57 protein-coding genes and 1 other RNA gene (2 of these 58 cut by a window edge) are annotated in these 55,266 nt (G+C 64.1%); 13 read left to right on the forward strand and 45 right to left on the reverse strand.

Annotation, left to right across the window (positions count from 1 at the left end; genetic code table 11):
• Both secA and ACWKV7_RS10230 read right to left on the reverse strand, forming a co-directional pair.
• Positions 1-1,372 carry the 5' portion of a preprotein translocase subunit SecA gene (gene secA, locus ACWKV7_RS10225; RefSeq protein ID WP_483857555.1) on the reverse strand. It extends 1,361 nt beyond the left edge of the window, so 1,372 of the gene's 2,733 nt are visible here — the first part of the coding sequence; its start codon is at positions 1,370-1,372; its stop codon lies off the left edge, out of view.
• A 117-nt stretch (positions 1,373-1,489) separates the two neighbouring features.
• Entirely contained in the window at positions 1,490-2,416 is a 927-nt protein-coding gene (locus ACWKV7_RS10230) for a M23 family metallopeptidase (RefSeq protein ID WP_483857556.1), read from the reverse strand.
• 79 nt (positions 2,417-2,495) lie between these two features.
• Between ACWKV7_RS10230 and ACWKV7_RS10235 the strand changes: the two genes are divergently transcribed.
• A complete protein-coding gene (locus tag ACWKV7_RS10235; protein ID WP_483857669.1) occupies positions 2,496-2,957 on the forward strand; it encodes a DUF721 domain-containing protein in 462 nt (153 codons plus the stop codon).
• Between the two features lie 86 nt (positions 2,958-3,043).
• Here the strand turns inward: ACWKV7_RS10235 and lpxC are convergent, their stop codons facing one another.
• The 18 genes from lpxC to rsmI form a co-directional block, all read right to left on the reverse strand.
• Entirely contained in the window at positions 3,044-3,955 is a 912-nt protein-coding gene (lpxC, locus tag ACWKV7_RS10240) for a UDP-3-O-acyl-N-acetylglucosamine deacetylase (RefSeq protein WP_483857557.1), read from the reverse strand.
• Between the two features lie 112 nt (positions 3,956-4,067).
• Entirely contained in the window at positions 4,068-5,261 is a 1,194-nt protein-coding gene (ftsZ, locus tag ACWKV7_RS10245; protein ID WP_483857558.1) for a cell division protein FtsZ, read from the reverse strand.
• Between the two features lie 46 nt (positions 5,262-5,307).
• A complete protein-coding gene (gene ftsA, locus ACWKV7_RS10250) occupies positions 5,308-6,555 on the reverse strand; it encodes a cell division protein FtsA (RefSeq protein WP_483857559.1) in 1,248 nt (415 codons plus the stop codon).
• Positions 6,556-6,572: 17 nt separating this feature from the next.
• Positions 6,573-7,427 (reverse strand): cell division protein FtsQ/DivIB, encoded by an 855-nt coding sequence (locus tag ACWKV7_RS10255; RefSeq protein WP_483857560.1) that lies wholly within the window; start codon positions 7,425-7,427, stop codon positions 6,573-6,575.
• A 3-nt stretch (positions 7,428-7,430) separates the two neighbouring features.
• Positions 7,431-8,375, reverse strand: coding sequence for a D-alanine--D-alanine ligase (locus ACWKV7_RS10260; RefSeq protein WP_483857561.1), 945 nt, complete (start codon positions 8,373-8,375; stop codon positions 7,431-7,433).
• Positions 8,372-9,826, reverse strand: a complete 1,455-nt coding sequence (gene murC, locus ACWKV7_RS10265) for a UDP-N-acetylmuramate--L-alanine ligase (RefSeq protein ID WP_487249207.1) — start codon at positions 9,824-9,826, stop codon at positions 8,372-8,374. Before murC ends, ACWKV7_RS10260 begins: the two co-directional genes overlap by 4 nt.
• Positions 9,819-10,889: an undecaprenyldiphospho-muramoylpentapeptide beta-N-acetylglucosaminyltransferase gene (murG, locus tag ACWKV7_RS10270; RefSeq protein ID WP_483857562.1), complete on the reverse strand. Its 1,071-nt coding sequence runs from the start codon at positions 10,887-10,889 to the stop codon at positions 9,819-9,821. Before murG ends, murC begins: the two co-directional genes overlap by 8 nt.
• A complete protein-coding gene (ftsW, locus tag ACWKV7_RS10275; RefSeq protein WP_483857563.1) occupies positions 10,879-12,090 on the reverse strand; it encodes a putative lipid II flippase FtsW in 1,212 nt (403 codons plus the stop codon). The genes murG and ftsW overlap by 11 nt, the downstream gene beginning before the upstream one ends.
• Entirely contained in the window at positions 12,090-13,436 is a 1,347-nt protein-coding gene (gene murD / locus ACWKV7_RS10280; protein WP_483857564.1) for a UDP-N-acetylmuramoyl-L-alanine--D-glutamate ligase, read from the reverse strand. The genes ftsW and murD overlap by 1 nt, the downstream gene beginning before the upstream one ends.
• A gap of 4 nt (positions 13,437-13,440) precedes the next feature.
• Complete coding sequence (gene mraY / locus ACWKV7_RS10285) at positions 13,441-14,526, reverse strand: phospho-N-acetylmuramoyl-pentapeptide-transferase (protein ID WP_483857565.1); 1,086 nt, start codon at positions 14,524-14,526, stop codon at positions 13,441-13,443.
• Complete coding sequence (locus tag ACWKV7_RS10290; RefSeq protein ID WP_483857566.1) at positions 14,527-15,894, reverse strand: UDP-N-acetylmuramoyl-tripeptide--D-alanyl-D-alanine ligase; 1,368 nt, start codon at positions 15,892-15,894, stop codon at positions 14,527-14,529.
• Complete coding sequence (locus ACWKV7_RS10295; RefSeq protein ID WP_483857567.1) at positions 15,887-17,350, reverse strand: UDP-N-acetylmuramoyl-L-alanyl-D-glutamate--2,6-diaminopimelate ligase; 1,464 nt, start codon at positions 17,348-17,350, stop codon at positions 15,887-15,889. Before ACWKV7_RS10295 ends, ACWKV7_RS10290 begins: the two co-directional genes overlap by 8 nt.
• Positions 17,350-19,086: a peptidoglycan D,D-transpeptidase FtsI family protein gene (locus tag ACWKV7_RS10300; RefSeq protein WP_483857568.1), complete on the reverse strand. Its 1,737-nt coding sequence runs from the start codon at positions 19,084-19,086 to the stop codon at positions 17,350-17,352. The genes ACWKV7_RS10295 and ACWKV7_RS10300 overlap by 1 nt, the downstream gene beginning before the upstream one ends.
• Entirely contained in the window at positions 19,083-19,376 is a 294-nt protein-coding gene (gene ftsL / locus ACWKV7_RS10305; protein WP_483857569.1) for a cell division protein FtsL, read from the reverse strand. Before ftsL ends, ACWKV7_RS10300 begins: the two co-directional genes overlap by 4 nt.
• Positions 19,373-20,314 carry a 16S rRNA (cytosine(1402)-N(4))-methyltransferase RsmH gene (gene rsmH / locus ACWKV7_RS10310; protein WP_483857570.1) on the reverse strand — a complete coding sequence of 314 codons (942 nt, stop codon included), beginning with the start codon at positions 20,312-20,314 and terminating at the stop codon, positions 19,373-19,375. Before rsmH ends, ftsL begins: the two co-directional genes overlap by 4 nt.
• A 2-nt stretch (positions 20,315-20,316) precedes the next feature.
• Positions 20,317-20,772, reverse strand: a complete 456-nt coding sequence (gene mraZ / locus ACWKV7_RS10315; protein WP_483857571.1) for a division/cell wall cluster transcriptional repressor MraZ — start codon at positions 20,770-20,772, stop codon at positions 20,317-20,319.
• 308 nt (positions 20,773-21,080) lie between these two features.
• Positions 21,081-21,439, reverse strand: an RNA gene (gene rnpB / locus ACWKV7_RS10320) — RNase P RNA component class A.
• Positions 21,440-21,478: 39 nt separating this feature from the next.
• Positions 21,479-22,354: a 16S rRNA (cytidine(1402)-2'-O)-methyltransferase gene (gene rsmI, locus ACWKV7_RS10325; protein ID WP_483857572.1), complete on the reverse strand. Its 876-nt coding sequence runs from the start codon at positions 22,352-22,354 to the stop codon at positions 21,479-21,481.
• A 123-nt stretch (positions 22,355-22,477) separates the two neighbouring features.
• Here rsmI and ACWKV7_RS10330 point away from each other — a divergent pair, with 123 nt between their 5' ends.
• The 4 genes from ACWKV7_RS10330 to ACWKV7_RS10345 all read left to right on the forward strand — a co-directional run bounded on the left by ACWKV7_RS10330 (position 22,478) and on the right by ACWKV7_RS10345 (position 25,840).
• Positions 22,478-24,286, forward strand: coding sequence for a penicillin-binding protein activator (locus tag ACWKV7_RS10330; protein WP_483857573.1), 1,809 nt, complete (start codon positions 22,478-22,480; stop codon positions 24,284-24,286).
• On the forward strand, positions 24,286-24,648 hold the full coding sequence (locus ACWKV7_RS10335; RefSeq protein ID WP_483857574.1) for a YraN family protein: 363 nt from the start codon (positions 24,286-24,288) through the stop codon (positions 24,646-24,648). Before ACWKV7_RS10330 ends, ACWKV7_RS10335 begins: the two co-directional genes overlap by 1 nt.
• A gap of 68 nt (positions 24,649-24,716) precedes the next feature.
• Entirely contained in the window at positions 24,717-25,310 is a 594-nt protein-coding gene (locus ACWKV7_RS10340) for a phosphoheptose isomerase (protein WP_483857575.1), read from the forward strand.
• Entirely contained in the window at positions 25,307-25,840 is a 534-nt protein-coding gene (locus tag ACWKV7_RS10345; protein WP_483857576.1) for a BON domain-containing protein, read from the forward strand. Before ACWKV7_RS10340 ends, ACWKV7_RS10345 begins: the two co-directional genes overlap by 4 nt.
• 57 nt (positions 25,841-25,897) lie before the next feature.
• Here the strand turns inward: ACWKV7_RS10345 and ACWKV7_RS10350 are convergent, their stop codons facing one another.
• The 7 genes from ACWKV7_RS10350 to rplM all read right to left on the reverse strand — a co-directional run bounded on the left by ACWKV7_RS10350 (position 25,898) and on the right by rplM (position 30,716).
• Positions 25,898-26,311, reverse strand: coding sequence for a ClpXP protease specificity-enhancing factor (locus tag ACWKV7_RS10350; RefSeq protein WP_483857577.1), 414 nt, complete (start codon positions 26,309-26,311; stop codon positions 25,898-25,900).
• A 19-nt stretch (positions 26,312-26,330) separates the two neighbouring features.
• The gene (locus tag ACWKV7_RS10355) at positions 26,331-26,948 is read right to left on the reverse strand and encodes a glutathione S-transferase N-terminal domain-containing protein (protein ID WP_483857578.1); all 618 of its coding nucleotides are present in this window, start codon (positions 26,946-26,948) and stop codon (positions 26,331-26,333) included.
• Between the two features lie 82 nt (positions 26,949-27,030).
• On the reverse strand, positions 27,031-27,813 hold the full coding sequence (locus ACWKV7_RS10360; RefSeq protein ID WP_483857579.1) for a cytochrome c1: 783 nt from the start codon (positions 27,811-27,813) through the stop codon (positions 27,031-27,033).
• Entirely contained in the window at positions 27,813-29,024 is a 1,212-nt protein-coding gene (locus tag ACWKV7_RS10365) for a cytochrome b (protein WP_483857580.1), read from the reverse strand. The genes ACWKV7_RS10360 and ACWKV7_RS10365 overlap by 1 nt, the downstream gene beginning before the upstream one ends.
• The gene (gene petA / locus ACWKV7_RS10370) at positions 29,024-29,617 is read right to left on the reverse strand and encodes a ubiquinol-cytochrome c reductase iron-sulfur subunit (protein WP_483857581.1); all 594 of its coding nucleotides are present in this window, start codon (positions 29,615-29,617) and stop codon (positions 29,024-29,026) included. The genes ACWKV7_RS10365 and petA overlap by 1 nt, the downstream gene beginning before the upstream one ends.
• Positions 29,618-29,880: 263 nt before the next feature.
• Positions 29,881-30,273 carry a 30S ribosomal protein S9 gene (gene rpsI, locus ACWKV7_RS10375; RefSeq protein WP_483857582.1) on the reverse strand — a complete coding sequence of 131 codons (393 nt, stop codon included), beginning with the start codon at positions 30,271-30,273 and terminating at the stop codon, positions 29,881-29,883.
• 14 nt (positions 30,274-30,287) lie between these two features.
• Positions 30,288-30,716, reverse strand: a complete 429-nt coding sequence (gene rplM, locus ACWKV7_RS10380) for a 50S ribosomal protein L13 (protein ID WP_483857583.1) — start codon at positions 30,714-30,716, stop codon at positions 30,288-30,290.
• A gap of 268 nt (positions 30,717-30,984) precedes the next feature.
• Between rplM and ACWKV7_RS10385 the strand changes: the two genes are divergently transcribed.
• Positions 30,985-32,022: an NADP(H)-dependent aldo-keto reductase gene (locus ACWKV7_RS10385; protein WP_483857584.1), complete on the forward strand. Its 1,038-nt coding sequence runs from the start codon at positions 30,985-30,987 to the stop codon at positions 32,020-32,022.
• 17 nt (positions 32,023-32,039) lie between these two features.
• Here ACWKV7_RS10385 and nfi read toward each other — a convergent pair whose 3' ends face one another.
• Complete coding sequence (gene nfi / locus ACWKV7_RS10390) at positions 32,040-32,762, reverse strand: deoxyribonuclease V (protein WP_483857585.1); 723 nt, start codon at positions 32,760-32,762, stop codon at positions 32,040-32,042.
• A gap of 64 nt (positions 32,763-32,826) precedes the next feature.
• Entirely contained in the window at positions 32,827-33,963 is a 1,137-nt protein-coding gene (locus ACWKV7_RS10395) for an acyl-CoA dehydrogenase family protein (protein WP_483857586.1), read from the reverse strand.
• 137 nt (positions 33,964-34,100) lie between these two features.
• Between ACWKV7_RS10395 and ACWKV7_RS10400 the strand changes: the two genes are divergently transcribed.
• Both ACWKV7_RS10400 and ACWKV7_RS10405 read left to right on the forward strand, forming a co-directional pair.
• Entirely contained in the window at positions 34,101-35,105 is a 1,005-nt protein-coding gene (locus ACWKV7_RS10400; RefSeq protein WP_487249208.1) for a GlxA family transcriptional regulator, read from the forward strand.
• A gap of 70 nt (positions 35,106-35,175) precedes the next feature.
• Positions 35,176-36,120: a hypothetical protein gene (locus ACWKV7_RS10405; RefSeq protein ID WP_483857587.1), complete on the forward strand. Its 945-nt coding sequence runs from the start codon at positions 35,176-35,178 to the stop codon at positions 36,118-36,120.
• A gap of 52 nt (positions 36,121-36,172) precedes the next feature.
• On the opposite strand, the gene zapE is transcribed toward ACWKV7_RS10405, so the two are convergent.
• From zapE to ACWKV7_RS10420, 3 genes are all read right to left on the reverse strand, one after another.
• Entirely contained in the window at positions 36,173-37,267 is a 1,095-nt protein-coding gene (gene zapE, locus ACWKV7_RS10410) for a cell division protein ZapE (RefSeq protein ID WP_483857588.1), read from the reverse strand.
• A 186-nt stretch (positions 37,268-37,453) separates the two neighbouring features.
• Entirely contained in the window at positions 37,454-38,821 is a 1,368-nt protein-coding gene (locus tag ACWKV7_RS10415; protein WP_483857589.1) for a tryptophan--tRNA ligase, read from the reverse strand.
• Between the two features lie 91 nt (positions 38,822-38,912).
• Positions 38,913-39,539, reverse strand: coding sequence for an alpha/beta hydrolase (locus ACWKV7_RS10420; RefSeq protein WP_483857590.1), 627 nt, complete (start codon positions 39,537-39,539; stop codon positions 38,913-38,915).
• A 163-nt stretch (positions 39,540-39,702) separates the two neighbouring features.
• Between ACWKV7_RS10420 and ACWKV7_RS10425 the strand changes: the two genes are divergently transcribed.
• Positions 39,703-40,143 carry a Z-ring associated ZapG family protein gene (locus tag ACWKV7_RS10425; RefSeq protein WP_483857591.1) on the forward strand — a complete coding sequence of 147 codons (441 nt, stop codon included), beginning with the start codon at positions 39,703-39,705 and terminating at the stop codon, positions 40,141-40,143.
• Between the two features lie 58 nt (positions 40,144-40,201).
• On the opposite strand, the gene cysN is transcribed toward ACWKV7_RS10425, so the two are convergent.
• From cysN to ACWKV7_RS10440, 3 genes are all read right to left on the reverse strand, one after another.
• Positions 40,202-42,103, reverse strand: a complete 1,902-nt coding sequence (gene cysN / locus ACWKV7_RS10430; RefSeq protein ID WP_483857592.1) for a sulfate adenylyltransferase subunit CysN — start codon at positions 42,101-42,103, stop codon at positions 40,202-40,204.
• Between the two features lie 12 nt (positions 42,104-42,115).
• A complete protein-coding gene (gene cysD / locus ACWKV7_RS10435) occupies positions 42,116-43,033 on the reverse strand; it encodes a sulfate adenylyltransferase subunit CysD (protein ID WP_483857593.1) in 918 nt (305 codons plus the stop codon).
• Between the two features lie 121 nt (positions 43,034-43,154).
• Positions 43,155-43,913: a Nif3-like dinuclear metal center hexameric protein gene (locus ACWKV7_RS10440; protein WP_483857594.1), complete on the reverse strand. Its 759-nt coding sequence runs from the start codon at positions 43,911-43,913 to the stop codon at positions 43,155-43,157.
• Between the two features lie 114 nt (positions 43,914-44,027).
• Here ACWKV7_RS10440 and algW point away from each other — a divergent pair, with 114 nt between their 5' ends.
• Complete coding sequence (gene algW / locus ACWKV7_RS10445) at positions 44,028-45,176, forward strand: Do family serine endopeptidase AlgW (protein WP_483857595.1); 1,149 nt, start codon at positions 44,028-44,030, stop codon at positions 45,174-45,176.
• Positions 45,177-45,211: 35 nt separating this feature from the next.
• Here algW and hisC read toward each other — a convergent pair whose 3' ends face one another.
• From hisC to ACWKV7_RS10495, 10 genes are all read right to left on the reverse strand, one after another.
• A complete protein-coding gene (gene hisC, locus ACWKV7_RS10450) occupies positions 45,212-46,267 on the reverse strand; it encodes a histidinol-phosphate transaminase (protein ID WP_483857596.1) in 1,056 nt (351 codons plus the stop codon).
• Between the two features lie 120 nt (positions 46,268-46,387).
• Positions 46,388-47,698, reverse strand: a complete 1,311-nt coding sequence (gene hisD / locus ACWKV7_RS10455; protein ID WP_483857597.1) for a histidinol dehydrogenase — start codon at positions 47,696-47,698, stop codon at positions 46,388-46,390.
• 170 nt (positions 47,699-47,868) lie between these two features.
• The gene (gene hisG / locus ACWKV7_RS10460; RefSeq protein WP_483857598.1) at positions 47,869-48,501 is read right to left on the reverse strand and encodes an ATP phosphoribosyltransferase; all 633 of its coding nucleotides are present in this window, start codon (positions 48,499-48,501) and stop codon (positions 47,869-47,871) included.
• A gap of 13 nt (positions 48,502-48,514) precedes the next feature.
• Positions 48,515-49,780, reverse strand: coding sequence for a UDP-N-acetylglucosamine 1-carboxyvinyltransferase (gene murA, locus ACWKV7_RS10465; protein ID WP_483857599.1), 1,266 nt, complete (start codon positions 49,778-49,780; stop codon positions 48,515-48,517).
• A gap of 22 nt (positions 49,781-49,802) precedes the next feature.
• Positions 49,803-50,042: a BolA family protein gene (locus tag ACWKV7_RS10470; RefSeq protein WP_483857600.1), complete on the reverse strand. Its 240-nt coding sequence runs from the start codon at positions 50,040-50,042 to the stop codon at positions 49,803-49,805.
• Between the two features lie 96 nt (positions 50,043-50,138).
• Positions 50,139-50,447 carry an STAS domain-containing protein gene (locus ACWKV7_RS10475; RefSeq protein ID WP_483857601.1) on the reverse strand — a complete coding sequence of 103 codons (309 nt, stop codon included), beginning with the start codon at positions 50,445-50,447 and terminating at the stop codon, positions 50,139-50,141.
• Positions 50,440-51,087, reverse strand: a complete 648-nt coding sequence (locus ACWKV7_RS10480) for an MlaC/ttg2D family ABC transporter substrate-binding protein (protein WP_483857602.1) — start codon at positions 51,085-51,087, stop codon at positions 50,440-50,442. Before ACWKV7_RS10480 ends, ACWKV7_RS10475 begins: the two co-directional genes overlap by 8 nt.
• An 11-nt stretch (positions 51,088-51,098) precedes the next feature.
• Entirely contained in the window at positions 51,099-51,569 is a 471-nt protein-coding gene (gene mlaD, locus ACWKV7_RS10485) for an outer membrane lipid asymmetry maintenance protein MlaD (protein WP_483857603.1), read from the reverse strand.
• On the reverse strand, positions 51,569-52,366 hold the full coding sequence (gene mlaE, locus ACWKV7_RS10490; RefSeq protein WP_483857604.1) for a lipid asymmetry maintenance ABC transporter permease subunit MlaE: 798 nt from the start codon (positions 52,364-52,366) through the stop codon (positions 51,569-51,571). Before mlaE ends, mlaD begins: the two co-directional genes overlap by 1 nt.
• Positions 52,366-53,175: an ABC transporter ATP-binding protein gene (locus tag ACWKV7_RS10495; RefSeq protein ID WP_483857605.1), complete on the reverse strand. Its 810-nt coding sequence runs from the start codon at positions 53,173-53,175 to the stop codon at positions 52,366-52,368. Before ACWKV7_RS10495 ends, mlaE begins: the two co-directional genes overlap by 1 nt.
• Before the next feature lie 221 nt (positions 53,176-53,396).
• On the opposite strand from ACWKV7_RS10495, the gene ACWKV7_RS10500 reads away from it, so the two are divergent.
• The 3 genes in view from ACWKV7_RS10500 to lptC are tightly spaced (at most 7 nt apart) and all read left to right on the forward strand, a layout consistent with a single transcriptional unit that may run on beyond the window.
• Positions 53,397-54,371 carry a KpsF/GutQ family sugar-phosphate isomerase gene (locus ACWKV7_RS10500; protein WP_483857606.1) on the forward strand — a complete coding sequence of 325 codons (975 nt, stop codon included), beginning with the start codon at positions 53,397-53,399 and terminating at the stop codon, positions 54,369-54,371.
• On the forward strand, positions 54,371-54,892 hold the full coding sequence (locus ACWKV7_RS10505; RefSeq protein WP_483857607.1) for a KdsC family phosphatase: 522 nt from the start codon (positions 54,371-54,373) through the stop codon (positions 54,890-54,892). Before ACWKV7_RS10500 ends, ACWKV7_RS10505 begins: the two co-directional genes overlap by 1 nt.
• Before the next feature lie 7 nt (positions 54,893-54,899).
• On the forward strand, positions 54,900-55,266 hold the 5' portion of the coding sequence (gene lptC / locus ACWKV7_RS10510) for an LPS export ABC transporter periplasmic protein LptC (protein WP_483857608.1). Its footprint extends 203 nt past the window's final position; the window shows 367 of its 570 coding nt (coding positions 1-367); the start codon lies at positions 54,900-54,902; its stop codon lies beyond the right edge, outside the window.

Consider the following 55,266-nt stretch of genomic DNA (forward strand, 5'->3'; position numbering starts at 1 on the left):
AGGCGGTACCGACCAGCACCGGCCGGCCCTGAGCCTGGCATTCCTTGATGTCGGCGACGATCGCCGCGAACTTCTCATCCTGGGTCAGATAGACCAGGTCGTTGAAGTCCTTGCGCGCCAGCGGCTTGTTGGTGGGGATCACCATCACTTCCAAGCCGTAGATCTGGTGGAATTCGAACGCCTCGGTGTCGGCGGTACCGGTCATGCCGGACAGCTTCTTGTACAAGCGGAAGTAGTTCTGGAAGGTGGTGGAGGCCAGGGTCTGGCTCTCGGCCTGGATCGGCAGCCCTTCCTTCGCCTCGATGGCCTGATGCAGGCCCTCGGAGAGGCGACGACCGGGCATGGTGCGCCCGGTGTGCTCGTCGATCAGCAGCACCTGGTTGTTCTGCACGATGTATTCGACGTTGCGGTGGAACAGCTTGTGCGCGCGCAGACCGGAGTAGACGTGGGTCAGCAAGCCCAGATTATGGGCCGAATAGAGGCTCTCGCCCTCGGCCAGCAGACCGGCCTGGGTTAGCAACTCCTCGACGTATTGGTGGCCCTGCTCGTTGAGTTCGACCTGGCGGGTCTTCTCGTCCACCGAGAAGTGGCCTTCCTGGGTGACCACGCCTTCCTCTTCCTCGATGTGCTGCGTGAGGCGCGGGATCAGTTGGTTGATCTGCTGGTAGAGCTTGGAGCTGTCCTCCGCCTGGCCGGAGATGATCAGCGGGGTACGCGCTTCGTCGATCAGGATCGAGTCCACTTCGTCGATCACGGCGAAGTTCAGCTCGCGCTGGAACTTGTCTTCCAGGCTGAAGGCCATGTTGTCGCGCAGGTAGTCGAAGCCGAATTCGTTGTTGGTGCCGTAGGTGATGTCGGCGGCATAGGCGGCGCGCTTCTCTTCCGGCGGCTGGAAGGGCGTGACGACACCAACCGAGAGGCCGAGGAACTCGTACAACGGACGCATCCAGTTGGCGTCGCGGCGGGCCAGGTAGTCGTTGACCGTGACCACATGCACGCCCTTGCCTTCCAGGGCGTTGAGGTAGACCGCCAGGGTCGCCACCAGGGTCTTGCCCTCGCCGGTGCGCATCTCGGCGATCTTGCCCTCGTGCAGGGTCATGCCACCGATCAATTGCACATCGAAGTGACGCATGCCCATGACGCGCTTGCCGGCTTCACGCGCCACGGCGAACGCTTCCGGAAGCAGCTGGTCAATGGTCTCGCCTTTGCCCAGACGGGCCCTGAACTCTTCGGTCTTGGCGCTCAGTTGCTGGTCCGACAGGGCCAGCATCTGCTCTTCGAGGGCATTGATGGTCTGCACCACCTTGAGCATGCGTTTGACTTCACGCTCGTTCTTGCTTCCAAAGAATTTCTTCAACAAAGGCGCAAACATATCGACAGGATCTTCCACACAATGGATGGAGGGCGGCCCCGTGAGTCGCCCGGGCAGCCTTCGTGGCCGCATGCGAAGGCAGCATTCTACTCGGAAACGTAGGAGAGGAAAGCCGCGTTATTCCACAGCCGCGGCACGGGCGATGAAGCTGGAGGGGTTGATGGCCAGACCGTTGTGCTTGACCTCGAAGTGCACGTGGTAACCGGTCGAACGCCCGGTGCTGCCGACCTTGGCAATGGCCTGGCCGCGCTGGACCAGTTCGCCGACCTGCACCAGATTGCTCTGGTTGTGCGCATAGAGCGTGACATAGCCGTCGGCGTGGCTGATCTCCACCACGTTGCCGTAGCCGCGCTTGCGCCCGGACCAGGTCACCACGCCGGCCGCCACGGCCACTACGTCGCTGCCAGGCTTGGAGGCGAAGTCCACGCCCTTGTGAACGCTCAGCCGGCCGGTCAGCGGATCGCTGCGCCGGCCGAACGGCGAGGAGATGTAGCCCTGCAATACCGGCCGGCCGGACAGGTGCTCGGCTTCGCTCAGGCGGCGCTCGGCGATCATCTGCTCCAGCACTTCCAGCATCTGCTCGCGACTGTCCAGGCGGTCGCTCAGCTCATCGAGCGTTTCCATGAAGGGCGGCGGTGCGTAGGCCGAGCCCTCGAGCGTCTCCTCGGGGCCGCCCTGGCCGACATCCAGGGAAAAATCGAACTCGCTGGCATCCAGGTCGGCCAACTCGGTCAGGCGCTCGCCCAATGCATCGAGGCGCGTCAGGCGCGATTGCAGCTCGGCCAGGTGGGCGGCGAAAGCGTCCAGCTGACGCTGCGCATCGACCCGGGTGGCGCTGACCTCGGCACGCTGCTCATCGAGTGCCCGGGTCACCAGCGGATCCTGCACGATCAGCGGGGTCTGCGGCGACCACCAGGCGCCGAGCGCCGCCCCGCCAACCAGGCATGAGCCGACCAGCAGCGACAGCAGTAGAACTACCCAGCGCAAATCCAGACTGAGCGAGCGCGTCGCGCCATAGCGGCGGCTGAGCAATATAATGTGCATGGTCAAATCCCCTAATGCACAGCGGCCGGGCAACAGGGTTCTGCTACCATGTCCGCTCTGCGATTTCAGGCCTCCTGCCATGACTTTTCGTCCGTTGCCGGCAAAAGATCCCGCTGCATTGTTGCGCGAGATGAAGCCGCTAAAAGCGCTGTTCGATCAGACGCGCCGCCTGACCCAGCTTCAGAATCTACTGGAAAGCCAGCTGCAACCGGCAGCCCGCGAGCATTGCCAGGTTGCCTCCTGCCGCGAAGGCTGCCTGCTGCTGATCGTCACCGACGGCCACTGGGCAACCCGGTTGCGCTACCAGCAGCGCCGCCTGCTTCGCCAGTTGCAGGCGTTCGGAGAGTTCGCGAACTTAACGAAAATCCACTTCAAAGTGCAACCACGCAATAGCCAGGGACGTGCAAACGGTCGCAATCTGACGCTCTCGATGACCGCCGCCGAAGGTATTCGCGCCAGCGCCGAAGGCATCGAGGACCCCAAGCTGCGTGCGGCGCTGGAGCGTCTTGCCAGCCATACCGCGACAGACGAAAACCGCTGACCGTTGCAGCCGCCGAAACAACCGCAGCAAAAAAGAGGCCACCCGAAGGTGGCCACCAAGATAAAGGAAAGGTAAGAGAGTCTTGCTTACACCGCCGCAACCGGGCGCATGTAGGAGATCGGCGCAGTGCGGGCGTCGTCGAAAGTCACCACTTCCCAAGCGTCGGTCTGCTCGATCAGTGCGCGCAGAAGACGATTGTTCAGGGCGTGCCCCGACTTGAAGCCACGGAATTCGCCGATCAGGCTGTTGCCGAGCAAATACAGGTCGCCGATCGCATCGAGAATCTTGTGCTTGACGAATTCGTCCTCATAACGCAGGCCGTCTTCGTTCAACACTCGATATTCATCGACCACAATGGCGTTCTCGACGCTGCCGCCGAGGGCTAGGTTCTGCGAGCGCAGGAATTCGATGTCGCGCATGAAGCCGAACGTACGCGCACGACTGACTTCCTTGACGAACGAGGTGCTGGAGAAATCCACACTCGCCGTCTGCGTCCGCCCGCGGAATACCGGGTGATCGAAGTCGATCTCGAAGCTCACCTTGAAGCCGTCGAACGGGACGAAGGTGGCGCGCTTGTCGCCCTCTTCCACCGTTACTTCGCGCTTGATGCGAATGAACTTCTTGTGCGCCTCCTGCTCCTGCAGGCCGGCGGATTGAATCAGAAATACGAAGGGACCGGCGCTGCCATCCATGATCGGCACTTCGGACGCGGAGAGCTCGACGTAGGCGTTATCGATGCCCAGGCCAGCCATGGCCGAAAGCAGGTGCTCCACGGTGTCCACCTTGACGTCACCATTGACCAGGGTGGTCGACATGGTGGTTTCGCCGACGTTTTCCGCCCGGGCGGGGATTTCCACCACCGGCTCGAGGTCGGTACGACAGAACACGATGCCGGTATCCACCGGGGCGGGCTTCAGGGTCAGGTAAACCTTCTCCCCCGAGTGCAAGCCGACGCCGGTGGCCCGGATGATGTTCTTCAGGGTGCGTTGTCTGATCATGGCATGGGCCGCTATAGCACTAGTTGCGAATTGTTTTCAACAATGGCCGGCGATGATAGCAGAACCGGCCTTTGCTGAACACCAATCACCTTCATAGTCCTGATAAACCCTTTCAATCGGCTTGACGACGCAGGAAAGCCGGAATGTCCAGGTAGTCCAGGTCGTCCTGCGGGTTCATCTTCGCCGCGGTAGCCGCGCCGGCATGGCTCTGGCGCTGCACGGTGGGGCGCTCGTAGTCCTTGTAGTTGACACCCTGCTCGGTGCGCTGGGCGGCCGGAGCAGCCTGGGCGCCCTGGTTGGCCTGGGCGACCTGCACGGTATTGTCGACAACCTTGACCGGCTTCTCGATTTTCGCGCCCAGACCGGTGGCGACCACGGTGACATGCAGCTCGTCGCGCATGTCCGGATCGATCACGGTGCCGACCTTGACGGTGGCGTGCTCGGAGGCGAACTGCTCGATGATGTTGCCGACGTCGGAGTATTCGCCCAGGGACAGATCCGGACCGGCGGTAATGTTCACCAGGATGCCGCGGGCGCCCTGCAGGTTGACGTCTTCCAGCAGCGGATTGCGGATCGCCGCCTCGGTGGCTTCGCGGGCGCGATTCGGGCCGCTGGCGCAACCGGTGCCCATCATCGCCATGCCCATTTCGCTCATCACGGTCTTCACGTCGGCGAAGTCGACGTTGATCATGCCCGGACGCTTGATGATGTCGGAGATGCCGCGCACGGCACCGGCCAGCACGTCGTCAGCCTTGGCGAAGGCGGACAGCAGGCTGGCGTCCTTGCCGAGGATGGTCAGCAGCTTCTCGTTGGGAATGGTGATCAGCGAGTCGACGCTCTCGGCCAGCGCGCGGATGCCTTCGTCGGCGATCTGCATGCGCTTGCGGCCTTCGAACGGGAACGGCCGGGTCACCACCGCCACGGTGAGGATGCCCAGGTCCTTGGCCACCTCGGCGATGATCGGTGCAGCGCCGGTGCCGGTGCCGCCGCCCATACCGGTGGTGATGAAGACCATGTCGGTGCCTTGCAGCACGTCGGCGATGCGATCGCGATCTTCCATGGCCGCCTGGCGGCCGACTTCCGGGTTGGCCCCGGCGCCCAGGCCCTTGGTCACGCCGGTGCCCAGCTGCAGCACGGTGCGCGCGGCGATGTTCTTCAGCGCCTGGGCATCGGTATTGGCGCAGATGAACTCGACGCCTTCGATGTTGTTCTTCGCCATGTGATTGACCGCGTTACCGCCGCCACCACCGACTCCGATCACTTTGATCACCGCGCTTTGCGGCACGTTGTCTACTAATTCGAACATTTTTCTCTCCTTTCCTTTTCTAGTTGTAACGCCTACCACTACCGCATCAGAAGTTGCCCTGGACCCAGCGCTTGAGCCGTTCCAGAACAGGTGTCTTGGGTTCGTCGCTGCTGTAGCCGAAGTTGGACAGGGAGATGCCCTCGGCCTGTTTTTGCAGGCCGTAGAGCAGCAGCCCCACGCCCGTGGAATAGATCGGGTTGCGCACCACGTCGGCCAGGCCCTTGACGGTGTGCGGCACGCCCAGGCGCACCGGCATATGGAAGATCTCCTCGGCCAGCTCGACCGCGCCTTCCATCTTCGCCGTGCCGCCGGTGAGCACGATGCCCGCCGGGATCAGATCCTCGTAGCCGCTGCGACGCAGTTCGGCCTGGATCAGGGTGAACAGCTCGTCGTAGCGCGGCTCCACGACCTCGGCCAGGGCCTGGCGCGACAATTCACGCGGCGGCCGCTCGCCGACGCTCGGCACCTTGATGGTCTCGCCGGGGCCGGCCAGTTTGGCGAGCGCACAGGCGTAACGGATCTTGATCTCCTCGGCGTACTGGGTCGGCGTGCGCAGAGCCATGGCGATGTCGTTGGTGACCTGGTCGCCGGCGATCGGAATCACCGCCGTGTGGCGGATCGCGCCTTCGGTGAAAATGGCGATATCGGTGGTGCCACCGCCGATGTCCACCAGGCAGACGCCCAGTTCCTTCTCGTCCTCGGTCAGTACCGAATAGGCCGAGGCCAGTTGCTCGAGAATGATGTCGTCGACTTCCAGCCCACAGCGACGCACGCATTTTTCAACGTTCTGCGCGGCATTCACCGCACAGGTGACCACGTGCACCTTGGCCTCCAGGCGCACGCCGGACATACCCAGTGGCTCCCGCACGCCTTCCTGGTTGTCGATCACGTAGTCCTGCGGCAGGGTGTGCAGCACCCGCTGGTCGGCGGGAATCGCCACCGCCTGGGCGGCATCGAGCACGCGCTCCAGATCCGCCGGGCTCACCTCGCGATCGCGAATGGCGACGATGCCGTGGGAATTCAGGCTGCGGATATGGTTGCCGGCCACCCCGACGAAGGCCGAGTGGATGCGGCAGCCAGCCATCAGTTGGGCTTCTTCGACAGCGCGCTGGATCGACTGCACGGTGGACTCGATGTTCACCACCACGCCCTTCTTCAGGCCGCGCGAGGGATGGGTACCGATGCCAACGATCTCCAGCTGACCATCGGCCGCCACCTCGCCCACCAGCGCCACCACCTTGGAGGTGCCGATGTCCAGGCCGACGATCATCTTGCCGCTCTGCACGTTTGCCATGGTTATTGCTCTACTCCTCAGTTCTTCACGGCGACGTTCGCCGCCGTTGCCGCCTCGGGCTCGCGCCAGGCCACGGCCAGGCCGTTGGCGTAGCGCAAGTCGATGCGGGCGATGTTCTCGGCCTGTGCCTTCAGCTCTTTTTCATAGATGGCACTGAAGCGACGCATTTTTTCCACCACATGGTCCCGCCCCAGCAGCAGCTCGATGCCCTGCGAAGTCGAGATGAACCAGCTGCCGCGCTCGCGCAGCTCGAGCTGAGCAATGGAGAAGCCCAGTGGTCGCAGCATCTGGCTGAGCATCTGGTACTGCTGCATCACCCGCTGCTGTGCCCGCTTCGGACCGTTGAGCTGCGGTAAATGTTCGTAGTGAGCCAGTTCGCGCGGCGTAAACGCCTGCCCCTGGTTGTTCAACAGCGCTCCGGCGCCCCAGCGGGCAATCGGCAGTTGCTCTTCCAGGCTGATGTCCACCTGGTCAGGCCAGACCCGCCGCACCTCGGCGTGGGCGATCCAGGGCATGCGCTCCAGCTCGGCACGCATCGCCCGCAGGTCGACGGAGAAGAAACTCACCTCGACGAAGGGCGCGATGCGCTGTTGCACCGCCTGCTGGCTGACGTAGCTGAGGTCGCCTTGCACGCTGACCCGGGCAATCGGCCGGTCCGCATAGGGCAACAGGCGCTGGCCCAGTTCGTAGAAGCCGAAACCCAGCGCGACCAGCATCAGCGGCCAGCCCAGGCGCTTGAACAAGGCCAGGTCCGGCTTCGGCAAACGCGCTGCCAGGGGTTCCTTCGCCACCATGCGACTGGCACCCCGTGGCATCGGCTTGCGCGCGGAGCGGCCGATGGCGGGTTGCGGGTGGCGAACGGTGGCGACCATGGCTCAGCCCCTCGCCTCGAGGCTGTCGGCAAGAATCGCCAGTACCAGTTGCTGGAAGTCCAGGCCGGCGGCGCGGGCGGCCATCGGCACCAGGCTGTGGTCGGTCATGCCGGGTACGGTGTTGACCTCCAGTAGCCAGAACCGGCCGCTGGCGTCCTGCATCACGTCGGCGCGAGCCCAGCCCTGCACGCCGACGGCTTCGCAGGCGCGCACGGTGAGTTCTTTCAGCTCGCTCTCCTTGGCTGCATCCAGGCCGCAGGGAATGCGGTACTGGGTATCGCTGGCCAGGTACTTGGCATCGTAGTCGTAGAAGGTGTGCGGGGTGCCCAGGCCGATCGGCGGCAGCACCTGGCCGCGCAGCATGGCGATGGTGAACTCCGGCCCCTGGATCCACTGCTCCACCAGCACCTGGGAATCGTAGGTGCTGGCGGCCTGCCAGGCGGCGACCAGTTCGGCGATGTCGTTCACCTTGGCCATGCCGATGCTCGACCCTTCATGGGCCGGCTTGACGATCAGCGGGAAGCCGAGCTGGTTGGCGGCTTCCTGGCAGTCCGCGGCGCTGGCCAGCACGGCGTGGCGCGGGGTCGGCAGGCCCAGGCTCTGCCAGACTTGCTTGGTGCGCAATTTGTCCATCGCCAGCGCGGAGGCGAGGATGCCGCTGCCGGTGTAGGGGATGCCGGCGCACTCGAGCAGGCCCTGCATGGAGCCGTCTTCGCCGCCGCGACCGTGCAGCACGATGAAGGCACGGTCGATCTTCTCGTGGGTCAGGCGCTGCAGGAAGTCGTCGCCGACGTCGATGCCGAACGCGTCCACACCGGCACTCTGCAGTGCTTCCAACACCGCCTTGCCGGATTTCAGCGACACCTCGCGCTCGGCGCTGCGGCCGCCAAAAAGCACGGCGACGCGGCCGAAGGCGCGCGGATCATGGGTAGAGTGCAGCGTGCTCATTGGTTCTTCCTTCCGTCGGTCGCGCCAGCGGCAAACAACGGGCTCTGGATCAACTGGGGAGCCAAGGCGCCGATGTCGCCGGCGCCCTGGCAAAGCAGAATGTCGCCGGCGCGCAGCAGTGGCTTGACCAGCGGCGCCAGCTCGACGCCCCGCTCGATGTAGATGGGGTCGAGCTGGCCGCGCTGGCGAATGCTGTGGCACAGCTGACGGCTGTCGGCACCGGGGATCGGCTCCTCGCCGGCCGGATAGACCTCCATCAGCAGCAAGACATTGGCGTCGGTCAGCACCTGCACAAAGTCGTCATACAGGTCGCGGGTACGGCTATAGCGGTGCGGCTGGTAGACCATCACCAAGCGCCGCTCCGGCCAACCGCCGCGCACCGCCTTGATCACCGCAGCGACTTCGCGCGGGTGGTGGCCATAGTCGTCGACCAGCATCACGCTGCCGCCGTCCACCGGCAGCTCGCCGTAGACCTGGAAGCGCCGACCGACGCCCTGGAAGCCGGACAGCCCCTGGACGATTGCGTCGTCAGCGATGCCCTCGTCGGTGGCGATGGCAATGGTGGCCAGCGCATTCAGCACGTTGTGGTTGCCCGGCATGTTCACCGAAACATTGAGCGGCTCGCGGTCCTTGCGCAGCACGGTGAAATGGGTGCGCATGCCCTCCTGGCGCACGTTGATGGCGCGCAGGTCGGCATCTTCGGCGAAGCCGTAGGTCAGGGTCGGCCGGGCGATCTGCGGCAGGATCTCGCGCACCACCGGGTCGTCTACGCAGACCACCGCCAACCCGTAGAACGGCAGGTTGTGCAGGAACTCGACGAAGGTCTTCTTCAGCTTGTTGAAGTCGCCTTCATAGGTGCTCATGTGGTCGGCATCGATGTTGGTGACCACCGCCACCATTGGCTGCAGATGCAGGAAGCTGGCGTCGCTCTCGTCGGCCTCGGCCACCAGGTAGCGGCTGGTGCCAAGCTGGGCATTGGTGCCGGCAGCATTCAACCGGCCGCCGATGACGAAGGTCGGGTCCAGGCCGCCGGCGGCGAATACCGAGGCGATCAGGCTGGTGGTGGTGGTCTTGCCGTGGGTCCCTGCCACGGCGATGCCATGGCGGTAGCGCATCAGCTCGGCGAGCATCTCCGCGCGCGGCACCACCGGGATACGCCGCTCCAGCGCACTGGCAACTTCCGGGTTGGCCTTGTTCACCGCGCTGGAAACCACCAGCACGTCGGCCCGCTCGGCGTTTTCTGCGCGATGGCCGATGAACACCTTGGCGCCGAATTTCTCCAGGCGTTCGGTGGTCGCAGACGTCTTGAGGTCCGAGCCGGAGACTTCGTAGCCCAGGTTCAGCAGCACCTCGGCGATGCCGCACATGCCCACGCCGCCGATACCGACGAAGTGGATGTGGCGGATTCGGCGCATTTCCGGCTGCGGGAACGCTTTACGACTCTCAACCACGGGCCACCTCCAGGCAAATGTCGACCACGCTGCGGGTCGCTTCCGGCTTGGCCAGACGGCGGGCGATGGCGCCCATGGCGGCAAGTTTCTCGGGCTGCATCAGAACCTCTTTGAGCTGCGCGGCCAGTTGGGCCGCGTCGGTACTGCGTTGCGGCAGGAGGACGGCGGCGCCCTCGCTGGCCAGATAATCGGCGTTGCGGGTCTGGTGATCGTCGATGGCATGGGGCAGCGGCACCAGGAAGGCGGGCAAGCCGGCGGCGGCCAGTTCGCTGACCGTCAGTGCTCCCGCCCGGCAGATCACCAGGTCGGCCCAGGCATAGGCATCGGCCATATCGGCGATGAACGGCGAAACCTGCGCCTGCACCCCAGCGGCGCGGTAACGCTCGGCGGTGACCTGGTCATGCTGCTTGCCGGCCTGGTGACGCACCTCCGGCAACAGATTCTCAGGCAGCAGCGCCAGCGCCTCGGGCAACAGCTTGTTCAGCGGCTCGGCTCCCAGGCTGCCGCCCAGGATCAGCAGGCGCACCCGGCGCTGGGCCTGGGCTGGACGGGGCTCGGCCTGGAACAGTTCGGCACGCACCGGATTGCCGGTGGTGCGGCGCTTGACGCTGGCGGCGAAGGTGTCCGGAAAGGCCTCGCAGACCCGGCTGGCGAACGGCACCAGGCTGCGATTGGCGGTGCCGGCCACGGCATTTTGCTCGTGGATGATCAACGGCACGCCGGCCAGGCGCGCGGCCAGGCCGCCCGGCCCGGTGACATAGCCACCCATGCCCAGCACACAGACCGGCTCGAGGTCCCGCACGATGCGCCGCGCCTGCAGCAACGCGCGTATCAACTGAAATGGCGCCTTGAGCAGGGACAGCTTGCCCTTGCCCCGCAACCCGGTTACCTGGATCAGATGCAACGGCAGGCCAGCCGCCGGCACCAGTTCGTTCTCGATGCCGCGCGGCGTGCCCAGCCAGTGCACGGTATAGCCGCGGGCTTGGAATTCGCGGGCGCAGGCCAGTGCCGGGAACACGTGGCCACCGGTACCGCCGGCCATGATCAGCACGTTAGCGGCCATGGGGGACCTCCTCGGCGAAGGCATCTTCGCTGAATTCCACATCCTCGCTGCCCAGCAGATGGCGCCGCTCCCACTCGATGCGCAGCAGCAGGGCGAGGCTCACGCAGCAGATCACCAGCGAGCTGCCGCCGTAGCTGAGGAACGGCAGGGTCAGCCCCTTGGTCGGCAGCAGGCCGACGTTCACGCCGATGTTGATCAGGAATTGGCCGATCCACAGGAACGCCAGACCATAGGCGACATAGGCGGAAAAGAACTGCCGGGCCCTTTCCGCCCACAGTCCGATATACAGCGCACGCACGCTGACGAAGACGAACAGGCCGATGGTCACCAGCGCGCCGACCATGCCCAGTTCCTCGGCGAGCACGGCGAACACGAAGTCGGTATGGGCCTCGGGCAGGTAGAACTGCTTCTGCACGCTGTTGCCGAGGCCGACGCCGAACCACTCGCCACGACCGAAGGCGATCAGCGCCTGGGTCAGTTGGTAGCCGGAGCCGAACTGGTCGGCCCAGGGGTCGGTAAAGGTAATCAGGCGCTGCAGGCGATATTCCTGGGTCTGCACCAGTACGAACACCGCACCGACCGCCAGCAACACCATCAGGCTGAATCGCAGCAGGCCGACGCCGCCGAGGAACAGCATGGCGGCGGCAGCCCCCATCATTACCACGGTGGCGCCGAAGTCCGGCTCCAGCAGCAGCAGACCGGCCATTGGCAGCAACACGACGAAGGGCTTGAAGAAGCCGGCCCAGCTCTCGCGCACTTCTTCCTGGCGCCGCACCAGATAGCCGGCCAGGTAGATCACCACGAAGACCTTGGCGATTTCCGAAGGCTGCACGTTGAACGCGCCGAAACCGATCCAGCGCATCGAACCGTTCACCTCGCGGCCGATGCCCGGCAGCAACACCATCACCAACAGGCCGAAGGCACCGAGCAGCAGCAGCCAGCCGAGGCGCTGCCAGGTGGCCAGGGGAATCATCAGGGTCAGGCCGGCGGCCACCAGGCCGGCGGCCAGATAGATCAGGTGCCGGGTCATGTGGTAGAGCGCATTGCCGGTCTGCACCGCCGCCACCTCGGATGACGCCGAGGTGATCATCACCAGGCCCAGGCCGAGCAGCGCCAGGCAGCCGGCCAGCAACGGGAAGTCCAGATCGATGCCGACCCGGCTGAACAGCGGCGACGGATAGGGACGCAGCAGGGCCAGCATCAGACGAGCCCCTCCACGGCCTGGGCGAACAGCCGCCCGCGCTCTTCGAAATTCTTGAACATGTCGAGGCTGGCACAGGCCGGCGACAGCAACACGGCATCGCCTGGCTCGGCCAGTTCGGCACAGCGCTGCACAGCTTCGTCGAGGCTCCGCACCTTGATCAGCGGCGCCGCATCGCCCAGCGCAGCAGCCAGCAGATCGGCATCGCGCCCCAGCAGCACCACCGCACGACAATACTTCGCCACCGGCGCGCGCAGGGCGGAGAAGTCCGCGCCCTTGCCATCGCCGCCGGCGATCAGCACCAGCTTGCCGGCGGTGTCCGCCCCCAGCCCTTCGATGGCGGCAAGGGCGGCGCCGACGTTGGTGGCCTTGGAGTCGTCGTAGTAGTTCACGTTCCGGCGTTCGCCGACCCACTGGCAGCGATGCGGCAAGCCACTGAACTCCCGCAGAGTCCGCAACATCGGCTCCATCGGCAGGCCCGCGGCATGGCCGAGCGCCAAGGCTGCCAGGGCATTGCTCTGGTTATGGGCGCCGCGCATTTTCAACTCGCGTACCGGCATCAAGGCCTCGAACTGGAAGGCCAGGCACTTCTCGCCCCCCTCTTCCAGCAGCCCGAAACGCTTGAAATCGGGCTTGCCGAGGCCGTAGCTCCAGCACGGCACCTGGTCGGCGATCAGCGGCCGCGACAACGCATCGTCGCGATTCACCACCACCTGCCGGGCGCCGCGGAAGATGCGATGCTTGGCCAGGTGGTAGGCCGGCATGCCGCTGTAGCGGTCCATATGGTCTTCGCTGAGGTTCAGGCAGGTCGCCACCTCGGCGTTGAGTAGCTCGGTGGTCTCCAGCTGGAAGCTGGACAGCTCCAGCACGTACAGCTCGACGTCGTCGGCCAGCAGATCCAGCGCCGGGGTGCCGAGATTGCCGCCCACGGCCACCCGCTTGCCGGCGGCCTTGGCCATCTCGCCCACCAGGGTGGTCACGGTGCTTTTCGCGTTGGAGCCGGTAATGGCGACGATCGGTGCCTTGGCGTGGCGAGCGAACAGCTCGATGTCTCCGGACAGCTTGACGCCGCGGGCGGCCGCCGCCTGCAACGCCGGCGTGGCCAGCGCCAGGCCGGGGCTGACATACAGTTCGCTGGCGCGGCAGAGGAAATCCGCATCCAGCTCGCCGCAACGCACGTCCACCTGCGGGTAGTCGCGCTTCAGGGCGGCCAGTTCCGGCGGGTTCGCGCGCGTATCGGCCACGGCGAAGCGCACGCCCTGGCGCGCCAGGAAGCGCACCAGGGACATGCCGCTCTTGCCGAGGCCGACAACGATGCGGAACTGGTCGGAAGCGATCAGGCTCACGCGATTACCTCAGTTTCAGAGTGGCCAGGCCGATCAACACCAGAATCACGGTGATGATCCAGAAGCGCACGATCACGCGCGGCTCGGGCCAGCCTTTGAGTTCGAAATGGTGATGGATCGGCGCCATGCGGAACACGCGCTTGCCGGTCAGCTTGAACGAAGCGACCTGGATCATCACCGACAGGGTTTCCATGACGAACACGCCGCCCATGATGAACAGCACCACTTCCTGACGCACGATCACCGCGATGGTGCCCAGCGCGGCACCCAGCGCCAGTGCGCCGACGTCGCCCATGAACACCTGCGCCGGGTAGGTGTTGAACCAGAGGAAGCCGAGGCCGGCACCGACCAGTGCCGCGCAGAACACGATCAGTTCGCCGGCGCCCGGCACGTAGGGGATCAGCAGGTAGTCGGAGAAGTTCACGTTGCCCGACAGGTAGCAGAACACGCCGAGCGCACCGCCGACCATCACCGTCGGCATGATCGCCAGGCCATCGAGGCCGTCGGTGAGGTTCACCGCGTTGCTCGAGCCGACGATGACGAAGTAGGTCAGCACGATGAAACCGATAGCGCCCAACTGAAGGCTGACGTCCTTCAGCAGCGGCAGGATCAGCGTGGTTTCGACCGGGTTCTGCGCGGTCATATAAAGGAAGACCGCCGCCCCCAGACCGAATACCGACTGCCAGAAATACTTCCAGCGGCTCGGCAGGCCGCGGGAATCCTTCTCGATCACCTTGCGATAGTCGTCCACCCAGCCGATGCCACCGAACAGCAGGGTCACGGCCAGCACCACCCATACATAGCGGTTGGACAGGTCAGCCCAGAGCAGCGTACTGACGGCGATGGCGGAAAGGATCAGCGCGCCGCCCATGGTCGGCGTGCCTTTCTTCGACAGATGCGATTGCGGGCCGTCGTTGCGCACGGCCTGGCCGATCTGGCGGATCTGCAGGGTACGGATCATCCACGGGCCCAGCCACAGCGACAGCACCAGCGCGGTGAGCACGCCGAGGATGCCGCGCAGGGTCAGGTATTGAAAGACCGCGAAGCCCTTGTAGAACTGTTGCAGATACTCCGCCAGCAGCAGCAGCATTTAGTGACTCTCCTCGCCAGTTCCGCAGAGTGCCGCAACGACGTTCTCCATCGCTGCGCTGCGCGAACCCTTGATCAAAATGGTTGTAGGGATTTCCTGCTCTGCACGAAGCGCGGCGATCAGGGCGTCCTGGTCGGCGAAATGACGACCATTTTCACCGAACGCCGCCACTGCATAAGCCATCAGCGGCCCCACCGCATAGAGCGCGCTGACCTTGCCGGCAGCATAGGCACCGACTTCGCGGTGACCCTGCTCCGCCCATTCGCCCAGCTCGCCCATGTCGCCCAGCGCCAGAATGGTCCGCCCGGAAAAGCCGGCGAGTATATCCACGGCGGCACACATCGACACCGGGTTGGCGTTGTAGCTGTCATCGATCACACGCACACCGCTGGGCGCCAGCTGCGCTACGGCGCGCCCCTTGACCGGCTGCACGCTTTCCAGACCGGTGACGATGCCGACCAACGGCACGCCCAGGGCATGGGCGGCGGCGGCAGCGGCCAGCGCGTTGGCGACGTTGTGCTGGCCCAGCAGGTTGAGCTGCACCCGCGCCGAACCGTTCGGGCCATTGAGGGTGAATGCCATGCAACCGCGCGCATCGCGATCCAGATCGCTCGCGTGGAAATCGGCCGCGCCGTTGCCCAGCGCGAAAGACAGTACCCGACGCCCCTTGGCCCTTGCCTTCCAGATTGGAAAAGCCTTGTCGTCAAGGTTGAGCACGGCTACGCCGTTCTCGTCCAACCCTTCGATGATCTCGCCCTTGGCTTCGACGATCTTCTCCGGGCCGCCGAACTCGCCGACGTGGGCGGTGCCGGCATTGGTCAGAATCGCCACCTGCGGCCGGGTCAGGCCCACGGTGTAGGCGATCTCGCCGACATGGTTGGCACCCAGCTCGATGACTGCGCCCAGGTGTTCTCCGGACAGCTGCAGCAGGGTCAGCGGCGCGCCGAGGTCGTTGTTCAGGTTGCCCTGGGTGGCGAGTACCGGCCCCTGGGTACGCAGGATGGCAGCCAGCATTTCCTTGACGCTGGTCTTGCCGCTGGAACCGGTCACTGCGGCGAGGCGGCCCTGGAAAGCGTCGCGGTTCAGCGCACCCAGCCGACCCAGGGCCAGGCGGGTATCGGCCACCAGCAACTGCGGCAGATCCACGCCTGGGATTTCACGCTGCACCAGGGCAGCGACCGCGCCCTTGGCGGCAACCTCGGCCAGATAATCGTGGCCGTCGAAGGTCGGGCCGACCAGGGCAATGAACAGCTGGCCCGGCGCGACCTTGCGGCTGTCTGTGGAGACGGCGGCGAAGCTCGCGTCACCACCGAGCAAGCGCCCGCCCAAGGGCCCGGCAATCGCGCTCAAGGTCAGCGATTCAAGCATGGGCGACCTCCCAGGCGACCAGCGCCTTGGCAGCTTCATCCAGATCGGAGAACGGCTGGCGTTCGCCGTTGATTTCCTGATAGTCCTCATGGCCCTTGCCGGCCAACACCACCACGTCGTCGACGTCGGCACCGGCGATCAACTGGGCAATGGCCTGGCCGCGCCCCGGCACGAAGTTCACCGCATCGGGCCGGACAAAACCGCCGCGAATGTCGGCGAGAATCTGTTCCGGCGCCTCGCTGCGCGGATTGTCATCGGTGACCAGCACCGCATCGGCCAGGCGCTCGGCGACCTCGGCCATCAGCGGCCGCTTGCCACGATCGCGATCGCCGCCGCAGCCGAACAGGCACAGCAGGCGGCCGCGGACATGCGGGCGCAGGGCGGCGAGGACTTTTTCCAGGGCATCCGGGGTATGGGCGTAATCCACCACCACCAGCGGCTGGAGACCGCCACCGAGGCGCTGCATGCGCCCGGGCGGGCCTTGCAGATCGCTCATGGCGCGCAGGATTTCGTCCAGCGAATAACCCAGGCCGAGCAATCCACCGACCACCGCCAGCAGGTTGCTCAAATTGAAGCGCCCGAGCAGCGGGCTGCGCAGATAGCCCTCGCCCTGTGGAGTGATCAGGGTCGCGCGCACGCCGTTGTCGTCGAACTGGGCGTCGCGGCAATACAAGTAGGCCGAGCTGTCCTCCAGGCTGTAGGTGAGCAACCGCGACTCCTGCTGTTCGGCGGCCAGTTGCCGGCCGAACGCGTCGTCCAGGTTGAGCACCCGGCAGCGCAGGTTCGGCCAGGCAAACAGTTTGGCCTTGGCGGCGGCGTAGGCCTCCATCGAGCCGTGGTAATCGAGGTGATCGCGAGACAGGTTGGTGAACACCGCCACGTCGAAATCCAGGGCGGCAACCCGGCCCTGATCGAGGCCGTGGGAGGACACCTCCATGGCCGCCGCCTTGGCGCCGGCCTTTTTCAGATCGGCCAGCAGCGCCTGCACGCCGACCGGGTCGGGCGTGGTGTGGCGTCCGCTTTCCAGCTCGCCGAAGAAGCCGCTGCCAAGGGTGCCGATGATGCCGCAGCGCTCGCCCAGGCGATCCAGCGCCTGGGCCATCAGTTGGCTGACGCTGGTCTTGCCGTTGGTGCCGGTGATTCCGATCAGGTGCAGCGCCCGACTCGGCTCGCCATAGAAGCGCCCGGCAATCGCCGAGAGTTGCCCGGCCAGTCCCTTGAGCGGCACCAGGGCGGCATTGCCAGCCTTGATTTCCGGCGCCCCCTCGGCCTCGTAGGCCACGGCGGCGGCGCCACGGGAGATCGCATCGGCGATATGCAGACGGCCATCCTGCTGGTTGCCCGGCACAGCGAGGAACAAGTCGCCAGGGCGCACCTTGCGGCTATCCAGCGTCAGTTCGCGAATCAGCACCGAGGTCTCGGCCTGGGGCAACAGTTGATTGAGCGGCATGGGCATCAGATGCGCCCTCCTTTGCCTGGAGTCAGATCGGCCGTCTGCTTCTCTGCAGGCGGAGGAAGGTTGTCAGGGGCGATGTTCATCAGGCGCAGCGCGCCGGCCATGACCTTGCCGAACACCGGCGCTGAAATCAGGCCACCGAAATAGGCGCCCTTGCCGGGTTCGTCGATGACCACCACCAAGGCGATACGCGGGTCGCGGGCTGGCGCGAAGCCGGCGAACAGCGAGCGGTAGGCGTTCTCGGTGTAGCCCTTGCTGCCCACCGTGGCCTTGCGCGCCGTACCGCTCTTGCCCGCCACGTGATAGCCCGGCACCTGGGCGCGGAACACTCCGCGCGGCGCTTCCACGACCTGCTGCAACATGCCCTGCATAGTCCGGGCGACGTCTTCCGGCAGCACCTGCACACCCTCCGGCTCGCCGTCGACACGGGTCATGGACAACGGCAGCATCTGCCCGTGGTTGGCCAGCGCGGCATAGGCATGGGCCAGTTGCACGGCCGTCACCGACAGGCCGTAGCCGTAGGACAGGGTCGCCGTTTCCGCCTGGCGCCACTTGGGATGATTGGGCAGGTTGCCCACGCGCTCGCCGGGGAAGCCAAGACCGGTGTCGCGGCCGAAGCCCAGCTTGCTCATGGTGTCGAAGATGGTCTCGCCGCCGATATCGAAGGCGATCTTGCTCATGCCGACGTTGCTGGAATTGATCAGGATGCCGGTGAGGTCCAGCTCGCGCCCTTCGGTACGGGATACATCGCGAATGGTGTAGCGACCGATGCGCAGCGAACCCGGCCAGACCTCGACCACGTCGCTGGGCTTCCAGCGCCCGCTCTGCAATGCGGCCGACATCGAAATCGGCTTGACGGTCGAACCCGGCTCGAACACGTCGATCATCGCCCGGTTGCGCATGGCTGCCGGCTCCAGGCTGCGGCGATTGTTCGGGTTGTAGGTCGGGTGGTTGACCATGGCGAGGATCTCGCCGGTCTTCACGTCGACCATTACCAGACTGCCGGCCTTGGCATCGTTCTCGATCAGGGCGTTGCGCAGTTCGCGGTGGGCCAGATATTGCAGGCGCAAGTCGATGGACAACGCCAGGCTCTTGCCGGCCTTGGCATTCTGGGTGACCTGCACATCCTTGATCAGACGGCCTCGGCGATCCTTGAGCACCTGACGCTTGCCCGGCACGCCGGCCAGCCATTCGTCGAAAGCCAGTTCCATGCCCTCGCGGCCACGGTCATCGATATCGGTAAAGCCGACCACGTGGGCGGCCACCTCGCCGGCCGGGTAAAAGCGGCGGAACTCTTCGATGGCATAGACGCCCGGCACGTGCAGGTCGAGCACCACCTGGCCCTGCTCCGGCGTCAAGCCACGCACCAGATACATGAATTCCCTGCTCGCATTCTGCTCCAGGCGTTGAGCGAACTCCTTCGGGGCCTGGCCGAGCGCAGCCGCCAGGGCCGGCCACTGGGCGCGGGCCGCCTGCAGCTCCTTGCCATTGGCCCACAACGTGGTCACCGGCGTACTGACCGCCAACGGCTCGCCGTTGCGATCAGTAATCAAGCCGCGATGGGCGGGAATCGGAATGTGCCGAACGCTGCGGGCATCGCCCTGCCCTTGCAGGAACTGCCGATCGACCACCTGCAGGTCGACGATGCGCCAGGCGATCGTGCCCACCAGCAAGGCCAGCAAGGCCAGGACCAGCCGGAAGCGCCAGGGATAGAGCGCGCCTTCGAGACCGATCATGGCGCCACCAGACGAACTTCGGCCGGATCGGGAATGCGCATCTTCAACTGCTCGCTGGCGAGGGTTTCGATGCGGTTATGGGCGGTCCAGGTGCTCTGCTCGAGAATCAGACGCCCCCACTCAGCCTGCGCCTTGTCGCGCACGCTGAGTTCGGCATAGAGGCCGTTGAGCAATTGGCGATTCCAATGCGCGCAATAGGACACTGCGAGCGCCGACACCAGCACCCCGACGAACAACACCAGCAACAGCAGGCTACCGGCAGGCAGAGACTTGCCATGAAGGCGTCTCATCTCAGCTTCTCCGCGACCCGCATCACGGCGCTACGCGAACGCGGGTTGGCGCTGGTCTCGGCGTCGGACGCGTACTGCGGCTTGCCGAGCAGTTTCAAACGCGGCTCGAAGGCAGCGGGGCGGATCGGCAGGTCGCGCGGCAGCTTGTCCGCCTCGCCCTTGGCGTGGCGGCGCATGAACAGCTTGACGATGCGATCTTCCAGGGAGTGGAAGCTGATGACGACCAGGCGACCGCCCACCTCCAGCGCCTCGAGAGCGGCATCGAGCCCCTGCTCGAGGTCGCCCAGCTCGTTGTTGATCTGGATGCGCAGCCCCTGGAAAGCGCGGGTCGCGGGGTTCTTGCCCTTCTCCCAGGCGGGATTGGCGGCGGTCAGCACAGCCGCCAGGTCGGCGGTCCGTTCGAAAGGCTTTTCGGCGCGACGCTGTACCACGGCCCGCGCCATGCGCTTGGCAAAGCGCTCCTCGCCGTAGTCCTTGAACGCCCGGGCGATATCGTCTTCGCTGGCGCTGGCGATCCATTCAGCGGCACTGACGCCCTTGCTCGGGTCCATGCGCATGTCCAGCGGACCGTCATTGAGGAAGCTGAAGCCCCGCTCGGGGTCGTCCAGCTGTGGCGAGGAAACGCCGAGATCCAGCAGCACGCCACCAACCTTGCCGGCCAGCCCGCGGACAGCGACTTCCTCGCCGAGTTCCGCAAAACTGCGCTGCACAACGACGAAGCGGCCATCTTCGGCCGCCAGCGCTTGTCCCGTTGCGATTGCCAAGGGGTCCTTGTCGAAACCCAGCAGGCATCCACCCGGGCCAAGCTTCTGCAAGATCAGTCGACTGTGGCCACCGCGACCAAAGGTGCCATCCAGGTAGCAGCCGTCGGCGCGCACGGCGAGGGCCTCGACGGCTTCGTCCAGCAGCACGGTGATATGGCGAAAGCTACTGCTCATGGTCACAGGATCAGGTCACGGAGTTCGTCCGGCAGACCGCCGGTTTCTTTAATGGCAGCCAGGTCCGCATCGGCAATCGCGTTCCAGGCATCTTCGTCCCACAGTTGAAACTTGTTCAGCTGGCCCACCAGCATGGCGCGCTTGTCCAGCTTGGCGTATTCACGCAGGCGCGGCGGCACCAGGAAGCGGCCGCTGCCATCCAGCTCCAGATCCACGGCATTGCCGATCAACAGACGCTGCAAGCGGCGACTCTCCTCACGCAGAGAAGGCAGCTCGCGCAGCTTGGCTTCGATCAGCTCCCATTCGGGCAGGGGGTAGACACACAAGCAGGGGTCGATGGCGTCGATGGTCACGATGAGCTGGCCAGCGCAACGCGAAACGAGTTCGTCACGATACCGGCTCGGCATCGCGAGTCGCCCTTTGGCGTCGAGACTGATGGCGTTAGCTCCGCGAAACACGCTGCGCTTCCCCTGTTATTAGCTATCCATGCCCATGAAAACCCACTTTCTGCCACTTCATGCCACTTCCGCACACTATAGGAATGCGCCCACCCCACCGTCAAGGCGCGCCCAACGGGAAAAACCCTTACGGGACGGCGATTTAGCGAACTAAGCGGGAGTATGGAAGGAAGTCTGAGAAGGGCTTTTTTGACAAAAACGAAAAGGGGCAGGGATATAACCAACGAAGTTAAAGTAACTTCTTAAGAGTAAGAATTTTTAGGCATTAAAAAGGAGGGATTCGAAGGTGAAGCGCAGGAAGGGAAGAGGTGGAGAGTCGATCTGTAAGCCGGGTTCTGTCGAGGACAGTCATTCCTCTACGACATACATCACTGCATGCCTTTAGCAACCTACCCGGTTCCAGCGCGGGCCACGCCAATGGAACCCTATTTGGTCTTGCTCCGAGTGGGGTTTACCTAGCCACGAACTGTTGCCAGCCGTGCGGTGCGCTCTTACCGCACCTTTTCACCCTTACCGGCGCTTGCGCGCTTAGGCGGTTATTTTCTGTGGCACTTTCCGTAGGCTCACGCCTCCCAGGCGTTACCTGGCACTCCGCCCTATGGAGCCCGGACTTTCCTCCCTCCCCCTTTGCAGAGCAAAGGAAGACAGCGACTGTCCGATCGACTCTCCACCGCGAAGGTTAACGGCGCGACGGCACTGGCGCAAGTCATGCTTCAGGCTTGCTACGCTCCAGCGCCGCCTGGTAGAGCAAATTCTTGCGCACCCCGGTGATCTCCGCAGCCAGGGCCGCCGCCCGCTTGAGCGGCAAGTCCTTGAGCAACAGGTCCAGCACCCGCAAGGCTTCGGCACTGACAGCCGCATCCCCGTCCGGAGCCTGCCAGCCAGCCACCAGCACCACACACTCGCCGCGCTGCTGGTTACTGTCGGACGCCACCCAGGCGCACAGTTCCGCCAGCGGCAACCCCCTGAGCGTCTCGAACGTCTTGGTGAGTTCACGCGCCAACAACGCCGGGCGCTGCTCGCCGAACACCGCCCGCATGTCCTCCAGGCTTTCCAGAATGCGATGGGGCGCCTCGTAGAAGATCAGCGTGCGCGCTTCTTCCTTTATCAGTTCCAGCCGTGCTCGACGGGCAGCCGTCTTGGCCGGCAGGAAGCCCTCGAAGACGAACCGATCGGACGGTAACCCGGCCGCCGACAACGCAGCGATCAGGGCGCAAGGCCCCGGCACCGGCACCACCGGCACATTGGCGGCACGCGCCTGCCGCACGAGGTGAAAACCTGGGTCGGAGATCAGCGGTGTGCCGGCATCGGAAATCAGCGCCACATGCTCGCCCGCCTGCAGACGCGCCAGGAAACGCCCGCCCTGATCCCGCTCATTGTGCTCATGGCAGGCCGCCAGAGGCGTGGTGATGCCGAAGTGCTGCAGCAACCTCGCCGAGTGACGGGTATCTTCGGCGGCGATCAGCGCCACCTCACCCAATACCTTGAGTGCACGCGCGCTCATGTCGTCCAGATTGCCTATCGGCGTCGCGACCACGTACAGCGTGCCAACAGGAGTATGGGAAGCACCGGAAGCAGCCACGGCGGGCACCTCGAATCGACGAAAGCGCGCATTGTAGCCCGTTTCGCACCGACGACATCGCACCCCCGCCAGGCCTTGGGTACAATTCGCAACTCAATTTGCCCAGGTATCAGGAACGCTTACATGATCGCCAGCCTGCGTCCGCTCTCCGCCCTCTGCTTCGCCGCTCTGCTGGCCGCTTGCGGTACCACGCCCACCTCGAATCTCGGCGAGCTGCCACGCACGCCCCAGGCCAGCATCGACCAGCAGCTGCAGCAGGCCTCCACCAGCGAGCCCGAAGAGGCAGCGCTGTTGCGCCTGTCGGCCGCCGACCAGGCCTACCAGCAGAAGGACCTGGCCCGCGCCGCCCGCATTCTCGACCAAGTGCAAATGGAAACCCTCAAGCCCGCCCAGCAGATCTTCGCCAGCACGCTTGCCGCCGAACTGGCGCTAAGCCGCGACAATGCCAAGGGCGCGCTACTGGCCCTAAGCCACCCCAGCCTGGAGCGTTTGGTCGAACTGCCAGTAGCCCAGCAGATCCGCACCCAGCTGGCCCGTGCCCACGCCCTGCAGGCCGATGGCCAGACCCTCGCCGCGGCGCGCGAGCGCATCTATATCGCCCCGCTGCTCGAGGGCGAAGTCGCCCGTGCCAACCACGAAGCCATCTGGTCGCTGGTTTCGTCACTGCCAAACGGGCAACTGCAGGGCAACGGCGACGCCGACCTTTCCGGCTGGCTGGAGCTGGCGCGCGCCTCCAAGAGCGCAGGCACGATCACCCAGCAGCAAGCAGCGATCGAAGCCTGGCAGCAGCAACATCCCCAGCACCCGGCCGCACAGCAGCTACCGCAGCCGCTGCAAGACCTGCAAAAGCTGGCGTCCCAGCCGCTGACCCGCATTGCCTTGCTGCTACCCCAGGAAGGCCAGTTGGCCACCGTCGCCCGCGCGCTGCGCGACGGCTTCCTCGCCGCTCATTACCAAGCCCAGCAAAACGGCCAGGCTCCTGCCATCGAGCTTTACGACAGCTCGCAACTGACGTCGATGGACGAGTTCTACCGCCAGGCTCAGGCGGCCGGCGTTCAGCTAGTCGTCGGCCCGCTGGAGAAGCCGCTGGTCAAGCAGCTCAGCGAACGCGAGCAGCTTCCCATCACCACCCTGGCGCTGAACTACTCGGACGCTGGCCAAGAGGGGCCGGGTCAACTCTTCCAGTTTGGCCTCGCTGCAGAAGACGAGGCCCGGGAGGTCGCCAGTCGCGCCTGGGCCGATGGCATGCGCCGCGCCGTCGCGCTGGTGCCGCGCGGAGAATGGGGCGACCGCGTCCTCGAGGCCTTTCGGCAAAGCTGGCAAGGCGCTGGCGGCAGCCTGATCGCCGCCGAGCACGTCGACCAACCGGTGCAACTCGCCCAGCAGATCGCCGACCTGTTCCAGTTGCGGCAGAGCGAGGCGCGCGCCAAGCGCCTGCGAAACACCTTGGGCGTCAAGGTCGCCGCCGAGCCGACCCGCCGCCAGGACGTCGACTTCATCTTCCTCGCCGCCACCCCGCAACAAGCACAGCAGATCAAGCCTACCTTGGCTTTCCAGTACGCCGGCGACGTTCCCGTGTATGCCACTTCGCACTTGTATACTGCCAGCGGTACCCAGACCCAGTACCTGGACCTGGAAGGCATTCGCTTCTGCGATACACCCTGGCTGCTGAACGCCGACGAGCCGCTGCGCCAGCAGGTCATCGACCAGTGGCCGCAGGCCGGCGGCAGCCTGGGCCGCCTGTATGCCATGGGCGCCGACGCCTATCGCCTGGCGCCGCGCCTGGGTCAGCTCAAGGCCCTGCCGAGCACACGCCTGGACGGGCTCTCCGGCACCCTCAGCCTGAGCCCGAGCCAGCGCATTCAACGCCAGCTGCCATGGGCCGAGTTCCACGACGGCCAGGTGCAGCGCCTGCCCGACACGGCGCCCTGATGGATCGGCAGGCCAGCGGACGGGATGCCGAAGCCCTGGCGCGCGAGCATTTGCAGCGCCAGGGCCTGCGCCTGCTGGCACAGAACTGGCTGTGCCGGCGCGGCGAGCTCGATCTGGTCATGCTCGACGGCGATACAGTAGTATTCGTCGAAGTCCGCTATCGGCGGCATGCCGCCTGGGGCGGCGCACTGGAGAGCGTGGACGCGCGCAAGCGCGGCAAGCTTGCCAGCGCCGCGGCGCAGTTCCTGCAGCAGGAACCCCGCTGGGCCAAGCATCCATGCCGTTTCGACGTGGTGGCCCTCAGCCCCTCGAGCAACGCACCGCCGCAGTTGAACTGGATACAGAACGCCTTTGATACCTGACTCCGCGTCGCCACCTTGTCTCCGCTTTGCCCAGCGGCTTCTGCCGCCCTACTGAAGGTCATTCCCTGATGGACATGCAATCTCGTATCCGCCAGCTTTTCCAGGCCAGTATCGATACCAAGCAACAGGCCATGGACGTTCTCGTGCCATTCATCGAACAGGCCAGCCAGGTGATGGTCCACGCCCTGCTCAACGAAGGCAAGATTCTCACCTGCGGCAACGGCGGCTCGGCCGGCGATGCCCAGCACTTCTCCTCCGAGCTGCTCAATCGCTTCGAGCGCGAGCGGCCGAGCCTGCCTGCTATCGCCCTGACCACCGACAGCTCGACCATCACGTCGATCGCCAACGACTACAGCTACAACGAAGTGTTCTCCAAGCAGATCCGCGCCCTGGGCCAGCCGGGCGACGTACTGCTGGCGATTTCCACCAGCGGCAACTCGGCCAACGTGATCCAGGCGATCCAGGCAGCCCACGACCGCGAAATGGTCGTCGTCGCCCTGACCGGCCGCGACGGCGGTGGCATGGCTTCGCTGCTGCTGCCGGAGGACGTGGAAATTCGCGTGCCCTCCAAGGTCACCGCGCGCATTCAGGAAGTGCACCTGCTGACCATCCACTGCCTGTGCGATCAGATCGATAGCCAATTGTTCGGGAGTGAAGAATGAAGCGTTTTCCGCTTTTCGTTGCCATCCTTGCCACCCTGCTCCTGCTCGGCGGCTGCGGCAACCGCAGCATCGGCAACAAGATTGACGACCAGTTCCTCGAGCCAGCCGTCGCCCGCAAGATCTCACAGGGTCACCCTGACCTCACCAGCCCGACCTCGCATATCGTGGTAACCGCCTACAACGGCGTGGTCCTGCTCGCCGGGCAGACCCCGAGCGGGGAGCTCAAGGAAAAGGCCGGACAGATCGCCCGCAGCGTGCAGGGAGTCAGGGTCGTACACAACGAATTGCAGACCCTCGCACCCAGCTCGCTGGCGGCACGCAGCAACGACTCACTGCTCACCACCCGCATCAAGACCCAGATGCTCGCCGATACCGGCGTACCGGGCTCACGGATCAAGGTCGTGACCGAGAACGGCATCGTCTATCTGATGGGACTGGTGACTCGCGCGGAAGCGAAGAACGCCACCTACCTCGTACAGGGCGTTTCGGGCGTGCAGAAGATCGTCAAACTCTTCGAATACACCAACTGAAGACCCCGACAAACGAAAAAGGGCGCCAAGGCGCCCTTTTTCGTTGCTTGTATACCGCTATTTGACGACTTTGAGACTGGGACGCCCGGTCGGGCGCCTGGGCCCATCGCCGGAAGGACCATCGTCGTCCGGGCCGGGCTCATCCTCATCCCCGAGCATTGGCGGCTCCAGGTCGAAGACCATGCCCTGGCCATTCTCGCGAGCATAGATCGCCAGCACGGCCGCACTGGGGATGAACAGACTGTGGGCAACGCCGCCGAAGCGACCCTCGAAGCTCACCGCTTCGTTGTCCATATGCAGGTTGCGCACAGCGCTTGGCGAAACGTTCAGGACGATCTGGCCATCGCTGGCATAACCCGGCGGAACCCGTACATCAGGCATTTCGGCGTTCACCAGCAGATGCGGGGTGCAGTCGTTGTCGACGATCCACTCGTAGAGCGCACGAACCAGATAGGGGCGACTGGACTTCATAAAAGGAGCTCCTTCAGCTTTAGCGCATATCACGCTCAACGACCGACAGACTGGCCTGGAACGCCTCACGGGCGAACTGCCGGTCCATGTAGTCGAGCAGCGGCTTGGCCGCCTTCGGCAGCTCGATACCCAGCACGGGCAGACGCCAGAGAATAGGCAGTAGGCAACAATCGACCAGGCTCAGTTCCTCGCTGAGAAAGAACGGCTTGTCGACGAATAGCGGCGATACGCCGGCCAGGCTCTCGCGCAATTCCTTACGGGCCTGGACGCGCTCGGCCTCCTTGCTGCGCGGCGCCAGGATACGATCGACCAACACACACCAGTCGCGCTGGATGCGGTAGATCAGCAGGCGGCTGTTGGCACGATCCACGGGATAGACCGGCAGCAACGGCGGATGGGGATAACGCTCTTCCAGGTACTCCATCACCACGGTCGACTCGTACAACGCGAGATCGCGATCGACCAGCGTCGGCAGGCTTCCGTAGGGGTTCACCTCGGCCAACCTGGCCGGGCAACGACCCGGCTCGACATCGATGATTTCCGCGCCGACACCCTTTTCGGCGAGCACGAGACGCACACGGTGGGAGTAATGATCGGCGGGGTCGGAATAACAGGCCAACCGGTTGGTCACGCCCATGGTGTCCCTCCTCGCTTAGCGGAAACAGAAAGACGCGCGCGCCCGAAGTGGGCGCGCGCGTCGACAACGGAACAGCTACGTATCAGTGAACGTCCTTCCAGTATTCGCGCTTGAGCAGATAGGCGAACACGAAGAAGAAGGCCAGATAGAGCAGCACATAGGTACCGATACGCTGGCTTTCCAGCTTCACCGGGTTGGCCGAGTAAGCGAGGAAAGTCACCAGGTTCTGGATCTTCTCGTCGTACTCCGCCTCGCTCAGCTTGCCGGTGTTCGGCAGCACGGTGAGCTGGTCGCAGGCCTCATGGGTGATCGGAGTGCCGGTCAGCGGGTCGAACTGCTTCTTGCCCTTCTCCACCACCTGCACCTGCTTGCAACCGATCACCTGGCGGCCTTGCAACTCGGCCAGCACGTGCGGCATGCCGACGTTCGGGAACACCTTGTTGTTCACGCCCCACGGACGAGTAGGGTCTTCGTAGAACGAACGCAGATAGCTGTACAGCCAATCGTTGCCACGCACACGTGCCACCAGGGTCAGATCCGGCGGCGCCGCCCCAAACCAGGTCTTGGCATCATCCGGGCGCATACCGATCTTCATGTGCTCGCCAATCTTGGCACCGGTGAACACCAGGTTTTCCAGCATCAGCTCATGGGGAATACCGAGATCGTCGGCAACCCGCTCGTAACGCTGGAACTTCGCCGAGTGGCAGCCCATGCAGTAGTTGGCGAACGTACGAGCACCGTCTTGCAGGGCGGCCTTGTCGGTCAGGTCGATCTCGACGTGATCCAGATGGACGCCCTCTGCACCACTCGCGAAGGCGAAGGCCGGCAGAACAGCGAAGAGAATTGCAGCAAATAGCTTTTTCATCAGCCAGTCACCCTTTCCGGAACCGCTTTGGTCTTTTCCATCCTGGTGTAGAAAGGCATCAGGATGAAGTAGGCGAAGTACAGGAATGTGCACACCCGCGACAACAGGGTGCGCTCGGGAGTCGGAGCCAATACCCCGAGCACCCCGAGGATGACGAAGGAGATGCAGAAGACCAGCAGCCAGATCTTGCTCAGCAAGCCCTTGTACTTCATCGACTTGACCGGGCTGCGATCCAACCAGGGCAGCACGAACAACACGGCGATCGCCGCCCCCATGGCAATGACGCCCATGAGTTTGTCCGGAACCGCACGCAGAATCGCGTAGAACGGGGTGAAGTACCAGACAGGCGCAATGTGTTCGGGAGTCTTGAACGCGTTCGCTTGCTCGAAGTTGGGCTTCTCGAGGAAATAACCGCCCATTTCCGGGAAGAAGAACACGACGGCGCAGAAGACGAACAGGAACACCACCACACCGACGATATCCTTCACGGTGTAGTAAGGGTGGAACGGAATGCCATCCAGCGGCACGCCGGATTCATCCTTGACCTTCTTGATATCCACGCCCTGTGGGTTGTTCGAGCCCACTTCGTGCAGCGCCAGGATGTGCAACACCACCAGACCGAGCAGCACGATCGGCAATGCGATTACATGCAGGGCAAAGAAGCGGTTCAGGGTGATGCCGGAGATCAGGTAGTCGCCGCGAATCCACTGGGTCAGGTCGTCGCCAATCACCGGAATGGCGCCGAACAGGGAGATGATCACCTGGGCCCCCCAGTAGGACATCTGGCCCCAGGGCAACAGGTAGCCCATGAAGGCTTCCGCCATCAGCGCCAGGTAGATCAGCATGCCGAAGATCCACACCAGCTCGCGTGGCTTCTGGTAGGAACCGTAGAGCAGGCCACGGAACATGTGCATGTAGACCACGATGAAGAACGCCGAAGCCCCGGTGGAGTGCATGTAGCGGATGATCCAGCCGAACTCCACGTCGCGCATGATGTACTCGACGGAGGCGAACGCCTCTTCCGCGGACGGAGTGAAGCTCATGGTCAGCCAGATGCCGGTAAGGATCTGGTTGACCAGAACCAGCAATGCCAGCGAACCGAAGAAATAGAAGAAGTTGAAGTTCTTGGGTGCGTAGTATTTGGAGAGATGGTCTTCCCACATCTTGGTCGCCGGGAAGCGCGCATCAACCCAATCCATGAATTTGCTCATCAGGCTTTCTCCTGGTCCACACCGACGATGATCACGTTGTCCGACTCGTACGAGTGCGGCGGCACCGGCAGGTTCAAGGGAGCGGGCTGCGATTTGTAGACACGGCCGGCGAGATCGTACTTGGAGCCATGGCACGGGCAGAAGTAGCCGCCTACCCATTCGCTACCCAGATCCGCCGGAGCGACTTCCGGACGGAACGACGGCGAACAGCCGAGGTGGGTGCACAGGCCGACCAGCACCAGAACTTCTGGCTTGATGGAGCGGTACTTGGGATCGACATATTCCGGCTGAGTGGACTCCTTGGACTCCGGATCGGCGACCTTGTCTGCGACCTTGCCGAGGTTCGCAAGGATCTCCTCGGTGCGACGCACGATGAAGACCGGCTGGCCGCGCCATTCGGCGACCATCTGCTGGCCCGGCTCGATCTTGCCGATATTCACCTTCACCGGCGCACCGGCGGCCTTGGCCTTGGCACTCGGGAACCATGACCCCACGAACGGGACCGCAGCACCCACCGCCCCGGCAGCACCTACCACCGAAGTGGCCGCCACCAGAAAGCGACGTCGGCCTGCATTCACGCCGTCATTGCTCATTCAGTCGTCTCCCATCAGCTTTGTGGCCTGTTGGTTCAGGCCTCTACTAAGTAAAAATCGAACCGCGCAAAAAATTCGCCAAATGGTAAAGAAAACCCCCTTTTCTGACAAGGTAATTACCCTTCAGAAAAACCCCGCAAGCCTTGCCGGCCGCGGGATTTGGCACTGCGGCAAGTTGTCGCACGAAAAACCACCGCCCATAAAAAACGCCCAGCTCCATGGTGGAGACTGGGCGCTTTTTCGAAGCGTAGCAGTGTAGCGAATTAACGCTTGGAGTACTGCGGACGCTTACGTGCTTTACGCAGACCGACTTTCTTACGCTCGACTTCGCGAGCATCGCGAGTCACGTAACCAGCCTTGCGCAGCGGGCTGCGCAGAGCCTCGTCATATTCGATCAGGGCACGGGTGATACCGTGACGGATCGCACCGGCCTGGCCGCTGACACCGCCACCGAGCACGGTGACATAGATGTCGAACTTCTCGACATTCTCGGTCAGCTCGAGCGGCTGGCGAACCACCATGCGGGCGGTTTCACGGCCGAAGAACTGATCCAGGCTGCGGTTGTTGATGGAGATCTTGCCAGTACCCGGACGCAGGAAAACGCGTGCGGTTGCAGTCTTGCGACGGCCAGTGCCGTAATTTTGAGTCGCCGACATAATGAACTATTCCGTTAAATCTTCAGTTCTTGGGGCTGCTGAGCGGTGTGCGGGTGAGCGGCACCCTTGTACACCTTCAGCTTGCGGTACATGTCGCGACCCAGCGGATTCTTCGGCAGCATGCCTTTGACCGCGGTCTCGATCACGCGCTCAGGCGCCTTGGCGATCAGCTTCTCGAAGCTGATCGACTTGATGCCACCCGGAAAACCGGAGTGCGAGTAATACATTTTGTCGGTGGTCTTGGCACCAGTTACACGCACCTGCTCGGCATTGATCACGACGATGTAGTCGCCAGTGTCAACGTGCGGGGTGTATTCCGGCTTGTGCTTGCCACGCAGACGGCTAGCGATTTCAGTGGCCAGACGACCCAGGGTCTGACCGGCAGCGTCGACGACATACCAGTCGCGCTTAACGGTTTCCGGTTTAGCAGTAAAAGTCTTCATTCGTTATAGCCTCAGGGGCCGCCCTGAAAATAAGACGGCGAATCTTACTGAATGGTGCTTGCTTTGACAAGTCAAAGACGGCCGGAAACAGACGCTATCGGGGGCTCGGGTCAGCGCGTCCGCCACGGCAGGGGTTCGGTAGGCTTGGCATCCCCTACCTGATTTTTCGACGGGCTAGGCATCCCCGGCGAGAAAGTTGCGGAATTATGCCGATTGCGACGGAAATAGCAACCTGCTTTGATGAAAGCTTTTCACAGGAGACGCATAGATGGACTACCGCCGATTGGGCCGCACCGACGTGAAAGTGAGCAGCCTCTGCCTGGGCAGCATGACCTGGGGCGAGCAGAACAGCGAGGCCGACGCCTTCGCCCAGATCGACCGCGCCCGCGCCGCGGGCATCAACTTCATCGACACCGCGGAAATGTACCCGGTGCCGCCGCGCGCGGAAACCTACGCCACCACCGAGCGCTTCATCGGCAATTACTTCAAGGCACGCGGCAGCCGCGCGGACTGGGTGCTGGCCAGCAAGGTGGCCGGCCCCGGCAATGGCATCGGTTACATTCGCGGCGGCAGTCTCAAGCACAACCGAGAGCACATCGTCGCAGCCCTCGATGCCAGCCTGGAGCGCCTGCAGACGGACTGGATCGACCTTTACCAGCTGCACTGGCCAGAGCGCAGCACCAACTTCTTCGGCCAACTCGGCTACCGCCACAAGGAGGAGGACTTCACGCCACTGGAGGAAACCCTCGCCGTACTCGACGCGCAGGTCAAGGCCGGCAAGATTCGCCATGTCGGCCTGTCCAACGAGACGCCCTGGGGCACCATGAAGTTCCTGCAACTGGCGGAAAGCCGCGGCTGGCCGCGCATGGTTTCGATCCAAAACCCGTACAACCTGCTGAACCGCACCTTCGAGGTCGGCCTGGCGGAGATCGCGTTGCGCGAGGACTGCGGCCTGTTGGCCTATTCGCCCCTGGCCTTCGGCATGCTCTCGGGCAAATACGAAGACGGCGCACGTCCGGCGAACGCGCGGATCACCCTGTACAGCCGCTTTTCCCGCTACACCAACCCGCAGGCGACGGCCGCATGCTCCCGCTACGTCGCCCTGGCGCGGGAACATGGCCTGAACCCCGCCCAGATGGCGCTGGCCTTCGTAACCTCTCGGCCATTCGTCACCAGCAACATCATCGGCGCCACGACCCTGGAGCAACTGGACTGCAACCTGGAAAGCAACGCCCTGCGCCTGAACGAGGATCTGCTACAGGCCATCGACGCGATCCATACCAGCCAACCCAACCCGGCGCCCTAGGATGGACCGGCGCGGACTCAGGACAGATCTGCCTGCCCGGCGTTCTTCTTGAGGTCGCGCCGAGAGGCAAGCCGGTCGGCCAGCCGCGTCGGCTCGGGCAACCGGTAGCGCGTGGTGCATGCCAGCACCCAATCGACCGCGCTGGCCATGCTGACGCGATGGCCCGGCGACACGATCAGAGGACGTACCCCTTGCTTGCTGCGCAGAACCTGACCGATGACCTCGCCCGCCCTGTCACGCAAATCGACGTGATCACCCCGCTGCGCCCCGAGTTCGTCATGGCTGCCGGTGAGAATCTTCTTCGCCACGCCAATGGTGGGAAGGTTTGCCACCACGCCCAGGTGCGCCGCGATGCCCAGCCGCCGGGGATGGGCGATACCGTGTCCGTCGCAGAACAACAGATCGGGCAGGCGCGGCAGCTGCTCCAACGCCTTCAGCAGCGCCGGCAGTTCGCGAAAGGACAATAGCCCCGGCACATAAGGCATAGAGGTGGGTACGCGCGCCACCCCCTCGGCAATCGGCTGCAGGGTCTCGGCATCCAGCAACACCGCGGCGGCCCGGGTGATGCGTCCACCCTCCTCGAAACCAACATCCACCCCGCCCAGCACCTGCGGCGCCGGGAAGTCATCGACCAGGCGCACCCGCTCGGCCAGCGCCACCTGTAGGACGCGGGCCGCGGCGACGCTGCCATCCCAGCCGTCGAAGGTCGAATGATCGAGAAGGGAGGCGCTGGCGTGCATGGGGTTTTCTCCGGGGGCAAACACCTTCAATAGACGCCACCGCCCCGATGCCGTTCGCCATCCCTTACAGGGCGCGGGCGATGATTTCCTTCATGATTTCGTTGGTACCGGCATAGATGCGCTGTACCCGTGCATCGGCCCAGGCGCGGGCCACCGGGTACTCCCACATGAAGCCATAGCCACCGTGCAGCTGCACGCATTCGTCGAGCACCTTGCACTGCAGGTCGGTGCCCCAGTACTTGAGCATCGCCGCGGTGGGCACATCCAACTTGCCCTGCAGGTGCAGCTCCAGGCAACGATCGACGAAAACCCGCCCGACCTGGATCTCGGTGGCCATCTCTGCCAGCTTGAAGCGAGTGTTCTGGAACTCGGCGATAGCCTTGCCGAAGGCCTTGCGCTCGCGGGTGTAATCCAGCGTCCACTGCAACGCCGCTTCGGCCGAGGCCAGCGCCCCGACGCCTACGGTCAGGCGCTCCTGCGGCAGCTCCTGCATCAGGTAGGCGAAGCCCATGCCGGGCTGGCCGAGCAAGTTTTCCTTGGGTACCCGCACGTCCTGGAAGAACAGTTCGGAGGTGTCCTGAGCCTTCATGCCCACCTTCTCCAGGCGCTTGCCCTTGGCGAAGCCGGGAGCATTGGCCTCGACCAGGAACAGGCTGGTGCCCTTGGCTCCCGCTTTGGGATCGGTCTTGGCGACAACGATGACCAGATCGGCCAGCCAGCCGTTGGTGATGAACGTCTTGGAGCCGTTGATCACGTATTCGTCGCCTTCCAGCACCGCGGTGGTCTTTACGCCCTGCAGGTCGGAGCCGGCACCCGGCTCGGTCATGGCAATGGCCGTCACCAGCTCGCCGGTAACCAGCTTAGGCAGGTACTTGAGTTTCTGCTCCTCGGAGCCGTAATGCAGGATGTAGGGCGCAACGATATCCGAATGCAGCGAAAAGCCGATGCCGGTCAGGCCCAGGCGACCGACCTCCTCGATCACCACCGCGCTGTAGAGGAAGTCAGCGCCCATGCCGCCGTACTCTTCAGGCACGTGCGAGCAGAGCATGCCGGCCTCGCCCGCCTTGTTCCACAGCGCCCGGTCGATGTGGCCGTCCTTCTCCCACTGCGCGTGGTGGGGCACGGCCTCCTGTTCGAGGAACTTGCGCACGCTGTCGCGGAAGAGTTCGTGATCGGAGCTGAACAGGGTTCTGGGGATCATGCTGGCACCTGATTGTTGGCAACGGTTGGCAGGCGACGACTGTAGCCAAGCAAACGCTTGGTCACACTGGACAGATTCGCCAAAAAATAAGACGATCCAGCCGTTTTGTGACCACTTTACCCTGACAAGAACCCCACATGGCCGCCACCTCCCCTACGCTCAACCGCGTCAGCATCCTCGCCACCGAGGGCGTGTTCGCCTCCACCTTGATGCAGGCCAAGGACTTCTTCCACATGGCCAGCCTGCGCTACGGCAAGCAGCAGGGCCAGGGCCTGACACCGACCTTCGAGATCCTTCTGGTGAGTCCCGACGGCCAACCGGTGAACAGCTTCAGCGGGGTGTCGATCCCGGTCGACAGCGCTCTGGGCGAAGCCGAAGTCATCATTCTCCCGGCCTTCTGGGACGACTTCGATGCCCTCTGCGCCCGGCATCCCCAGGTACTGCCCTGGCTGCGCGAGCGCCATGCCGCCGGCAGCCTGATCTGCGGCGAGGCCACCGGCGTATTCTGGATGGCCCAGGCCGGCCTGCTCGACGGCAAGGAGGCGACCACCTACTGGCGCTTCTTCCGCGAATTCGCCGAGCGTTTCCCCAAGGTGCTGCTGAACGAAGAGAAACACCTGTCGGACGCCGACAACCTGTACTGCGCAGGCGGCGTCACCTCGGCCAGCGACCTCTACATCTATGTCATCGAGCGCTTCTGCGGCGCCGGTGTGGCACAGGGCGTGGCCCGCGACATTTTCTATGAGGTGCAGCGCAGCTACACACCGGGGCGCATCGGCTTCGGCGGGCAGAAGCTGCACCAGGACCTGAGCATCCTGCAGATCCAGCAATGGCTGGAAGAACACTTCGCCGACAAGTTCCGCTTCGAGGACATGGCGCGCGAACACGGCATGAGCATTCGCAACTTCATGCGCCGCTTCCAGGCGGCGACCGGCGACAAGCCGTTGCACTACCTGCAACGCCTGCGCATCGAAACCGCCAAGGGGCTGCTCTCGGCCACCCGCAAGAGCATCAAGACCATCAGTTATGAAGTGGGCTACGACGACGCCAGCTTCTTCGCCCGCCTGTTCCGCCAGCACACCGGCTTGTCGCCCAACCAGTATCGCCGCCAGTTCCAGCGCAAGGAGGCAGGCCATCCCTAGGATGGGTTCTCCTGCGCCGGCAGCGCCCTATGATCGGCACCATCCAACAACAAGAAAACAAGGTCCGATCATGCGTGCATACCTGCTAGCCCTGCTGGCGCTGTTCAGCGTCGGCGTCACCGCCGCACCCGCCTGGGAGCCATTCCCCTTCGAACAGGGCGCCTACGACTACTCCGGCGATAAGTTGCGCCAGGCCTGGCCGAGACTGACTCGCGGCTTCGGCGGGGAATACCCCTTCCCCGATGCCGCCTGGGTGGCCAAGATGGCCCAGGAACACCCCGAAGCCCTGCAGGGCCTGGAGGGCAAGACGCTGGACGCGGAGCAGTACGCGAGCAGACTGCAGCAGGTCTGGCGCCTGCTGTTCCGCGGCGACTTCGCCGAGGCCAAGCACCAGGGGCTGGCACTAGGGGTAGGCGGCCAGGTGCCAGCCATGTTCGCCCAGGTGGTCTACGCCATGTTCCTTGCACCGGATCAGGCCGAGAAGCATCGCCTGCTGGAAGAAGTGATCAGCTACACCGACAAGGCCGGCGACCTGGTGCAGAGCGATACCCTGGCCCTGTTCGGCCGGGTCTACGCCAAGGCCCGCCTGGGCGAGGAACTGCCGATCGGCACCGTACTCAAGCGCGGTTACACCCATGAGATTCCGGAGGAACTGGATGCCCTGCTGGCTCGGCAGCCGCAGCATCCCTTTGCCCTATCGCTGTACGGCGGCTACGAGGCCGGCGTGATACGCAAGGTGGGCAAGCTGGTCGGGCGGGTCACCCATGGCGTCAGCCCGGAGCAAATGGAGGAGTATTTCAGCCGCGCCTTCGCCCTATCCGATGATCTGCCGATCGGCCATTACGAATATGCCAACGCATTGACCTATGTGTACGGCGACGACGAGCAAGACAAGGCACTGGAGCACCTCAAACGCGCCGCGACGATCAAGCCGATCAATGCGATGGAAGCGCTGGAAGTAGCCAAGGCCAAGAAGTTGCTCGCGCAGTACGAGCGGCAGATGGCGCAGAACTGATCGGGCTCAGACGAAAAGGGCTGCCCAACGGCAGTCCTTCGCACATCCTGCGTCAGGGCCGATGGGGGCGGGACAGGAATTCGTGGGACTGCATTTCCAGCAGGCGACTGAGGGTGCGCTGGAACTCGAAGTTCAGACGGCCGCCGGCGTAGAGGTCCTTGAGCTCGACCTCGGCGGAAATGATCAGCTTGACGTTGCGGTCGTAGAACTCGTCCACCAGATTGATAAAGCGCCGCGCCATGTCATCGGTGGTGACGCTCATCTGCTCGACGTTGGCCAGAATCACCGCGTGGAAGATCTTGCCCAGCTCAATGTAGTCGTTCTGGCTGCGCGGGCCGTCGCACAGCTCGCGAAACTCGAACCAGGCGATGTCGTCGCCTACCTTGCGGGCCTTGATCGGCCGATTCTCGATCATCAGCGCCTCGTTCTCCTGCACCGAGCAGTGCTCCGGCAACAGGCTGCGGAAGCTGCTCTCCAGGCTGGCTTCGGCTTCGGCGTCCAGCGGCCAGTGGAACAGCTCCGCCTGCTCCAGCGCCCGCAGCCGGTAATCCACGCCGCTGTCGACATTGACGATATCGGTGTGCTGCTTGAGCAGCGCGATGGCCGGCAGGAAGCGGGCGCGCTGCAGTCCGTCCTTGTACAGGCCGTCCGGCACGATGTTGGAAGTCGCCACCAGGCTGACGCCGTTCTTGAATAGCTCCTCGAGCAGCGTAGCGAGGATCATCGCGTCGGTGATGTCGGAGACGAAGAACTCATCGAAGCAGATCACCCGCGCCTCGTTGGCGAACCGCTTGGCGACGATCGGCAGCGGGTTCTTCTCGCCCTTGAGGGACTTCAGCTCCTCATGCACGCGCTTCATGAAACGGTGGAAGTGGGTGCGCATCTTCTCCGGGAACGGCAAGGCATCGAAGAAGGTGTCGACCAGGTAGGTCTTGCCGCGCCCGACGCCGCCCCAGAAATACAGCCCCTTGACCGGCTCCTGGCGTTTCTTGCCCAGCAACTTGCCGAGCAGGCCCGAACGACTCTGGCTCTCGGCCAGCAGCTCGTCGTACAGGCGCTGCAGATGACGCACCGCATTTTCCTGCGCCGCATCGTGGAAGAAGTCGGGACGTTTCAGATCAGCCTGATAGCGCTCAAGGGGAGTCATGGCGGGGTCGGGGTAGTGAAACGGGGCCGACACTTTAGCGGCGCCCTCCACCGTTGGCAATGTGCTCGTATCGTTCATCAAGGCACCCTCGCTGAGCCGGAAATGGAGCATCGCGGCGGGTCGCATACAGCGCCCGCCCAGCTTGGATAGCGCCGCCGAAGCGGCGTTCCCTGGCCGGACAATCCGTCAATCGCGACCGGCGGACAGCTCGGCGATCGCTTCGCGCAGGCGCAGCATGGCGGCATCCAGCGCGTCCGGATCGGCATAGGGCGGGCTGTCGGCCAGGCATTGACCGTCCAGCCAGAGGGTGAACTGGTCTCCTTCGTCCTCGCGCAGCTCCAGCGCGTCGGCGCCCTGAGCGATCAGGCGCTGCGTCGCCACGCCAGCCGTCTTGGGGTCGGCGAAGGGACGCGATAGCAGCAACTGCTCGCCATCGGCGGCGAGCAAGCGGAAGCGGAAGCTGCCGTCCTGCTCACGGAAACTGACGAAGCGCGCGCTTCTGCCGGCTTTCTTCTTCGTCGAACCGCCGCTCTGCACCTGGTTGCGGAACGAGCGCAGCCCCACCGCCTCGCGCAGTTCAGCGAGGAACGGGGTGGCCACCCTGCGCGCCTTGGCGGCGCCGGTAAGCAGGACATCTTCCAGATCAGAGGGCTTTTCCATCAGCGCGTGGTAGCGCTCGCGAGCCTCGCCCAGTTCATTGTCGAGCAACTGGAACAGACGCTGCTTGGCCTCGCCCCAGGCCAGACCGTCGAGCAGCTGCTGGCGGAACTCCGCCTGCTGCGCGGGCGTGGCGAAGGCCTGGTAGAGGGTGAATAGATGAGAGTTGTCCGGGTCCTTCGGCTCGCCCGGCTCGCGGGAGTCGGTGACAATGCGCGCAATGGCATCCTTCAATTGCTTGGCAGTGCCGAACAGCGGGATGGTGTTGTCGTAGCTCTTGGACATCTTGCGCCCATCGAGCCCCGGCAGGGTCGCCACACCTTCCTCGATCACCGCTTCGGGCAGGGTGAAGAACTCCTTGCCGGCACCGAACAGGTGGTTGAAGCGCTGGCCGATGTCGCGAGCCATTTCCACATGCTGGATCTGGTCCCGGCCAACCGGCACCTTGTGCGCGTTGAACATCAGGATGTCCGCCGCCATCAGCACCGGATAGCTGAATAGCCCCATGGTCACGCCGGCGTCCGGGTCCTCGCCGCTCTCCAGGTTCTTATCTACCGCCGCCTTGTAGGCGTGGGCACGGTTGAGCAGGCCCTTGCCGGCAACGCAGGTGAGCAGCCAGGTCAATTCGGTGATCTCGGGGATGTCGGACTGGCGATAGAACGTCGCCTTGTCGACGTCCAGCCCGCAGGCCAGCCAGGTGGCGGCGATCTCCATGCGCGAGCGTTGGATGCGCGCAGGATCGTCGCACTTGATCAGGGCATGGTAGTCGGCAAGGAAGTAGAACGAATCGGCATCGCTCTGGCGGCTGGCGACGATCGCCGGACGAATGGCGCCAGCGTAGTTGCCGAGGTGGGGAGTGCCGGTCGTGGTGATGCCGGTAAGAATGCGCGTGGTCATGACGGTTCGCTTATCGAGCTGCAAATCGAATGGCCGCCGGCCTGCCACGTCCCGACGTATCGCTCGCGACGCGCTGCCCGGCGTGCGCCTGTTACAGACGCGGCTGCACCAATTCCTTCAAATCGGTCAGCTTGCCGTGAAAAAAGTGTCCGCATTCTGCCACTTTCAACAGCTCATGGGGACGCTGCATGGCATGGGACCAGGCAAAGACCTTGGCCGGCGTGACCACTTCGTCGTCGGCGGGCTGGATCACCGTCAGCGGGCAGCGCTCCGGCAGGCGCCCTTCGACGTCGAAACGCTCCACCGGCGGCGCCACCATCACCAGCCGATCCAACTCCACGCCCTGCTGCTCCAGCCGACCAGCCAGACAGGCGATGACGCAGGAGCCGAAGGAAAAGCCGAGCAGGCTCAGCGGCAGGCCCGGTTGCTGCTTGAGCAGCCAACGCGCGGCAGCCTCGGCGTCGTCGATCTCGCCGCGCCCTTGATCGTGGCTGCCGGCACTGTGGCCGACACCGCGAAAGTTGAAACGCAGGGTCGACAGCCCTGCGTCGCGCGCGGCGCGCTGCAGGGTAGCAACCACCTTGTTCTGCATGGTGCCGCCATACAACGGGTGGGGATGACAGAGCAGCGCCAGACCATGGGCATCGGGCAGTTCCAGGTGCAGGGCTTCGATGGGGCCACACGGCCCCTCGAGCAACAGGGGGACTTCACGGGACAAAGGGAAACTCCGTGACCCCACGCGGGGTCGACTCGTCTTGCTTAAGCCTTGTGCGAGCGGGGCCGCTCGACACACATAGCGCAACATGTGGCGTCGCACCGCGGTATACAGCGCGGACGTCAGCCGTTAACGTAATGCAAAGCCGTTTATAGAGGAAGGACTCGTGGAACAGACGCTTACGGCCTGGTTGTTACCGGCCCTCGCCCTGGTTGCCGGCGCCGCCATCGGTTTCCTGGCCGCCCGCCTGCTACCCAACGCCGCGCCCACCCGGACGCAACGCCAACTGGACGAAATGCAGCAGCGCTTCGACAAGTATCAGAGCGAAGTGGTCACCCACTTCAACACGACCGCCAACCTGGTGAAGCGGCTCACGCAGAGCTATCAGGACGTGCAACAGCACCTCTCCGAGGGCGCCAACCGCCTGGCGCTCGATGAGCTGACCCGCGAGCGCCTGCTGGCTGCCCTGCAAGCCGACGACGGCTACCAGCCGCCCCGCGAGCGCCTGACGCCACCGGCCAGCACCGAGGCGCCGAAAGACTATGCGCCCAAGGCCGGCAATACTCCCGGCACGCTGGACGAGCACTTCGGCCTGAAGAGCAAATGATCAGCTAGAAATGAAAAGCCCCGGCATTCGCCGGGGCTTTTTTATGCGCCCGAGACGCTTAGATCGCTCCGCGCGAGCGCAGCAGCGCCAATACCTGCTTGACGCCCTCCTCGACCGATACCGCCTGGGTGTCGATCACCAGATCGGCGCCCTGCGGCACATCGTAGGGGAAGGACTCGCCCGGGATATTGTCCTGCCCGGCCGCATACAGCCCCTGCGGGTCGCGCTCATGGCAGATCTGCGGGGAGGCCTGCACATAGACGGTGAGCAGCCGTTCGGCACCGATCAGCGCCTTGGCCTGCTCGCGACCTTCGGCATCCGGGGCGACGAAGGCCGCCAGGGTGATCAACCCGGCCTCGTTGAACTGCCGGGCCACCTGGGCCGCACGACGCCAGTTCTCGGCACGCCCGGCACGATCTTGCGGCAGACCCTTGTTCAGGTCATGGCGCAGGTTCTGTCCATCCAGCACGTAGACCGCCCGCCCCATGTCGAACAGCTTGCGTTCGACGGCGTAGGCCAGGGTGCTCTTGCCGGCGCCGGACAGGCCGGTGAACAGCACAGTGGCCGGCTGCTGACCGAAACGCGCGGCGCGCTCGTCGGTGGAGACATGGGCCAACGCGCCGTGATGGCCGCCGGCGCCCTGCGCGCCCACCGGGTCGGCGATGATCATGCCCGCCCCGACGGTGCCGTTGGTCAGCCGGTCGATGACGATGAACGCGCCGGTGGTGCGGTTGTACTCGTAGCCATCGAGGGCGATTGGCGCATCCAGCGCCACCTTGACCCGGCCGATCTCGTTGAGCTGCAAGCTGCTGGCCGGCCCTTGCTCCAGGGTATTCACATCGACCCGGTGCACGATGCTGGGGATCGAGCCCGGAACGTAGCTGGTGGCGCGCTTGATGTCGTATTTCTTGCCCGGCAGCATCGGCTCCTCGGCCATCCACACCAGCATGGCGTCGAAACTATCGGTCACCTGCGGACGATTGTCGGCATGCACCAGCATGTCGCCCCGGGAGATATCGATCTCGTCCTCCAGGGTCACGGTGACGGCCTGGCCCGGTCCGGCCTGCTCCAGCTCGCCTTCGAAGGTGACGATGGACTTGACCTTGCTGCGCTTGCCCGAGGGCAGCGCCATCACTTCGTCGCCCTTGTGCACGATGCCGCTGGCCAGAGTGCCGGCGAAGCCGCGGAAGTTCAGGTTCGGGCGGTTGACGTATTGCACCGGGAAACGCAGGTCGGTGAAATTGCGATCACCGGCGACCTCGACGGTCTCCAGGATTTCCATCAGCGACTGGCCGTCGTACCAGGGCGAGCGCTCGGACTTGTTGACGACATTGTCGCCCTTGAGCGCCGACATCGGCACGAAGTGCAGCGAACTCGGCTTGAGGCTGATCTTGTCGGCGAAGGCCAGGTAGTCGGCCTTGATCTGCTCGAACACGCCCTGGTCGAAGTCCTTCAGGTCCATCTTGTTGATGGCCACGACGATGTGTTTGATGCCGAGCAGGCTGGCGATGAAGCTGTGGCGCTTGGTCTGGGTCTGCACGCCGTAGCGGGCGTCGATCAGGATGATCGCCAGGTCGCAGGTCGAAGCGCCGGTGGCCATGTTGCGGGTGTACTGCTCGTGGCCGGGGGTATCGGCAATGATGAACTTGCGCTTGGCGGTCGAGAAGTAGCGATAGGCCACGTCGATAGTGATGCCCTGCTCGCGCTCGGCCTGCAGGCCATCCACCAGCAACGCCAGGTCGACGTCGTCACCGGTGGTACCGACCTTCTTCGAGTCGCGGGTGATGGCTTCCAGGTGATCCTCGTAGATCATCTTCGAGTCGTGCAGCAGGCGTCCGATCAGCGTGCTCTTGCCGTCGTCGACGTTGCCGCAGGTAAGGAAGCGCAGCAGCTCCTTACGCTCATGCTGGGCCAGGTAGGCGAGGATGTCCTCGCTGATCAGTTCGGATTGATGGCTCATGGTGCGGAATCCTTAGAAGTAGCCCTGGCGTTTCTTTTCTTCCATCGACCCGGCGGCATCGTGGTCGATGACGCGCCCCTGGCGCTCGGAGGTCCGGGTCAGGAGCATCTCCTGGATGATCTCCGGCAGGGTGGTGGCGGTGGACTCCACCGCGCCGGTCAGCGGGTAGCAGCCGAGGGTACGGAAACGCACCATCTTCTTCTGGATACGGGCCTTCTCCTCGTCCGACAGGTGCTCGAGGATGCGCTGGTCATCGATCATGATCAGCGTGCCGTTCTTCTCGATCACGTCGCGCTCGGCGGCGTAGTACAGCGGCACGATCGGAATCTGCTCCAGGTAGATGTATTGCCAGATGTCCAGCTCGGTCCAGTTGGACAGCGGGAACACGCGGATCGACTCGCCTTTCTTGACCTTGCCGTTGTAGACGTTCCACAACTCCGGGCGCTGGTTCTTCGGGTCCCAGCGGTGCTTGCTGTCGCGGAAGGAGTAGACGCGCTCCTTGGCACGGGACTTCTCCTCGTCGCGGCGGGCACCGCCGAAGGCCGCGTCGAAGCCGTACTTGTTCAGAGCCTGCTTGAGCCCCTCGGTCTTCATGATGTCGGTGTGCTTGGCGCTACCGTGGGTGAACGGGTTGATACCCTGGGCCAGGCCGTCCGGGTTGATATGCACCAGCAAGTCCAGACCCATTTCCTGGGTCATCTTCTCGCGGAAGCGATACATCTCCTGGAATTTCCAGGTGGTATCGACGTGCAGTACCGGGAACGGCAGCTTGCCAGGGAAGAAGGCCTTGCGCGCGAGGTGCAGCATGACCGCGGAATCTTTACCGATGGAGTAGAGCATCACCGGGTTGTCGAACTCGGCGGCTACCTCGCGGATGATGTGGATGCTTTCCGCTTCCAGCTGTTTCAGATGCGTCAGTTTGTCGACCATGGCTACTCACGGAATGGCTTATGGACGGCCTGCGGGCCGTAGACGAGGGCGCACTCTAGCACAGCACCTGCTTCTAATCAGGCGGCCTGTTAGACCAGAATGTTCTAGATTTATGCCCGTGCTACACGGGGTTCGGGCAATCGATGAACAGATGCTCGACCGCGAAGTGCCGTGCCAGATAGTCGCCCAGCGCCTGCACGCCATAACGTTCGGTGGCATGGTGGCCGGCGGCGATGAAGCTGATGCCGTTTTCCCGCGCGCTGTGCACCGTGGGCTCGGAAACCTCTCCTGTCAGGTAAGCGTCGACGCCGGCGGCGATTGCCTGATCGATATAGCCCTGCGCGGCCCCGGTGCACCAGGCGATGCGTCGGATCGGCTGGTCGCTGTCGATCAACAATGGCTCGCGGCCGAGAACCTGCTGGACATGCCGGGCGAAGTCCCGGGGCTGCATGGGCTCGTGCAGGGAACCGACCAGGCCGACCGAGCGCGGGTTGTCCGGCTCCAGCGCCCCTTCGACGACGAGACCGAGCTGGCGGGCCAGCTGCACGTTGTTACCCACCTCCGGATGCACGTCCAGCGGCAGGTGATAGGCCAGCAGGCTGATGTCATGGACCAGCAGCGTACGCAGTCGGCGCTGCTTGATACCGACCACGCACGGGTTTTCGTTCTTCCAGAAATAGCCATGGTGCACCAGCACGACATCGGCCTCGGCCGCGACTGCCGCATCCAGCAATGCCTGGCTGGCCGTGACGCCGCTGACGATACGGCGCACCTGGGGCCGCCCCTCTACCTGCAAACCGTTCGGACAGTAGTCCTGGATGCGCGCGATGTTCAAATAACGATCGGCTTCTTCCACCAACGAATTCAAGGCGATGGCCATGGGCTTTCCTCACAAGCTGTTGCAGGCGGCTCCTTTATTGCAAGCGCCCTCGTATAATGGCCGCCACCTTAAGGGGGCCACCAGGCCCCTCGCAACCCTCAGGAAACTCTCTCGATGTTCAAGGCCCTGCGTTTCTTCGGCTGGCCACTGGCCGTCGGCGTGCTCGCGGCACTGCTGATCATCCAGCGCTACCCCCAGTGGGTAGGCTTGCCACGCCAGGACGTGCACCTGCAACAGGCACCGCTGTCGCTATTGCCGCAGCAAGGTCCGGCCTCCTACGCCAATGCGGTGAGCAGCGCCGCCCCGGCGGTGGCCAACCTGTACACCACCAAGGTGGTCAGCAAGTCCTCGCATCCGCTGTTCGAAGACCCGCTGTTCCGCCGCTTCTTCGGCGACAACCTGCCGCGCCAGCGGCGCATGGAGTCCAGCCTGGGCTCGGCGGTGATCATGAGCCCCGAGGGCTACCTGCTGACCAACAACCATGTGATCGACGGTGCCGACCAGATCGTGGTGGCCCTGAAGGACGGCCGGGAAACCCTGGCACGGGTGATCGGCAGCGATCCGGAAACCGACCTCGCGGTACTGAAAATCGACCTGCAGGAGCTGCCGGTGATTACCCTCGGCAGCTCCGACAACATGCACATCGGCGACGTGGCCCTGGCCATCGGCAACCCGTTCGGTGTCGGCCAGACCGTGACCATGGGCATCATCAGCGCCACCGGGCGCAATCAACTGGGGCTCAATACCTACGAGGACTTCATCCAGACCGACGCCGCCATCAACCCCGGCAACTCAGGCGGGGCGCTGGTGGACGCGCAGGGCAGCCTGATCGGCATCAACACGGCGATCTTTTCCAAGTCAGGCGGCTCCCAGGGCATCGGCTTCGCCATTCCGGTGAAGCTGGCGCTGGACGTCATGCAGGCGATCATCGAGCACGGCCAGGTGATTCGTGGCTGGCTGGGCATCGAAGTGCAACCGCTGACGCCCGAGCTGGCCGAGTCCTTCGGCATGGAGGGCCGTCCGGGCATCGTCGTCGCCGGGGTCTATCGCGACGGTCCGGCGCAGCGTGCCGGCTTGCAGCCGGGCGATCTGATCCTCAGCATCGACGGCCAGCCGGCCAGCGACGGCCGCCGCTCGATGAATCAGGTGGCGCAAACCAGGCCCGGAGAGAGCATCTACATCGACGTCCTGCGTAACGGCAAGCCGTTGAGGCTGACTGCCGAAATCGGGCTGCGCCCGCCGCCCGCAGGCAGCAACGGATAAAACGATGGCGCCCCAGGGCGCCATCGTTCCTTTTGCTACAGAAAACCCTGCAGCGCGCCGACCAGGGCCTGGTTCTGCTCGGGCGTGCCGATGGTGATGCGCAGGAACTGGGCAATGCGCGGCTGCTTGAAGTGACGCACGATCACGCCTCGCTCGCGCAACGCAGCAGCCAGCGCTGCCGCATCTTTCTCCGGGTGGCTGGCAAAGACGAAGTTGGCGGCCGACGGCAGCACCTCGAATCCTAGCCCCTGCAGACCGCTGACCACCGCCTCGCGACTCTCGATCACCTGCCGACAGGTCTGTTCGAAGTAGTCGCGGTCCTCGAACGCCGCTGCCGCACCGGCGATGGCCAGGCGATCCAGTGGGTAGGAATTGAAGCTGTTCTTGATGCGCTCCAGCGCCTCGATCAAGTCCGCATGACCGACCGCCAGGCCAACCCGCAGACCCGCCAGGGAGCGCGACTTCGAGAGCGTCTGGGTCACCAGCAGGTTCGGGTAGCGGTCGACCAGCGCGATAGCCGTCTGCCCACCGAAATCGATATAGGCCTCGTCCACCACCACCACCGAGTTCTGATTGGTTTGCAGCAGCCGCTCGATCGCTTCCAGGGGCAGCAGGCAGCCGGTCGGCGCATTGGGGTTGGGGAAAATGATGCCGCCGTTGGGCCGTGCATAGTCCTCGACGCGAATCTGGAACTGCTCATCCAGTGCCAGCGCCTCGAACGGAATCCCGTAGAGCCCGCAGTAGACCGGATAGAAGCTGTAGGTCACGTCGGGAAACAGCAGCGGCTTGCCATGCTGGAACAGGCCGTGGAAGGCGTGGGCCAGCACCTCGTCGGAGCCATTGCCGACGAATACCTGGCTGGTCTGCACGCCATAGTAATCTGCCACCGCCTGCTTCAGGCGGTCGCTGTTGGGGTCCGGGTACAAGCGCAGGCTGTCGCCCAGCTCGGCCTGCATCGCGGCGATGGCCCTGGGCGACGGCCCATAGGGGTTCTCATTGGTGTTGAGCTTGACCAGCCTGGCCAGCTTCGGTTGCTCGCCGGGCACATAGGGCACCAGGTCCTTGACGAAGGGGCTCCAGAATTTGCTCATCTGCCCTTCTCTCCTCGAATTCGTTCGGTTTGCGTAGGGTGGGTTAGCCGTGTAAACGGCGCAACCCACGCGGCGGTCGGCATGGTGGGTCACGGCCTGCGGCCCAACCCACCCTACGAATCATTCTTTAATGCGGTATTCGGCGCTGCGCGCGTGGGCAGTGAGCGACTCGCCGCGGGCCAGTACCGAGGCGACCTTGCCCAGCTCCGAAGCACCCTCGGCGGAGCAGTGAATGATCGACGAGCGCTTCTGGAAGTCGTATACCCCCAGCGGCGAGGAATAGCGCGCCGTGCCGGAGGTCGGCAAGACGTGATTCGGCCCGGCGCAGTAGTCGCCCAGCGCCTCGGCGGTATAGCGACCCATGAAGATCGCACCGGCATGACGGATCTGCGGCAGGTATTGCTCGGGATTGGCCACCGACAGCTCCAGGTGCTCCGGCGCGATGCGATTGGCCACGTCGATGGCCTGGGCCATGTCGGCTACCTGGATCAACGCGCCGCGGCTTTCCAGGGAAGTGCGGGCAATCGCCTCGCGCTCCAGGGTCGGCAGCAGCGCGGCAATGCTCGCGGCAACCTTGTCGAGGAACGCCGCATCCGGGCTGACCAGGATCGACTGGGCGTCTTCGTCGTGCTCGGCCTGGGAGAACAGGTCCATGGCGATCCAGTCCGGATCGGTATTGCCATCGCAGACCACGAGGATTTCCGACGGACCGGCGATCATGTCGATGCCGACCTTACCGAACACGTGGCGCTTGGCAGTGGCCACGTAGATATTGCCGGGACCGACGATCTTGTCCACCGGCGGCACGCTTTCGGTACCGTAGGCCAGCGCAGCCACGGCCTGGGCGCCGCCAATAGTGAACACCCGGTCGACGCCGGCGATGCAGGCGGCGGCCAGGACGATCTCGTTGATCTCGCCGCGCGGGGTCGGCACCACCATCACCACCTCCGGCACTCCGGCCACCTTGGCCGGGATGGCATTCATCAGCACCGACGACGGGTAGGATGCCTTGCCGCCCGGCACGTAGAGCCCGGCGCGATCCAGCGGGGTGACTTTCTGGCCGAGCACGGTACCGTCGGCCTCGGTATAGCTCCAGGAATCCTGTTTCTGCCGTTCATGGTAGAGGCGCACGCGCTCAGCGGCCTTTTCCAGTGCCGTGCGCTGGTCGGCAGTGATGCGGGTCAGGGCCAGTTCCAGGCGCTCGCGCGGCAGGATCAGATCGGCCATGCCGGCCACCTCCAGGCCATCGAAGCGCCGGGTGAACTCCACCAGTGCGTCATCCCCCCGTTCGCGCACGGCCTGTATGATCTCCAGTACGCGCTGGTTGACCGCATCGTCGGAGACGCTTTCCCAGCTCAGCAGATGATCCAGATGACGGGCGAAATCCGGGTCGGCGGCGTCGAGTCGGCGGATGGCGATGGGAGCGGTCATGGCGAAGCCTCGTGTGATGGCAAAGTCTCGGGCGCCGCTAGACTAGCAAGCCCACCGTGCGGGCACCCGAGAAAGTTGGCTATGACACGGATAGGCGGGCCGAAGATGCTCCTGCGTTTTCGGCATGGCCGCCGATCCCCGGCGGCCGCGCGACAGGCGTCGCGACGAGGTCAGGCCCGATGTCGCTCCACGGCTTCGCGCAGCGTCTCGATCAACGCCTGGATGCGCGCGTGCTGCATCTTCATCGAAGCCTTGTTGACGATCAGCCGCGAGCTGATGGTGGCGATCAGCTCCTGGGGCTCCAGCCCGTTGGCGCGCAGCGTGTTGCCGGTATCGACCACATCGACGATCTTGTCGGCCAGACCGATCAGCGGCGCCAGCTCCATCGAGCCGTAGAGCTTGATCACGTCGACCTGGCGGCCCTGCTCGGCATAGAAACGCTTGGCGACGTTGACGAACTTGGTGGCCACGCGCAGGCGCCCCTTGGGCTCCGGCGCACCGACCTTGCCGGCGGTCATCAGCTTGCAGTTGGCGATGCGCAGGTCGAGCGGTTCGTAGAGGTCCTGGCTGCCGTACTCCATCAGCACGTCCTTGCCGGCCACGCCGAGATCGGCAGCGCCATGTTCGACATAGGTCGGCACATCGGTGGCGCGCACGATCAACAGGCGCACATCTTCCTGGGAGGTCGGAATGATCAGCTTGCGGCTCTTGTCCGGATTCTCGGTGGGCACGATGCCTGCCGCGGCGAGCAGCGGCAGGGTGTCGTCGAGAATACGGCCTTTGGACAGGGCGATGGTGAGCATGAAGGTCCCTTGGTTAACCCGGCACGCGGCGAATCTTGGCGCCGAGCAGTTGCAGCTTCTCTTCGATGCACTCGTAGCCACGGTCGATGTGGTAAATGCGATCGATCAGGGTATCGCCCTGGGCCACCAGGCCGGCGATCACCAGGCTGGCGGATGCCCGCAGGTCGGTGGCCATCACCGGAGCGCCCTTCAGATGCGGCACGCCGGTGACGATGGCGGTGTTGCCCTCGACCAGGATCTGCGCGCCCATGCGATTCATTTCGTAGACATGCATGAAGCGGTTTTCGAAGACCGTCTCGATCACCGCACCGGTGCCTTCGGCAATCGCGTTCATCGAGATGAACTGTGCCTGCATGTCGGTGGGGAACGCCGGGTAGGGAGCAGTACGCAGGTTGACCGCCTTCGGCCGGTTGCCCTTCATGTCCAGCTCGATCCAGTTGTCACCGGTATTGATATGTGCGCCGGCTTCTTCCAGCTTGAGCAGCACAGCTTCCAGGGTCGTCGGATCGGCGTCCTTGACCTTCACCCGCCCCCCCGTGGAAGCCGCGGCCACCAGGTAGGTGCCAGTTTCGATGCGGTCCGGCATCACACTGTAGCGCGCGCCGCCAAGGCGCTTGACGCCGTCGATGATGATGGTGTCGGTACCGGCACCCTGGATCTGCGCGCCCATGGCGATCAGGCAGTTGGCCAGGTCGACCACTTCCGGCTCACGGGCGGCGTTTTCCAGCACGCTACGCCCATTGGCCAGGGTGGCGGCCATCATGATGTTCTCGGTACCGGTCACGCTGACGGTATCGAAGAAGAAGTGCGCGCCGCGCAGGCCGCCAGCCGGAGCCTTGGCCTTGATGTAGCCGCCCTCGACGTCGATCTGCGCGCCCATGGCCTCAAGGCCGCGGATATGCAGGTCGACCGGCCGCGAACCGATGGCACAGCCACCGGGCAGCGCTACTTCGGCCTCGCCGAAACGCGCAACCATCGGTCCCAGCACCAGGATCGAGGCGCGCATGGTCTTGACCAGCTCATAGGGGGCGACCAGGGTCTTGATGGTGGTGGCATCCACTTCGACGCTGAGCTTTTCGTCGATGACCGGCTGCACGCCCATGCGGCCGAACAGCTCGATCATGGTGGTGATGTCGTGCAGGTGCGGCAGGTTGCAGACGGTGACCGGGCTATCGGCCAGCAGCGTGGCGGCCAGGATCGGCAACGCGGAATTCTTGGCACCGGAAATGCGGATTTCGCCATCGAGGCGGTGACCGCCGGTAATAATCAATTTGTCCATAGGAGTCTCGTCGCCCGCAGGCTCAGGAACGCTCTGCCCAGGCGGCGCGGCTGAAGAATTTCATGGTCACGGCATGGATGCTGCCATCGGCGATCCAGGCGTTCAGATGGGCATAAACCTGCTGCTGACGCTTCACCGGGCTCATGCCGGCCAGTTCGTCGCTGATCAGATTCAATTGGAAGTTGCAGCCTTCACCTTCCACTTCTACCTGGGTGCCCGGCAACTTTGCCTCCAGGAGGTCTTTCACTTCTACGGCCTGCATGCTCAACCTCGATCGGCGCCCTACGCGCGCGGGTCGGCCATCATACAAAAAAGCCCTGCGCCTGCGAACCCCGGATCGGCAGGCGCCTCGGCCGGCTCAAACCTCCAGCGGCAGCAACTCGAGCAGACCGCAGACCTGGGCAATCTGTCGCATGTCCGCGGGCAGACCGCGCACGCTCAGGCGCTTAGCAGTGGCCTGGGCGTCGCGCATGAAGGCCAGCAGCAGGGCGAGGCCGACACTGCTGGACTTCTCCACTGCCGAGCAATCGAGCACCAGCGCTTTCGCCGTGCTGCGTCGGATCAGCGCCTGTCCCTGCTCGCGCAGAAGCGGCCCGCTGCGGAAGTCGAGCACGCCGCTCAGGCGGATTTCGCCGGCGGTCGACTCGACGATACGGGTCTCACTCATCGCCACCCGCCTGCTTGGCGGCCTCGCTTTCCTTCGCCCTGGCCACTACCTCGACCCAGCCATCGATGGTCTTGTCCAGATCGTTGCCATTGCGCTGCATGGCGTCGGCGAACTGGTCACGGAACAGCTTGCCAACGTTGATGCCGTTGATGATCACGTTGCGCAACATCCAGGTGCCGTCGTTCTTCACCAGCGTGTAGGACACCGGATAAACGGTACCCTTGTTGTCGATGACTTCCATGCCCACACTGGCGCGGTCGGCACCCTCCTCGCGGGCCGACAGCACGCGAATGGTCTGATTGTCGTACTCGAGCAGCGCATTGCCGTAGAACTGCATCAGGCTGCGCTTGAAGTTCTCTTCGAAGCGGCGCATCTGCTCGGGTGTCGCCTTGCGCGAATACTTCACGGTCATGATGCTGCGGGAAATGCCCTCGGCATCCACCACCGGCCCCAGAATGCGGTTCAGCGCATCGTAGAAATCGCCCGGGTTGCTGCGATAGGTCTGTTTGTTGGCCTTGAGGTCGCTGAGCAGCTCATCGGTGGTGCGCTGCACGATCTGCTGCGGGCCGGAGGTGGCGCTGGCGATCAGCGGGAGAGCGGCCAGCAACACCAGAAGGCCGCGACGCAAAGCAGTAAGCATGGAGTCTTTCCTCATTTGGCTTGCTCTTTATTCACCGAGTTGATCAGGAACTTGCCGATCAGATCTTCCAACACCAGCGAAGACTGGGTATCGCGAATGATGCCATCGTTACGCAGCACTTCCTCTTCGCCGCCGACACTGATACCGATGTACTTTTCGCCCAACAGACCGGCGGTCAGGATGGAGGCAGTGGAATCGATCGGCAGGTTATTGACGCGCCGCTCGATCTCCATGGTCACCCGCCCCGTGTAAGTATCGCGATCCAGGTCGATGGCCGTGACTTTGCCGATGGTGACGCCTGCCATGGTCACCTTGGCTCTGACCGTCAAACCGGCCAGATTGTCGAAGTTCGCATAGAGCTTGTAGGCGTCACCACTGCTGCCCACCGACAGCCCGCTGACACGCAACGCCAGCAACAGCAAGGCCAATATCCCGGCCAGGAGGAACAGGCCGACACCGATTTCCAGGGTGCGGATTTGCATCAGAAGTCTCCAAACATCAAAGCGGTCAGAATGAAGTCCAGACCCAGCACGGCGAGCGAGGCATGGACGACGGTTCTTGTCGTTGCGCGGCTGATCCCTTCCGAGGTCGGCTCACAGTCATAGCCCTGGAATACGGCGATCCAGGTCACCACAAAGGCGAAGACGATGCTCTTGATCGCGCCGTTGAGCACGTCCTCACTGAAACTCACGCTGTTCTGCATATTGGCCCAGAACGAGCCCTCGTAGACGCCCAACCAGTCCACGGCAACCATGCCGGCACCCCAGATGCCCACCACATTGAAGATCATCGCCAGCAACGGCATGGAGATGAAACCCGCCCAGAGGCGCGGCGCAACCACGTACTTGAGCGGATCGACGCCGATCATTTCCAGGCTGGACAACTGCTCGGTGGATTTCATGTTGCCGATTTCCGCGGTCAACGCCGATCCGGCACGCCCGGCGAACAGCAGCGCGGTCACCACCGGCCCCAGTTCGCGCAACAAGGTCAGCGCCACCATCTGCCCGACCGCCTGCTCGGAACCGTAGGCAACCAGAATGTTGTAGCCCTGCAGCGCCAGCACCATGCCGATGAACACACCTGAGACGACGATGATGGCCAGCGACATCACACCGATGGAATAGAGCTGCTTGACCAGCAACTGGAAGCCGTGCCCCACGCCATCGCGACCGAACAGCGCATGCACCAGGAACAGGGTCGAGCGCCCCATGGCCTCGACCACATCGATACCGGCACGACCGAGCAGACGGATGCGCTCGAGCATTGAAGTCCTGCGCATCAGCGTGCCCCCAGAAGGTCGTCGCGGTAATCCGGCGCCGGATAGTGGAATGGTACCGGCCCGTCCGCCGCACCGGTCATGAATTGCTGGATGCGCGGGTTGTCGGAGTGCATCAGTTCGGCCGGCGTGCCCTGCCCGAGCACCTGACCGTCGCCCACCACCACCAGGTAGTCGGCAATGCTGGCCGTCTCGGCGAGGTCGTGGGAGACCACAATACTAGTGATACCCAGCGCATCGTTGAGCAGCCGAATCAACCGCACCAGCACCCCCATGGCGATCGGGTCCTGGCCGGCGAACGGCTCGTCGCACATCAGAATCTGCGGATCCAGCGCAATGGCCCGCGCCAGGGCAACGCGGCGCTTCATGCCACCCGACAGCTCGTCCGGCATCAGTTCGGCAGCCCCGCGCAAGCCCACTGCATGCAGCTTCATCAGCACGATGTCGCGGATCATTTCGTCCGGCAGCTTGGTATGGACACGCAGGGGGAACGCGACGTTCTCGAACACATCGAGATCGGTGAACAGCGCGCCGCTCTGGAACAGCACACCAAACTGCTTGCGCATGTCGAACAGATCGCCGCGCGAGAGGGTCGGCAGGTTCTGCCCGTTGACCCATACTTCACCGCTGGTCGGCTTCAGTTGGGCGGCGATCAGCCGCAGCAACGTCGTCTTGCCGCACCCGGAAGGCCCCATGATGCCGGTGACCTTGCCACGCGGTATGCGGATATCGACATTATTGAAAATGCTGCGCGTGCCCCGCCGGAAGGTCACTCCCTTCAGCTCGACCGCGTAGGCGTTATCGGCGCTCACTCTAGACTCCTTGCGATGCGGCCTCCCTGACAACCGGTCCCATGAGCGGGAAACCACAGCAGCAGGCCCGGCCGAATTGGCCGCGCACTATATCACCGCCACCATCGGCCGCCCAAGCGGCAAACCGTACGCACTCTGCGACAACCTTGGCAAACAATAGTGAGCGAATCGGCCTTTCCCGCTATAATCCCCGCCTTTTAAGCGGCCGCAACATTTCAACCATGAGCCAGACCAGCGACTTGATCCAGTCCGCGCAGCGCACCATTCGCCTCGAAATCGAGGCCGTTGAGGGCCTGTTGCCGCGTATCGACGCCCATTTCGTGCGCGCCTGCGAGCTGATCCTCGCCTGCAAGGGTCGGGTGGTCGTGGTGGGCATGGGCAAGTCCGGACACATTGGTAACAAGATCGCCGCCACCCTAGCCAGCACCGGCACCCCGGCATTCTTCGTGCACCCAGCCGAAGCCAGCCACGGCGACATGGGCATGATCACTCGCGACGATATCGTGCTCGCCCTGTCCAACTCCGGCTCGACCGCGGAAATCGTCACCTTGCTGCCGCTGATCAAGCGCCTCGGCATCACCCTGGTCAGCATGACCGGCAACCCCGACTCCCCGCTCGCCCAGGCTGCCGAAGCCAATCTGGACACCCGGGTCGCCCAGGAGGCCTGCCCGCTGAACCTGGCGCCGACCTCCTCCACCACCGCCTCTCTGGTGCTGGGCGACGCCCTGGCCATCGCCCTGCTGGAAGCCCGCGGCTTTACCGCCGAAGATTTCGCCTTTTCGCACCCTGGCGGGGCGCTCGGTCGTCGCCTGCTGCTGAAAGTGGAGAACGTGATGCACGCTGGTGAACGCCTGCCCCAGGTGATGCGCGGCACCTCGCTGCGCGAGGCACTGCTGGAAATGACCCGCAAGGGCCTGGGCATGACCGTGGTGATCGACGACTCGGGCCGCCTGGCTGGCGTATTCACCGACGGCGACCTGCGCCGCACCCTGGACAAGGGCATCGACGTACGCCAGGCGAGCATCGACGAGGTGATGACCCTCCACGGCAAGACCGCTCGCGCCGAGATGCTGGCCGCCGAGGCCCTGAAGATCATGGAAGACAACAAGATCAATTCATTGGTGGTAGTGGACGACCAGGACCGCCCGGTCGGCGCACTGAACATGCACGACCTGCTGCGCGCAGGGGTCATGTGATGAACCAGCTCCTGCAGCGTGCCAAGGCCATCAAGCTAGCCATCTTCGACGTCGACGGCGTGCTCACCGACGGTCGCCTGTACTTTCTCGCCGACGGCAGCGAGTTCAAGACTTTCAACACGCTCGACGGCCACGGTATCAAGATGCTGATCGCCTCGGGCGTGCGCACCGCCATCATCAGCGGCCGCAGCACTCCGGTGGTCGAGCGCCGGGCACGCGGCCTCGGCATCCATCACCTGTTCCAAGGTCGAGAAGACAAGATCGTCGTGCTCGACGAACTGCTCGGCGAGCTGGGATTGGGCTACGAGCACGTGGCCTATCTGGGCGACGACCTGCCTGACCTGCCGGTGATCCGCCGTGTCGGCCTGGGCATGGCGGTGGCAAGCGCCGATGCGTTCGTCCGCCAGCACGCCCATGGCGTCACCCAGGCCCGCGGCGGCGAAGGTGCGGCCCGGGAATTCTGCGAACTGATCATGCGCGCCCAGGGCAGCCTCGAAGCTGCCCAGGCCGCTTACCTATAGGCCCGGCATGCTGCGCAAACTGCGACTCTTCGTTATTTTCTCGGTACTGGCCGCACTGTTCGCAGCACTCGGCTACTGGAACATCCGCCCCGAAAGCTTCATGGAGAAACCGCCGGTTGCCGTGGACGAGAAGGCCGTCGATTTCTATGTGCTCAATGCCCACAGCGTGCAGTTCCAGGCCGACGGCGCCCTGCACTATGAGATGACCGCCGACAAGCTCGAACATCTCAAGGCCAGCGACGTCACCTTGCTGAGCAACCCCGACCTGCTGCTCTATCGCGGCACGCCTCACCCCTGGCACGTGCGCAGCGCTCGCGGCGAAGTGGCATCCCAGGGCAAGGAAGTCGAACTGATCGATGCCGTACGCATCGAGC

The sequence above is a fragment of the Zestomonas ipomoeae genome (assembly GCF_057128665.1).

What these genes read in the sequence shown, in the direction of transcription:
- ACWKV7_RS10230 (WP_483857556.1), bottom strand. Translation starts at nt 2,416, where the DNA reads ATGCACATTATATTGCTCAGCCGCCGCTATGGCGCGACGCGCTCGCTC.
- ACWKV7_RS10235 (WP_483857669.1), top strand. Translation starts at nt 2,496, where the DNA reads ATGACTTTTCGTCCGTTGCCGGCAAAAGATCCCGCTGCATTGTTGCGC.
- lpxC (WP_483857557.1), bottom strand. Translation starts at nt 3,955, where the DNA reads ATGATCAGACAACGCACCCTGAAGAACATCATCCGGGCCACCGGCGTC.
- ftsZ (WP_483857558.1), bottom strand. Translation starts at nt 5,261, where the DNA reads ATGTTCGAATTAGTAGACAACGTGCCGCAAAGCGCGGTGATCAAAGTG.
- ftsA (WP_483857559.1), bottom strand. Translation starts at nt 6,555, where the DNA reads ATGGCAAACGTGCAGAGCGGCAAGATGATCGTCGGCCTGGACATCGGC.
- ACWKV7_RS10255 (WP_483857560.1), bottom strand. Translation starts at nt 7,427, where the DNA reads ATGGTCGCCACCGTTCGCCACCCGCAACCCGCCATCGGCCGCTCCGCG.
- ACWKV7_RS10260 (WP_483857561.1), bottom strand. Translation starts at nt 8,375, where the DNA reads ATGAGCACGCTGCACTCTACCCATGATCCGCGCGCCTTCGGCCGCGTC.
- murG (WP_483857562.1), bottom strand. Translation starts at nt 10,889, where the DNA reads ATGGCCGCTAACGTGCTGATCATGGCCGGCGGTACCGGTGGCCACGTG.
- ftsW (WP_483857563.1), bottom strand. Translation starts at nt 12,090, where the DNA reads ATGCTGGCCCTGCTGCGTCCCTATCCGTCGCCGCTGTTCAGCCGGGTC.
- mraY (WP_483857565.1), bottom strand. Translation starts at nt 14,526, where the DNA reads ATGCTGCTGCTGCTGGCGGAGTATCTGCAACAGTTCTACAAGGGCTTC.
- ACWKV7_RS10290 (WP_483857566.1), bottom strand. Translation starts at nt 15,894, where the DNA reads ATGCTTGAATCGCTGACCTTGAGCGCGATTGCCGGGCCCTTGGGCGGG.
- ACWKV7_RS10295 (WP_483857567.1), bottom strand. Translation starts at nt 17,350, where the DNA reads ATGCCCATGCCGCTCAATCAACTGTTGCCCCAGGCCGAGACCTCGGTG.
- ACWKV7_RS10300 (WP_483857568.1), bottom strand. Translation starts at nt 19,086, where the DNA reads ATGATCGGTCTCGAAGGCGCGCTCTATCCCTGGCGCTTCCGGCTGGTC.
- ftsL (WP_483857569.1), bottom strand. Translation starts at nt 19,376, where the DNA reads ATGAGACGCCTTCATGGCAAGTCTCTGCCTGCCGGTAGCCTGCTGTTG.
- rsmH (WP_483857570.1), bottom strand. Translation starts at nt 20,314, where the DNA reads ATGAGCAGTAGCTTTCGCCATATCACCGTGCTGCTGGACGAAGCCGTC.
- ACWKV7_RS10330 (WP_483857573.1), top strand. Translation starts at nt 22,478, where the DNA reads ATGATCGCCAGCCTGCGTCCGCTCTCCGCCCTCTGCTTCGCCGCTCTG.
- ACWKV7_RS10335 (WP_483857574.1), top strand. Translation starts at nt 24,286, where the DNA reads ATGGATCGGCAGGCCAGCGGACGGGATGCCGAAGCCCTGGCGCGCGAG.
- ACWKV7_RS10340 (WP_483857575.1), top strand. Translation starts at nt 24,717, where the DNA reads ATGGACATGCAATCTCGTATCCGCCAGCTTTTCCAGGCCAGTATCGAT.
- ACWKV7_RS10345 (WP_483857576.1), top strand. Translation starts at nt 25,307, where the DNA reads ATGAAGCGTTTTCCGCTTTTCGTTGCCATCCTTGCCACCCTGCTCCTG.
- ACWKV7_RS10350 (WP_483857577.1), bottom strand. Translation starts at nt 26,311, where the DNA reads ATGAAGTCCAGTCGCCCCTATCTGGTTCGTGCGCTCTACGAGTGGATC.
- ACWKV7_RS10355 (WP_483857578.1), bottom strand. Translation starts at nt 26,948, where the DNA reads ATGGGCGTGACCAACCGGTTGGCCTGTTATTCCGACCCCGCCGATCAT.
- ACWKV7_RS10360 (WP_483857579.1), bottom strand. Translation starts at nt 27,813, where the DNA reads ATGAAAAAGCTATTTGCTGCAATTCTCTTCGCTGTTCTGCCGGCCTTC.
- ACWKV7_RS10365 (WP_483857580.1), bottom strand. Translation starts at nt 29,024, where the DNA reads ATGAGCAAATTCATGGATTGGGTTGATGCGCGCTTCCCGGCGACCAAG.
- petA (WP_483857581.1), bottom strand. Translation starts at nt 29,617, where the DNA reads ATGAGCAATGACGGCGTGAATGCAGGCCGACGTCGCTTTCTGGTGGCG.
- rpsI (WP_483857582.1), bottom strand. Translation starts at nt 30,273, where the DNA reads ATGTCGGCGACTCAAAATTACGGCACTGGCCGTCGCAAGACTGCAACC.
- rplM (WP_483857583.1), bottom strand. Translation starts at nt 30,716, where the DNA reads ATGAAGACTTTTACTGCTAAACCGGAAACCGTTAAGCGCGACTGGTAT.
- ACWKV7_RS10385 (WP_483857584.1), top strand. Translation starts at nt 30,985, where the DNA reads ATGGACTACCGCCGATTGGGCCGCACCGACGTGAAAGTGAGCAGCCTC.
- nfi (WP_483857585.1), bottom strand. Translation starts at nt 32,762, where the DNA reads ATGCACGCCAGCGCCTCCCTTCTCGATCATTCGACCTTCGACGGCTGG.
- ACWKV7_RS10395 (WP_483857586.1), bottom strand. Translation starts at nt 33,963, where the DNA reads ATGATCCCCAGAACCCTGTTCAGCTCCGATCACGAACTCTTCCGCGAC.
- ACWKV7_RS10400 (WP_487249208.1), top strand. Translation starts at nt 34,101, where the DNA reads ATGGCCGCCACCTCCCCTACGCTCAACCGCGTCAGCATCCTCGCCACC.
- ACWKV7_RS10405 (WP_483857587.1), top strand. Translation starts at nt 35,176, where the DNA reads ATGCGTGCATACCTGCTAGCCCTGCTGGCGCTGTTCAGCGTCGGCGTC.
- zapE (WP_483857588.1), bottom strand. Translation starts at nt 37,267, where the DNA reads ATGACTCCCCTTGAGCGCTATCAGGCTGATCTGAAACGTCCCGACTTC.
- ACWKV7_RS10415 (WP_483857589.1), bottom strand. Translation starts at nt 38,821, where the DNA reads ATGACCACGCGCATTCTTACCGGCATCACCACGACCGGCACTCCCCAC.
- cysN (WP_483857592.1), bottom strand. Translation starts at nt 42,103, where the DNA reads ATGAGCCATCAATCCGAACTGATCAGCGAGGACATCCTCGCCTACCTG.
- cysD (WP_483857593.1), bottom strand. Translation starts at nt 43,033, where the DNA reads ATGGTCGACAAACTGACGCATCTGAAACAGCTGGAAGCGGAAAGCATC.
- ACWKV7_RS10440 (WP_483857594.1), bottom strand. Translation starts at nt 43,913, where the DNA reads ATGGCCATCGCCTTGAATTCGTTGGTGGAAGAAGCCGATCGTTATTTG.
- algW (WP_483857595.1), top strand. Translation starts at nt 44,028, where the DNA reads ATGTTCAAGGCCCTGCGTTTCTTCGGCTGGCCACTGGCCGTCGGCGTG.
- hisC (WP_483857596.1), bottom strand. Translation starts at nt 46,267, where the DNA reads ATGAGCAAATTCTGGAGCCCCTTCGTCAAGGACCTGGTGCCCTATGTG.
- hisD (WP_483857597.1), bottom strand. Translation starts at nt 47,698, where the DNA reads ATGACCGCTCCCATCGCCATCCGCCGACTCGACGCCGCCGACCCGGAT.
- hisG (WP_483857598.1), bottom strand. Translation starts at nt 48,501, where the DNA reads ATGCTCACCATCGCCCTGTCCAAAGGCCGTATTCTCGACGACACCCTG.
- murA (WP_483857599.1), bottom strand. Translation starts at nt 49,780, where the DNA reads ATGGACAAATTGATTATTACCGGCGGTCACCGCCTCGATGGCGAAATC.
- ACWKV7_RS10470 (WP_483857600.1), bottom strand. Translation starts at nt 50,042, where the DNA reads ATGCAGGCCGTAGAAGTGAAAGACCTCCTGGAGGCAAAGTTGCCGGGC.
- ACWKV7_RS10475 (WP_483857601.1), bottom strand. Translation starts at nt 50,447, where the DNA reads ATGAGTGAGACCCGTATCGTCGAGTCGACCGCCGGCGAAATCCGCCTG.
- ACWKV7_RS10480 (WP_483857602.1), bottom strand. Translation starts at nt 51,087, where the DNA reads ATGCTTACTGCTTTGCGTCGCGGCCTTCTGGTGTTGCTGGCCGCTCTC.
- mlaD (WP_483857603.1), bottom strand. Translation starts at nt 51,569, where the DNA reads ATGCAAATCCGCACCCTGGAAATCGGTGTCGGCCTGTTCCTCCTGGCC.
- mlaE (WP_483857604.1), bottom strand. Translation starts at nt 52,366, where the DNA reads ATGCGCAGGACTTCAATGCTCGAGCGCATCCGTCTGCTCGGTCGTGCC.
- ACWKV7_RS10500 (WP_483857606.1), top strand. Translation starts at nt 53,397, where the DNA reads ATGAGCCAGACCAGCGACTTGATCCAGTCCGCGCAGCGCACCATTCGC.
- ACWKV7_RS10505 (WP_483857607.1), top strand. Translation starts at nt 54,371, where the DNA reads ATGAACCAGCTCCTGCAGCGTGCCAAGGCCATCAAGCTAGCCATCTTC.